At 34.4% G+C, this 57,671-nt stretch carries 38 protein-coding genes, 1 rRNA gene and 1 CRISPR repeat array; of the genes, 16 read left to right on the top strand and 23 right to left on the bottom strand.

Annotated elements, in window-relative coordinates:
- Positions 1-448: 448 nt before the first annotated feature.
- Together DIT68_RS14475 and DIT68_RS14465 are read right to left on the bottom strand one after the other, a co-directional pair.
- A complete protein-coding gene (locus tag DIT68_RS14475; protein ID WP_109360537.1) occupies positions 449-1,798 on the bottom strand; it encodes a hypothetical protein in 1,350 nt (449 codons plus the stop codon).
- 987 nt (positions 1,799-2,785) lie between these two features.
- Positions 2,786-3,853 carry a branched-chain amino acid aminotransferase gene (locus DIT68_RS14465; RefSeq protein ID WP_109360535.1) on the bottom strand — a complete coding sequence of 356 codons (1,068 nt, stop codon included), beginning with the start codon at positions 3,851-3,853 and terminating at the stop codon, positions 2,786-2,788.
- 107 nt (positions 3,854-3,960) lie between these two features.
- Here DIT68_RS14465 and DIT68_RS14460 point away from each other — a divergent pair, with 107 nt between their 5' ends.
- A complete protein-coding gene (locus DIT68_RS14460; protein WP_109360534.1) occupies positions 3,961-5,850 on the top strand; it encodes a RecQ family ATP-dependent DNA helicase in 1,890 nt (629 codons plus the stop codon).
- A 126-nt stretch (positions 5,851-5,976) separates the two neighbouring features.
- On the opposite strand, the gene DIT68_RS14455 is transcribed toward DIT68_RS14460, so the two are convergent.
- From DIT68_RS14455 to surE, 4 genes are all read right to left on the bottom strand, one after another.
- Positions 5,977-7,125 (bottom strand): SpoIID/LytB domain-containing protein, encoded by a 1,149-nt coding sequence (locus DIT68_RS14455; protein ID WP_158276201.1) that lies wholly within the window; start codon positions 7,123-7,125, stop codon positions 5,977-5,979.
- Between the two features lie 153 nt (positions 7,126-7,278).
- A complete protein-coding gene (gene lpxB / locus DIT68_RS14450; protein ID WP_255411178.1) occupies positions 7,279-8,403 on the bottom strand; it encodes a lipid-A-disaccharide synthase in 1,125 nt (374 codons plus the stop codon).
- Entirely contained in the window at positions 8,400-8,714 is a 315-nt protein-coding gene (locus tag DIT68_RS14445; protein WP_109360531.1) for a hypothetical protein, read from the bottom strand. Before DIT68_RS14445 ends, lpxB begins: the two co-directional genes overlap by 4 nt.
- Positions 8,715-8,751: 37 nt before the next feature.
- On the bottom strand, positions 8,752-9,522 hold the full coding sequence (gene surE, locus DIT68_RS14440) for a 5'/3'-nucleotidase SurE (protein WP_109360530.1): 771 nt from the start codon (positions 9,520-9,522) through the stop codon (positions 8,752-8,754).
- 647 nt (positions 9,523-10,169) lie between these two features.
- Between surE and DIT68_RS14435 the strand changes: the two genes are divergently transcribed.
- The 10 genes from DIT68_RS14435 (at position 10,170) to DIT68_RS14380 (ending at position 23,021) form a co-directional block, all read left to right on the top strand.
- Positions 10,170-13,631: a S8 family serine peptidase gene (locus DIT68_RS14435; RefSeq protein WP_109360529.1), complete on the top strand. Its 3,462-nt coding sequence runs from the start codon at positions 10,170-10,172 to the stop codon at positions 13,629-13,631.
- A gap of 5 nt (positions 13,632-13,636) precedes the next feature.
- A complete protein-coding gene (locus tag DIT68_RS14430) occupies positions 13,637-14,674 on the top strand; it encodes a TolB-like translocation protein (RefSeq protein WP_146194239.1) in 1,038 nt (345 codons plus the stop codon).
- Positions 14,675-14,781: 107 nt separating this feature from the next.
- Positions 14,782-15,441: a hypothetical protein gene (locus tag DIT68_RS14425; RefSeq protein ID WP_146194238.1), complete on the top strand. Its 660-nt coding sequence runs from the start codon at positions 14,782-14,784 to the stop codon at positions 15,439-15,441.
- Positions 15,442-15,548: 107 nt separating this feature from the next.
- Positions 15,549-16,379: an abortive infection family protein gene (locus DIT68_RS14420; RefSeq protein ID WP_109360526.1), complete on the top strand. Its 831-nt coding sequence runs from the start codon at positions 15,549-15,551 to the stop codon at positions 16,377-16,379.
- Positions 16,363-17,097: a hypothetical protein gene (locus DIT68_RS14415; RefSeq protein WP_109360525.1), complete on the top strand. Its 735-nt coding sequence runs from the start codon at positions 16,363-16,365 to the stop codon at positions 17,095-17,097. Before DIT68_RS14420 ends, DIT68_RS14415 begins: the two co-directional genes overlap by 17 nt.
- Positions 17,098-17,261: 164 nt before the next feature.
- Complete coding sequence (locus DIT68_RS14410; protein WP_109360524.1) at positions 17,262-18,338, top strand: ligand-binding sensor domain-containing protein; 1,077 nt, start codon at positions 17,262-17,264, stop codon at positions 18,336-18,338.
- 722 nt (positions 18,339-19,060) lie between these two features.
- On the top strand, positions 19,061-20,947 hold the full coding sequence (htpG, locus tag DIT68_RS14395) for a molecular chaperone HtpG (RefSeq protein ID WP_109360521.1): 1,887 nt from the start codon (positions 19,061-19,063) through the stop codon (positions 20,945-20,947).
- Between the two features lie 45 nt (positions 20,948-20,992).
- Positions 20,993-21,796 carry a TerB family tellurite resistance protein gene (locus DIT68_RS14390; protein WP_109360520.1) on the top strand — a complete coding sequence of 268 codons (804 nt, stop codon included), beginning with the start codon at positions 20,993-20,995 and terminating at the stop codon, positions 21,794-21,796.
- Positions 21,797-21,993: 197 nt separating this feature from the next.
- Positions 21,994-22,602, top strand: a complete 609-nt coding sequence (locus tag DIT68_RS14385; RefSeq protein ID WP_109360519.1) for a hypothetical protein — start codon at positions 21,994-21,996, stop codon at positions 22,600-22,602.
- The gene (locus DIT68_RS14380) at positions 22,599-23,021 is read left to right on the top strand and encodes a hypothetical protein (RefSeq protein ID WP_109360518.1); all 423 of its coding nucleotides are present in this window, start codon (positions 22,599-22,601) and stop codon (positions 23,019-23,021) included. The genes DIT68_RS14385 and DIT68_RS14380 overlap by 4 nt, the downstream gene beginning before the upstream one ends.
- A gap of 83 nt (positions 23,022-23,104) precedes the next feature.
- Here DIT68_RS14380 and bshC read toward each other — a convergent pair whose 3' ends face one another.
- Complete coding sequence (gene bshC / locus DIT68_RS14375) at positions 23,105-24,691, bottom strand: bacillithiol biosynthesis cysteine-adding enzyme BshC (RefSeq protein ID WP_109360517.1); 1,587 nt, start codon at positions 24,689-24,691, stop codon at positions 23,105-23,107.
- Between the two features lie 443 nt (positions 24,692-25,134).
- Between bshC and DIT68_RS14370 the strand changes: the two genes are divergently transcribed.
- Positions 25,135-25,569 (top strand): peptidylprolyl isomerase, encoded by a 435-nt coding sequence (locus DIT68_RS14370; RefSeq protein ID WP_109360516.1) that lies wholly within the window; start codon positions 25,135-25,137, stop codon positions 25,567-25,569.
- A gap of 639 nt (positions 25,570-26,208) precedes the next feature.
- On the opposite strand, the gene DIT68_RS14365 is transcribed toward DIT68_RS14370, so the two are convergent.
- From DIT68_RS14365 to DIT68_RS14320, 10 genes are all read right to left on the bottom strand, one after another.
- Positions 26,209-27,144 (bottom strand): 1-aminocyclopropane-1-carboxylate deaminase/D-cysteine desulfhydrase, encoded by a 936-nt coding sequence (locus DIT68_RS14365; RefSeq protein ID WP_158276200.1) that lies wholly within the window; start codon positions 27,142-27,144, stop codon positions 26,209-26,211.
- Between the two features lie 11 nt (positions 27,145-27,155).
- The gene (locus tag DIT68_RS14360; protein ID WP_109360514.1) at positions 27,156-28,598 is read right to left on the bottom strand and encodes an FKBP-type peptidyl-prolyl cis-trans isomerase; all 1,443 of its coding nucleotides are present in this window, start codon (positions 28,596-28,598) and stop codon (positions 27,156-27,158) included.
- An 82-nt stretch (positions 28,599-28,680) separates the two neighbouring features.
- A complete protein-coding gene (gene ftsY / locus DIT68_RS14355; RefSeq protein ID WP_109360513.1) occupies positions 28,681-29,637 on the bottom strand; it encodes a signal recognition particle-docking protein FtsY in 957 nt (318 codons plus the stop codon).
- 79 nt (positions 29,638-29,716) lie between these two features.
- On the bottom strand, positions 29,717-29,872 hold the full coding sequence (locus DIT68_RS14350) for a DUF4295 domain-containing protein (protein ID WP_109360512.1): 156 nt from the start codon (positions 29,870-29,872) through the stop codon (positions 29,717-29,719).
- 7 nt (positions 29,873-29,879) lie between these two features.
- The gene (gene rpmG / locus DIT68_RS14345) at positions 29,880-30,062 is read right to left on the bottom strand and encodes a 50S ribosomal protein L33 (RefSeq protein ID WP_107039912.1); all 183 of its coding nucleotides are present in this window, start codon (positions 30,060-30,062) and stop codon (positions 29,880-29,882) included.
- Positions 30,063-30,101: 39 nt separating this feature from the next.
- Positions 30,102-30,338: a 50S ribosomal protein L28 gene (gene rpmB, locus DIT68_RS14340; RefSeq protein ID WP_109360511.1), complete on the bottom strand. Its 237-nt coding sequence runs from the start codon at positions 30,336-30,338 to the stop codon at positions 30,102-30,104.
- Between the two features lie 313 nt (positions 30,339-30,651).
- Positions 30,652-31,323, bottom strand: coding sequence for a hypothetical protein (locus DIT68_RS14335; RefSeq protein WP_146194237.1), 672 nt, complete (start codon positions 31,321-31,323; stop codon positions 30,652-30,654).
- 37 nt (positions 31,324-31,360) lie between these two features.
- Positions 31,361-32,137: a toxin-antitoxin system YwqK family antitoxin gene (locus DIT68_RS14330; RefSeq protein ID WP_109360509.1), complete on the bottom strand. Its 777-nt coding sequence runs from the start codon at positions 32,135-32,137 to the stop codon at positions 31,361-31,363.
- Positions 32,121-32,663, bottom strand: coding sequence for a D-glycero-alpha-D-manno-heptose-1,7-bisphosphate 7-phosphatase (locus tag DIT68_RS14325; RefSeq protein WP_109360508.1), 543 nt, complete (start codon positions 32,661-32,663; stop codon positions 32,121-32,123). Before DIT68_RS14325 ends, DIT68_RS14330 begins: the two co-directional genes overlap by 17 nt.
- Positions 32,664-33,611, bottom strand: coding sequence for a glycosyltransferase family 2 protein (locus DIT68_RS14320; protein ID WP_109360554.1), 948 nt, complete (start codon positions 33,609-33,611; stop codon positions 32,664-32,666).
- An 896-nt stretch (positions 33,612-34,507) separates the two neighbouring features.
- Between DIT68_RS14320 and DIT68_RS14315 the strand changes: the two genes are divergently transcribed.
- From DIT68_RS14315 to cas9, 4 genes are all read left to right on the top strand, one after another.
- Complete coding sequence (locus DIT68_RS14315; RefSeq protein WP_109360507.1) at positions 34,508-37,963, top strand: S8 family serine peptidase; 3,456 nt, start codon at positions 34,508-34,510, stop codon at positions 37,961-37,963.
- Positions 37,964-38,532: 569 nt separating this feature from the next.
- Positions 38,533-39,402 (top strand): succinate--CoA ligase subunit alpha, encoded by an 870-nt coding sequence (gene sucD / locus DIT68_RS14310; protein ID WP_109360506.1) that lies wholly within the window; start codon positions 38,533-38,535, stop codon positions 39,400-39,402.
- A gap of 607 nt (positions 39,403-40,009) precedes the next feature.
- Positions 40,010-40,714 carry an SDR family oxidoreductase gene (locus tag DIT68_RS14305; RefSeq protein WP_109360505.1) on the top strand — a complete coding sequence of 235 codons (705 nt, stop codon included), beginning with the start codon at positions 40,010-40,012 and terminating at the stop codon, positions 40,712-40,714.
- Positions 40,715-41,152: 438 nt separating this feature from the next.
- Positions 41,153-46,495: a type II CRISPR RNA-guided endonuclease Cas9 gene (gene cas9, locus DIT68_RS14295; protein WP_109360503.1), complete on the top strand. Its 5,343-nt coding sequence runs from the start codon at positions 41,153-41,155 to the stop codon at positions 46,493-46,495.
- Here the strand turns inward: cas9 and cas2 are convergent, their stop codons facing one another.
- The 6 genes from cas2 to rrf form a co-directional block, all read right to left on the bottom strand.
- Positions 46,496-46,846 carry a CRISPR-associated endonuclease Cas2 gene (gene cas2 / locus DIT68_RS14290; protein ID WP_109360502.1) on the bottom strand — a complete coding sequence of 117 codons (351 nt, stop codon included), beginning with the start codon at positions 46,844-46,846 and terminating at the stop codon, positions 46,496-46,498.
- Positions 46,843-47,733, bottom strand: a complete 891-nt coding sequence (cas1, locus tag DIT68_RS14285) for a type II CRISPR-associated endonuclease Cas1 (RefSeq protein ID WP_109360501.1) — start codon at positions 47,731-47,733, stop codon at positions 46,843-46,845. The genes cas2 and cas1 overlap by 4 nt, the downstream gene beginning before the upstream one ends.
- Positions 47,734-47,936: 203 nt before the next feature.
- A CRISPR array of direct repeats spans positions 47,937-50,984; the repeat unit is 47 nt; unit sequence ACTGTGAATCATCACATAAAAGTATCAATTTGAATTCAATTCACAAC.
- 136 nt (positions 50,985-51,120) lie between these two features.
- Positions 51,121-55,611 (bottom strand): T9SS type A sorting domain-containing protein, encoded by a 4,491-nt coding sequence (locus DIT68_RS14280; protein WP_109360500.1) that lies wholly within the window; start codon positions 55,609-55,611, stop codon positions 51,121-51,123.
- 78 nt (positions 55,612-55,689) lie between these two features.
- Positions 55,690-56,112, bottom strand: a complete 423-nt coding sequence (locus tag DIT68_RS14275; protein WP_109360499.1) for a hypothetical protein — start codon at positions 56,110-56,112, stop codon at positions 55,690-55,692.
- Between the two features lie 78 nt (positions 56,113-56,190).
- A complete protein-coding gene (locus DIT68_RS14270) occupies positions 56,191-57,075 on the bottom strand; it encodes an EamA family transporter (protein WP_233244206.1) in 885 nt (294 codons plus the stop codon).
- A gap of 487 nt (positions 57,076-57,562) precedes the next feature.
- Positions 57,563-57,671 (bottom strand): 5S ribosomal RNA (gene rrf / locus DIT68_RS14265); the annotation flags it as partial.

Here is a 57,671-nt window from a genome sequence, read left to right as displayed (position 1 = left end):
AGTAAATACATCTAATCAATGATGTGATTAAGCGGTGAACCGACAAGATCCTTCGCAAATTTCTATTTTCAACAAATTGAAAAAGAAATTTTCTTCAGGATGACATTAGGCTAGAGGCATATTTCAAAGGAGAGAGAAAACCGTTTTCTATTGTAATTTATTGAACTGCTGGTAAAGTTCCCGACAAGCATTTAATTTTATTTATTTTTTAATAGGGTTCAATGAAAAAGTCAGGCTTGCATTAGCTACAACTTGACAAAACGAAACCGTATAGGCATACTGTGAATTGAAGATAAGGAAGTAGATGATGTATGGCAGACTAACAAAATATAACCCCGAAATTTTAAATATAAACGCAAGGGAAATCGGCTATTTACTTAGAAAATCGTGTATCTCATCACTTTAAAAAAGCCTTTACTACATTGATTATAAAGGTCTTTTGTGTTTTTCAGTGAACCCTAAATATCAATGGAGAGCTCTCTTTATAAAGGTATTTCTTCTGCAAACTTTCAAAGGGACGATAAATGTAGTAAAGCTCATCATTGTACACTTGAACATTTTCTACATAGCGATAGAATAAGGTGGCTTTTTTCATCCTTTCCCCTGTATTCAGGTCTATTTTATAAACATCAGTGTAACCAGCGTTATCGTACATTGTGTAAATATTTTTAGTCACCGGATCTTGAATTAATCTTCTCTCCCACCCTGTTTTTCTTGAATATTTATGAAAGCGGATAGATGAACTGTCCAATTTTTCTCCAGTATTGGCATTGTATTTATACAAATAATCTTTGTAAAAATCGAAAATCAACACCTCATCTCCCACCAAGAAAAATTCGCTGTAGGGTGCTTCATAATAAATTGAATTAGTGAAAACATTTGCGCCCACCCAAACTTCGCGGTCAATACCCGTTTCCGCTTCCATGTCCCAAGCCCAAAGTTTGGTTCTTACATCTGCCCATTTATACTCTGCACGGTAAAGTTCCATCATTTCTACATCCTCGATGTGGTGCACTACAGAATGGCTAGTATCATTCATGCTCACCTTGAAGAAATCAAATGCAGGATAATGCGATTTATGTGTCGTAAAGAAAAGCTGTTTATTTTGCAAAGTGTCAAGGATTGGTTTAACATAATTGTCCAACTGTGCCCGTGGCACTTTCACTAATGTCAGAAACTCATCATTTTTCAGTTGAAAGTCATTGTATTCACAACGCAAATAAATTCTATTCCTATAATCCGTATCTAATCTGATTGCCTTTTCCGGCACAATTCTTCTCGCTACAATGCTGTCATTCTCAAACCAAATCAATTCGCTTCCTGCATTCAACCTTTTGGGATAGACCAACAAAACCTTGGTTGTTTCATTTACGACTACAAAGTCACTAACACTTATAATTTCCGAAGAAAAACTAATTTCAGGCTTATAAATAGCAGAAATACTCGTTTCACCTGATATTTGTCCGTCATAGCGAAATACCAATTCAATTAAAATAACCCTTCCTTTTTGAATGCTTCTTTGAAATCTACTTAAATCTACAAGCGTATCAATAGGATAGTAAGAAACTTTGTGCGCTTTGATTTTTACTTTTTGATTGGTTGGAAAATCTGTTACAATGGGCTCGAAATTATTTAGATTTTGTGCTCCTAGTAATTTATTAGTCGATGAATAGATTTTTACTTCAACGGAATCTACCATGGCGTCAGTCATCGCATCCACGAAAGTAAATTGCAGTTTTAACTCTTGACCAAACGATCCAAAAGCCCATAAAATGAAAATGTAAGTTAGCGTTCTCATAGTCCTTTAATGTTGAGATGCAATGTCGTTCAAAATTCCATAATAAAGGTAAATAAAGTTGAGGATTTGCAAGTGTTATTTTTTTGGGAAGAGCAGCTCAACTTGAAAGCTTTTGCATCTAAAACAAACTCGTTCCAGCGATCAATGCACTCCAAACTCCCAAAATCCCCAAGCCAAAACTCAATCCAAGTCCCAAAATTAAGAATCCAAAGCTCCAACTCCTAAAACTCAAGTATATCCTTACGCTAAAGGTTTTTAACCGTTAATAACGCTTATAGGACTCCAACAATCAAGATTTCCCGAGTTTCAACATAAGAATCCAAAGCTCCAATTCCTCAAACGCAAGTATACCCCTACGCTAAAGGTTTTTAACCGTTAATAACGCCTGTAAGACTCCAACAATCATGATTTTTAAAATTCTAACATGAGAATCCAAAGCTCCAATTCCTCAAACGCAAGTATATCCTTACGCTAAAGGTTTTTAACCGTTAATAACGCCTATAAGACTCCAACAATCAAGATTTTTAAAATTCTAACGTGAGAATCCAAAGCTCCAATTCCTCAAACGCAAGTATATCCCTACGATAAAGGTTTTTAACCGTTAATAACGCTTATAAGACTCCAACAATCAAGATTCCCCGAACTTCAACTTAAGAATCCAAAGCTCCAATTCCTCAAACTCAAGCACATCCTTACGCTAAAGGTTTTTAACCGTTAATAACGCTTATAGAACACCAAGAGTTATCAAAAATATCGCATTTATTAAATGAAATAATAAATCCAGACTGATTAGCACTTCAATTCAATAAATGTATTTCTTCTTTAAGCTTGTTTTATATATGCGTAAGTAGAGTCAAATGAAATTCTATGAACAAATTAAACAGCAAAGATTCATTAGATTTTCTTGGTGTATCGACTTAACTAGATCAAAAAGAAAAAACGACCCAATTTCTTGAGTCGTTTCTTTTATCTTATAGTAATTTTAGATTACACTTTATGTACCCAACCAAATCGATCTTCGATTTTTCCGTATTTGATACTGTCTAATTCCTCCACAACCTTTTTAGAGAATGTACGCTTTTCCTCTCCTGGCAAGTCATACTTTTTCCCTCTGAACCCTATCATTTTAACAGGTGCGATTGTTGCTGCAGTTCCAGCACCAAAGGCTTCAGTAAGCGTTCCGTTCTCAATAGATTCAATAATTTCTTTTACAGTAATTTTACGCTCTTCAACTGGCATACCCCAATCTTGCGCAACTTCAATTACACTTCTCTTAGTAATCCCTGCTAAAATCGTATCAGACTCTGCTGGTGTAACTAATTTTCCGTCAATAACGAAAAGAATGTTCATTGTTCCTGCTTCTTCAACATACTCGTGATTTTGGGCATCCGTCCAAATCAATTGGTGATAACCTTCATCTTGAGCCAATTTCGCTGGATACAAAGAAGCTGCATAATTTCCTGCTGCTTTTGCTGCACCTACTCCACCTGCTGCTGCACGTGTAAAATCTTCTTCAATTTTTAAATTAATCGCTTCGGTGTAATAAGAACCAACTGGACAAGTAAAAATCATGAAACGGTAAGTCTCTGAAGGCTTAATCCCAGTGTAACCATCCGTTGCAAACATAAACGGACGAATATACATTGAATTTGTAATTTTCTTTGGTACCCATTCATCATCAAATTTCAACAATTCATCTAAGCAGTACAAGAAAAGGTCTTCAGAAATATCTGGCATACACATGCGGTGTGCCGATTTTCTAAAACGTTGTGCATTTTTTTCTGGTCTAAAAGTCACAGGGTCACCATCTACTGTTCTGTAGGCTTTCATCCCTTCAAAAATTGATTGACCGTAGTGAATGGCAGATGTAGCAGGGTGTAAAGCCATATCTTCAAAAGGGATAATTTCAGGTTCCCCCCATTTACCGTCTTTATAATCCATTACCAACATGTGGTCCGAAAAAACTCTTCCGAATGGTATGTTATCCCAATCTACTTCGTTTATTTTACTGTTCTTAGTACGTGTAGTTTTAATTGTATATTTTGATGTTTCCATATTATTTTTGATATGTTGCGAATATACTGTTTTTTCAATAGACATACTAACTGCTTTTCAATTTTGGTGTAATTTTAACTACATTTGTCCATTAAACAATCAAGGCAGTGACAGCAGTCGAAATATTAAAGAAATATTGGGGGTTTGATGGCTTTAGAAAGCAGCAAGAAGACATTGTTCAAAGCGCTATAAACGGTCATGACACCTTTGCTTTACTTCCCACGGGTGGTGGAAAATCAATTTGCTTTCAAGTGCCAGGAATAGCTAGAGAAGGCATTTGTTTAGTTGTTTCTCCACTTATTGCTTTGATGCAGGATCAGGTGAAAAACCTAAAATCCCGTGGCCTAAAAGCTGCTGCTATTACTTCTGGAATGTCGAGAAGAGAAATCGATATTATTTTAGATAATGCAAAATTTGGCGGACTGGATTTTCTCTATGTTTCTCCCGAAAGATTGAAAACTGATATTTTTATTGCTCGCTTTAAGCAAATGAAAGTATCCCTTATCGCCATTGACGAAGCACACTGTATTTCTCAATGGGGACATGATTTTAGACCTCCGTATTTGGAGATTTATAAATTGCGAGAAATCCATAGCGATGTTCCAATTATTGCCGTGACTGCAACAGCCACAGATGAAGTTAGAACGGATATTATCCAACAACTTCAAATGCGAAATCCCAACTATTTTGAGGGGGATTTTGCAAGAGATAATATTTCCTATGAAGTGTATGCAGTCGAAAATAAAAGAAACGCCATTCTTAAAGCTTGTAAGCGTTTTATAGGTTCAACAGGAATTGTCTATTGCCAAACTCGTCGTGAAACCAAAGATATCGCTAGACTCTTAATTTCTCACGGATTTTCCGCGGGAGTTTATCATGGTGGAATGGCAGGTGAAGAGCGAAATAAAAAATTGGATGCGTGGTTAAATGACGAAATAAGAATTGTTGTGGCTACAAATGCCTTCGGAATGGGGATCGATAAGCCCGATGTACGTTTTGTTTTACATTATGAAATTCCGAATAATTTGGAAGCCTACTTCCAAGAGGCAGGACGCTCTGGAAGAGATGGTAAAGCATCCAGAAACATGGCTTTTTATTCTCAGGTAGATTTAGTGAGAATGCGCCAAAGAATTGAACAACAATTTCCTCCTATAGACTTTATTAAAACAGTATACCGAGCATTGTGCAATCATTTCGGAATTGCAATTGGTTCTGGAGCCAATGAAAGCTACAATTTAGCAATCAAGGATTTAGTAAAAAAATATGACTTTGAACCGCTACCCACCTACAACGCGCTAAAAATATTGGAGTTAAACGGTTCCATTCTATTTAACGAAGCTGTTTTTCATCCAACTAAACTCAAATTTATTGTCAGCAATAAAACTTTATACAACTTTCAACTGAAAAATGATGATTACGATCCCTTGATTTCATTTTTATCTCGAAGTCATCCCGGAATATTTGAAAATTACTACGAAGTCAACGAGAATAGGGTTGCTCAAAAATTAAAGAAATCTAAAGCGGTAATTCACAAACAGCTTCAATACATAGAAAAACAAGGATTAGCAGATATTTCTTGGCAATCCGAGCTTCCCCAAGTGACCTTGCTGCACGAACGTTTACCCGACGATTATATGCAAATTGACAAAAAAGTGTATCAGACCCGAAAAGAGGTGGCACACAAAAAGTTGGCAAGCATGCTGAATTTTGTACAAAAACCGATTTGTCGTTCCATTCTGCTTTTAGAATATTTCGGACAAAAAGGAAAAGCCTGTGGGAAATGCGATGTTTGTTTGGCAGAAGAAAAATCGAATTATAGCGCAGAAGAACTTCAACAAATTATTATTGGACTTCTCGAAGAAAAAGAAATGTCATTAGAAGATTTATTACACGAAATCAAAGGCGTTGAAAAACATAGTTTTGTAGGAGTTTTAAACTGGATGACTGATGTGGAACTGGTGGATTACAAAGATGGAATTTTTTCTATTATTCACTAAAACCAATATTCAAACGCTTCTTTAACACTGAACTTCTTCCATATTTCAAGGGATGAGCAGGTGCGCTAAGTTCCAGAAACATAGTCCACAAAAACCAGTTACAGCGCTTCAAAACAATAACTCCCATCAAAAATCGCCCACTTTATAAGGTCCTTGATTAAAAAATAATTTTTCAAAATAATGCCTAAACTCAATTCCTTCAAAATAGAATGATAAAATCTGTTGATAATTTAAGCCCTTATTGGCCATTCCCATCGCCCCTTCTTGGCACAAACCAACACCATGACCAAAGCCTTTTCCTTTCAAAAGTACATCCTGTCCATCTGGAGTACAAGAAAAGTAAGTGGATCGCAATTTAAAGTGATAACGTAAATCGCGTAAAGGGATGCCCAAATGCGGACTAATATAAAACGCTTTTCTATCTTCCTGTTCAAAAGTGTACATAATTGAACGGTATAAACTGTCTTCAATTGGATAGAAATAATTGTTGACCAAAAATTTTCTCCATTCAATTTTAGGAATTCGCTTTTCCCAAGTGGCCTGACGCGTATAAATGCAAAAAGTATCCTTGAAAGGTTGCAGATAAGGAATATCTTCCTTCCAAACATAGTCTGAGCTACTTGATTGTCCTCCACAATTGGCGTGAAAAAAACCTTCTATCAAAGTATTTGAAACGGTATCCATAATATAAACCCCATCCACCGCATTAACCGCTTTTCGAATGTCATCCGTATAAATTAATTTACTGTGATAAGCTTGACAATGCACTTGGTCGCACAAATTAAAACCTTCTTTTTGATGTCTTTTGAGGTATTTCATCGCATAAGTTCGAGAAATTACCGCTTGAGCTTTATAATATTCAACATGCTTTCCTCCTCCTCCTTCAGATTCTACCACGCCGCCCAAATAATGCTTATAAGAGACATCATTCACGATGGTCAAGCTTTTCGTTCCCGAAAAAACAATAAATCCGTCGTTGTATTTTCTCTCCTTCAAAACTGGAGATCTCGGACGTAAACGCAAAACATTTTCTGTTCCTGTAGGTTTCAAAGTCACTTTTTTGAAAGTCCCAATCGTCCTTACGCCTTTTTTCAATTCAACGCTATTTCCTACTCTCTTGATAGACACAAACTCATTGGGCAAAAGCGCTCCAAAAGCAGTGGTATCGCCAAAAATTAAATAGCTCCCTTCATTGTATGAAAAGTCAATGCGATGAATGTTGTACCCCCGATATACGCCAATTTGAATATCATTTCCAAATGTTGAAAATGACATAAAAATTAGAAAAAATAGGAGAACAATTGGCCTCATGCGGCTAAATTAATTCATAATTAATAATGGATAATTAATAATTGAAAAAACAATGAACAATTAACAATGGAAAAGAGATGTTTTATGCAAGCTAGTCGCGATACATTCAGTAAATTGTTAATTCTCAATTACCTTCAGCACCTCCTGCGCAGCAATTACACTAGCTCCACCCTCACCGAGAATTTTCAGCAATTCTGCATAATCTTTCTTCATTTCGTCATGCTTCTCTGCTCCTGGTAAAATCAACTTTAACTCCTGCTCTATATTCTTTGCATTGCACTCATGTTGAATTAATTCTTTAACGGCTTCTTTTTGAAGAATTAAATTGACTAAACTAATGTAATCAACTTTAATTAAGCGTTTTGCAATGTGATAAGAAATCGAAGAACCTTTGTAGCAAACCACTTCAGGAACCTCAAACAAAGCTGTTTCTAAAGTGGCCGTTCCAGAAGTTACCAAAGCCGCAGTTGCAATTGACAATAAATCGTAGGTTTCTCCGTGAATTAAATGCACATTTTTTGAGTGTTTCAAAAACGGCTCATAAAACGAAGCGGGCAATGCTGGAGCGCCTGCAATGACAAACTGATAATCTTCAAAAGCCGACAAGCTGTTCAACATTATTGGCAATTTCGTATTAATTTCTTGCTTTCTACTTCCAGGTAAAAGCGCTATTACAGGTCGTTTATCTAGTTGGTGTTTCGCATATAAATCTACCTTATCCGTTTTAGCACGGAACTGCTCCACTGCATCCAGCAAAGGATGTCCAACGAAAGTAACCTCCATCCCAAATTTGCCATAAAACTCTTTTTCAAAAGGAAGAATAACCAACATTTTATCCACCACCTTCTTAATTGTGTGTACACGGTTCTGTTTCCAAGCCCAAATTTGCGGAGAGATGTAATAAATAACGGGAATGCCTTGCGCCTTCGCCCATTTTGCAATTCTTAAATTGAATCCTGGATAATCCACCAAAACCAAAGCATCAGGCTTATATTTTAGAATATCTTTCTTACAAAATTTGATATTCGTTAAGATGGTTCTTAGGTTCGCAACCACTTCTATGAAGCCCATAAAAGCCAATTCCGAAATGTGCTTTACGGGCTCGCCAACAACAGCCGACATATTGTCTCCACCCCAATAACGAAAATCAACTTTTTCGTCTTGTTGAAGAATAGCTTTCATCAAATTCGCAGCATGCAAATCACCCGAAGCCTCACCTGTTATGATATATAGTTTTTTCACAGTAAAATTAATGCGGCAACAACAACCGTTAGAATAATCGTTACACCAACCAATCCAGTTGTAAAACGATCCCAGCGCCATTGAAAATTGGTAAAATAAAATAACAACAAGTTCGGTATTAGTGAAAAAACAAGAAGGTCATTTCTATGATTTTCACTCGCAGAAATTAAGGTGTAAAGCTGACTAAAAGAGCGGTCACTGTATTTCCATTGCCAAAAAACAACAAAACCAATAATCGTTAAAGCAATGCCAAAAACAACACCCATTAAACGACTGTCTAACTTTTTTCCTAATTTATCCATTGCTCCCATGATCCCCGAATATGATTATTGTATGCTTGGTTTAAAACTAAAATTCCCATTCCGCGATTTCGCTAATCGTATGATAAGCCGTCATATCAAATTGCGTTGGAACCACACTTACGTATCCATTATCCAAAGCCCAAATATCGGTATCTTCTCTCCAATCGTCACGATTAAATTCACCTTTTAGCCAGAAATAAGGCTTTCCAAATTGGTCATAACGCTTATCAAAACTATCTTTCCAGTAAGCCTTTGCTTGTCTACAAACTCTAATTCCTTTAATTTCTTCCGTTTTCAACTGTGGAATATTCACATTCAAACAAATACTTTTTGGGAAATCACCATTTAAAGCACGTTTAACCACTTCTTTAACCGCCCATTGAGAAGCCGAAAAATCTGCATCTGCATCAAAATCTAAAAGTGAAAATCCAATAGAAGGAATATCTTCCATGGCACCCTCCACCGCTGCCGACATCGTTCCAGAATACAATACATTCGAAGCACTATTCTCTCCATGATTAATTCCTGAAACCAACAAGTCTGGCTTTCCTTTAATTACCTCAGCGATAGCCAACTTTACACAATCCACAGGTGTTCCAGTACAAGTATAGGCGTCATATTGCTCATACAAGGGCGACGGATCCAATCTCAAAACATCGTTTACCGTTATGGCATGCCCCATTCCCGATTGCGGTTTATCTGGTGCAACAATCACGATATCTCCAAAAGGCTCAACCGCTTCAATCAAGCTTCGAATTCCTTTGGCCTGAATTCCATCATCATTTGTTATTAAAATTAACGGACGCTTTTTCGACATTTTTCTTCAATTTCAATTGAATGCGAAAATAATCATATCTTTTGTGAATAGAAGATTTGGAGAAAGGAAATTGGGAATTTGTTTGGAATGGGATGCCAGCTATTTAGTTTTCTTTTTTGGCCACCTTTTCAGCCTGCGACCTATAGTTTATTTGTACTTTTTGGCAAACAATACTATTTGCAGGAGCTTCACAAGGTCGCTCTACAAATTAGCTTGTTTACAACAAAAATCACTGCATAAAGCTACCGGTCTTCGTCGGGGTGGAAAGATTGGGCTCCGGATCTAAGCTTTAAGGGTATAATTAAACGTATATTATCCGCATAATTATACCACTATAAAGTTGATTAAATATTTGTATTCTTTCTGTAATCAATTGAAAATGCTTGTTGTAATTGGGGCTTGTGTTGAGATCAATGTTATATTTGGAATAAAATATACAATTGGAATATGCGCAATTGCGTATAGCCACCTGTTGTGTGCAATACACTACATGCCACTATTATGAACGGTTTAAACAAAATATTAATAACCTTTAAATTCTTTTTAACCAATAGAATAAAGATACCGCCATGACTGGTTTTTGAAAAGAAACAACCTATTTTAGTCTAAAATCACTAAATAATTTTATAAATTTAAAAAATACAATTATGAAAAACTTAAATAAAATATTGATTTTGAGTGTAATTACAATGCTTGTTAATTTCACGGCATTTGCTCAAAACAATCAAACAATGCTTTCCGAATACTGGAGTGGGCCAGGTGGGAAAATTCAAACGCCAATATTTTCTACTTTAGTTACTAAGACAGACAATTTACGTAATGTTTATGTAGCTGGCGCTTCACTGAACCCTAATACCAACAAATTAGACATGATGATTCAAAAGTTTAATTTTGCTGGTCATCTCTTGTGGCAAACCACTTATAGCGGTGCATTAAATCAAGACGACATGGCTGCTGATCTATTCGTTGATGATAATTACAACGTTTATGTAACAGGAGCTGTAGCTGAAAATGCACAAAATCATTATGATTTAGCTGTTGTGAAGTTTAACAGTAATGGTGTTAAACAATGGGACTATTTTTATAACTATGGTGGCGCTCCATTGCCTTATGATGCGGGAACTGCAATCACAGGAAATGATGATTTTTTATTCGTTACAGGAAGTAGTGCTGGTAATAACACTAATTCTGATTATGTTGTAATTAAATTAGAAGCTGGTAATGGTAATGAGGTTTGGGCACAACGCTACGATTATGATGGATTCGATGATGTTCCTGCTAAAATAAAAGTTTCAAATACTCAGGAAATAATCGTCTCTGGGGGAAGCCAAATATCTGAAAATCCAGCTGTCTGGGAGATGGCGACCATTCAACTTGAACCGAATGGTCAATTTATAAACGATTTTAGAACTGGTCAAAGTGTAACAGGTGGAGTTAGCGAAGTTTACGACATGACTGTTGACGCTAATGGCAACTATTATATTGCTGGAACGAAGAAAAACACTTCAACTGATTATGATATAACTGTTTATAAATTAGATGATAATCTCAATCTAATCTGGGAAAAAACCTATGATGGTGATGGAGACGAAGACATAGGTAAAGGAATAAAAGTAGACAATCAAGGTAACGTTTATGTATCTGGATTTGTTACTACCCAAAATGAAGGGAAAAATTACTCCTTATTAAAATTTGATTCCTACGGAACTTTAGATTGGTCTAGAGAATACAATGGAAAGAATAATGAAGATGATGAAGCTGTTAATCTTGTTATTAAAGATAACAATAAGGTTTTCGTTACTGGTAGCTCCATAGAAGCTGGTAATTCTAATTTTGTGACACTAGGTTACGATGAAAATGGTGAGTTATTTAATGAAATCATATTTGATGGGGATTCGGGTTTAAATGATACACCGACAAATATCGGAATTGATTTAGATGGTAATATTATAGTAGCTGGTCAATCACAAATAAATGGAAATGAGTTTGAGAATATTACTGTAAAATATACCGTACATGAAAAATCAATAGACTTGTCGAACGGAATCAATAATGCAAATGAACTAATTGTTCGCTTTGACACCTCAGCAATTAAATATTCTTCAATTGATAGAAAAAGTTTTGTTGCAGGGATGCTGCAAGATTTCGTAAAAAAAGATGTTTTAAATAAACTTAATGAAAAAACAGGATTTGATTGGAGTAGACTAGATACTTACAAGATTTTCCGTGGGATGACCACAGCAGATAGTATTTCTGTTACCAGATTGGGTGAAACACATAGAATAGACGATTTTTGGGCTACCTTGTCTGTATTCATACCTAAAAACGAGAATGAAACGGTGGTTATTGATAGTTTAAGTACTATTTACCCTATTGTGCATTTTGCTGAATTAAATTATGTTGGTGAATTATTCAATCAACCAAATGATAATTTATACCTCTCCGAACAAACAGGACTTTATAATTCTAACCATGGTATTGAGGTTGAAGCTGCTTGGGATAAACAAGTCGGACAACAATCAATTAAGGTAGGAGTTTTTGATTCAGGTATCAATTGGCGACATGAAGATTTTGGGGACGGAACTTGGACTGGTACAAAAATAGTTGGTGGATGGGACTACTTCAATAATACAAGTCCTCAAAACCAACCAACACCTGATTCAGATGGTCACGGAACAGCTGTTGCTGGAATCATTGGAGCTTTGAGGAATAATAACATCGGTATTGCAGGCATAGCTGGAGGTGATGTTCAGAATAGTAATACAGGAGTACAACTATTTTCACAAAAAATAAATAATGGAGGTACATCTTTCATAACAATGAGTAATATATCATCAGCAATTATTGAAGGAGCCATGCACAACCCGAATTCGAATTATGGTTATGGATTAGATATCCAAAATCATAGTTGGGGAACTACTCAGAACTCAAACATATTAAAAAATGCAATAGAGGCGGCTTATGAAGAAAGCTGTGTTATTGTCGTTGCAAGCGGTAATGATTACGACCAAACCGTTAATTATCCAGCCACATTTAATGATACATGGGTATTAAAAGTAGGAGCAAATGAGGGGCTTACAGGTGGTAGAGCCGATTTCTCTACTTTTGGAAATAGTTTGGATGTTATCGCACCAGGAACCAATGACATATATGCGACATTAGACCATAATAATAACTCAGGTTATGCATATAATGGAGATGGTACTTCTTTTGCTGCCCCACATGTTGCTGGTGTAACAGCTCTGTTTCAAAGCGAACACAGCAGTAATAATGGCTATCCAAATGGTCTTGCTCCTGAAGATGTAGAGTACTTTTTAGAAAACTTCGCTACAACACCATATTCAGGTTATAATCAGGAAGTAGGCTATGGACGTGTTAACGCTGATTTATCTCTCAAGAAACTTGCATTTCCAGATTATTATGTGTTTCACGGAGGAGGTCAGTCTTCACCACTTCAGACTACTGCAGCAGGTTTAAATGTGATTGTATCAAATAATACAAATGGTGTAGCCGCAGGTTATTATACTGCTGATAGATATCAAGTAACATATAGTTTTATTGACATTTTGCCTGTAGGCCAAACAGCAATTGATACTTGGAAAAGGTATAGTTCAAGTATAGGGGTTTCTGCAGCAAATCCAATTACAGGTGACAAATACTTTAATCATTCACCAACAATAAATCAAAATGTAGTTTCGGTTTCAACAACAACTTTTTGCTGGCATATATTACACAACAGTATAGGACAATCAATTAATAAATGGATTCCAGCACCTCCGAGCCAGTTGAAAACAAGTTATTCATTGTATGTTAAAGATCCAAACTCAACAGCGAACGTAGATGAGGAAAACTTGGAAAGTGGAGTCAATATTTATCCAAATCCAAGTGATGACCAAATCACAATTGATTATAACTTATCAGAAAATACAGATGTTCGCCTAGAGATTTTAGATGCAACTGGTAGACAAATTGCTACACACGTAATGGAAAACCAATCCAATGGAAAACAGTCCTTGACTGTAAGTGTATCGCATTTATCTAAAGGAATATATATCTGTAACCTAAACATTGGAAAAGAGATAATATCCAAAAAAATCATTAAAAAATAATCAATATGAATATTAAAGTAATTATATATATTCTTATTGCATTAGGAACTATGGCTTGTCGAAAAGACAAGCCTGTTCCTCCTGTTTTAGAATCTTCAGATTGCAAGCCTTTTGCTAAAAATTTACCCTTTCAAACTTACTTTACAATAGATAGACCTCAATTTAAAGCACCACATTTTAATCCCAATAACAGTAATGAGTTTATTTATCATTTTAGGGATTATGAGCAAAACCTATTTCAATTAATAAAATATAACATTCAAACACAACAAAAGACGTTGATTACAGAGAGTGGGAAGATTGGTGGTCAGCCAAAATGGGGAAGTAGTGGTTGGATTGCTTATACGCATACTCCTGCATATTCTGAACATATCTTTATTGTAAAAGACAATGGAGATAGTTTAACTCAGTTTACTGATAATGTCCATAACCTTTATCCCGTTTGGAATGAGACAGGTGATGAATTATATTGGGCATATTCACCTAACCTTGGAATTCCATATTATTTTTTATCTCAAAATTTAAATACACTTATCCCTGACACACTTTCAGAGTCTGGTGATGTATATAATGGATATCTCAGATACAATGCAATTTCTTTTAATAATAAATTATTGTCATTGGTTCATATTAACAATAGTAATAGTCCATATTTAGCAACCGCATCGCTTGACGAGGAGTCACTCTCCTTTACAAGTATTGTTAACATGAACCAAGCATTTGATTATCCTAGCGTATCAGGTCTTTGCTGGTCGAATAACGAAGAATATGTGTATGTTTCTATTGGGTATCCGGATGGAGGGTTGTATAAAATAGGAGTAAACAACTCAAATGTTGAGCTACTCATACCTTTTTGCGATACCAAAAGGTATGAGTCTATTTCGGCATCACCAGATGGGAAATATTTAATCGGTGAACGAGTAGATAGTCATCTTGAATTAGATAACGATTCAAACCCAACAGGAGCAATAATCGAAAACTCATCAATATATCTTATTGACTTGAATACATTAGAGGAAACCAAAATAAACTTAGAACCATGAAGCTAAAAATTTTAATAATCTGTATTTTAATATCTCCAGCATTATTCTCGCAATTTGAGACAGAAAAATTATCTTTTGAATTTGGATATGGATTAAACAAATATTCAATGGAAAATTTAAATCGGTTTTTTATTGATTCGGTTACTTCGCAATCCAACCCAAAAATACTTGATAAGAAATTAGAAAAAGGTCAGAAGTTTGATTTATCAATAAATTATAGACCTTCCAAATATTTTAATGTCGGTTTGTTTTCTTCCTACCAATATGGAAGTCAAAGTTCAACCCCGAAATTCATAGAAACAGATGATTTTGGTAACGTTATTGCCCAACACGAAAGGAATTATGAATTAAAAACACAAGCTATTTCTTTTGGAATAAACTCCACACTTTTCTTAAATACTTTATTAAAGTTAGATCAAAAAAATAGTAAGTTTCTACAAAACTTAAAATTAGGTGTTGGTTTAAATGGTGGTGTTGCTTACTCAAAGGTCATTTCTGATATGAGGTCTAAATCATTCCCTTTAGCGTCTTATTATGAGTTTTTTGAAAGTATGGACTTTCAAGGGCAAGCTTTTATTGACATAGGTTATTATTTTTCAAAAAGCAGCCTGTTCTCTTCAATTGGCATCAAATTAGGCTATCAATATTTTGTAACAAAAACGGTTCGAGATAGATTAGATAATGAGTGGGTTATTTTTAACGAATACCCGATAAACTTAGACTTCTCAGGGCTATTCATCGGAACATACATAATGATTGGGAAATAGTACTGCACACAACAGCAAATAAGCCCAAGCGGCAAACGTTCACACGTACTAGCCGCCTGTGCCTATTTGCGATCCGTTGTGGTGCATTAAAAAAGACACGAACATAAATGAAAGTATCTGAACGAACTATTAAATTTTTAGGAAAGACTTTATGTGGGGATAATAAAATCCTTCCATATAAAACAGGTCCTCAATTGGTTGATTTTTTTGTTGAGTTCGGAGCAGATGATAGATATGAAGAAGGTTTTCCAAGTAGATGGAAATACACGGAAGAAAAAGTCAGACAATTCAACGGAACACAAGGATTAAAACTAATAATTGAAAATTCAGTTGACCCAAGAGATTTAATCGAAGCGGGAGCAGATCCCGAAGAACTTGACGCAATTATTAAACCCATTAATGACTATCTGCGCTATGAAGGTTTTGAGCTTAAAAAAGTTGGAGAATTTTATAAAGTACATGATTCAAAAGGAATAGTCGTTGAGCCTGAGACTGTAAAAGGTCTTAATCATGAGTTTATTCAAGAGCAAATAACGAAGTGTCATACAAAAATTGATCAAGGCGATTTTAATGGTGCGATAACTAATGCACGGAGTTTAGCAGAAGCTGTCATGATAGAAATAATTGAACAGCATGAAGGGAAAGAAATTAAAAATGACGGAAAGCTTGACAACTTATATAAGCAAGTTAAGAAGATTTTGAACCTTACTATTGACCCTCATGTATTGCCGCCTACAGTAATTCAAATTCTATCAGGATTAGATTCAATCACAAGTGGATTATCAGGACTTAGTAATAATTCAGGGGACAGACATGCTAATAAGTTTAAAACATTAAAACACCATGCTAGATTAGCAGTAAATGCGACAATGACATTTGTTGACTTCCTGTTAGATAGCAAAGAATATCAAAACATAAAAAATGGAAACAACAATTGAGATAATCATTGAAATAATTTTATTTCTAATAGTTTCATATTTTATTTTCTATAAATCCTTAATGAAGGAACTAGGGAAACAAAATGCTAAAATTATTACAGCTGAAGAGCTCACTAGAACACAAGAAAGTGTAAAGCAAGAATTTAGAACCCTAATCGCGGATTATAAATCAAAAATTTCAGAACAATTGACTGTCAAGGTTGAAAACCTAAAAGCTGAATTAGCTAAAAATAACATCTCGTATCAAATCAGCCTAGCTGAACTAACTAAGATGAGATTTCAGAAAATTGAAGAGTTAGTGCTCGACCTTATTAAACTACAAGACTTTATTAGAGAAAATATGTTTTGGGCAGAGAATGAAGAAGATTTTAGAAAGAACAAAAGCAGTTTTAATGAGCTTTATAAAAAAGCTGATATTAGCAGGAAGCTATGCACTTTATACTTACCAGATGAACTCATTCAAAAAATCATTGATGTATTAAACAACTCGCATAGTGCATATATGTCTTTTGTCAAAATGTATCATACAAATCCAAAACAATTGGGTGAAGTGTCACTTTGGGATTTAAACGCTCATAAAATTCAACAAGACCTGACTAATGAAAATTTCAAAGCTTATCAAAAACTAGATAGTGAAATTGATAAATTTCCTTCAATTCTAAAAGATTTATCCAGTGAATTTAAAAAACAGGTTATTCTAAAAAATATCGATGAATAAAGTAAACGCACCACAACAGCACCTAAGAAAACATGGGGCGGACAGTGGTTTCCGCGAGTTTCGTTCTTCGTGGCTACTTTTGTCACGGGCGGACAGGAAATCGCCTCGAAAAGCCCCACGTCTCTTAGCTGCGACACGTTGTGCGTCATATAGTAAAATCCAAAATGAGCAAAAAAAAAGAATTGATTTACCTAATACTCATATTGACTATAAACTTTTCTTGTGTAGATAACAAGCCAACGGAAAAGGAAGTAATTAAGCCAGAATTGGCAAACACCTCACAAACCGACACCTTAAAATTTACTTCGGGAATACGTGCAATCTTCCAAGACAGTAAGGGTAACTATTGGCTTGGAAGTCATAATGAAGGAGTATGTAATTATGATGGAAAAATATTTAAATACTTTACAACTAATAACGGTTTACAAGACAATCAAATCCGTTCAATTCAAGAAGATAAAACCGGAATAATTTGGATTGTAACGGCAAAAGGTGTGAGTAGCTATAACGAAGGTAAATTCACAAGTTATTCGACTGAGTTTAATGCTCCAAAGTCAGACTGGAATACTACTACTGGGAACTTATGGTTTTATGCGGGAGAAGAAGATGGAATAAACCGTTTTGATGGGATGAATATGAACTATCTAATTTTTCCAAAACCTAAAAATGATAATCCGAATAAATCTTATGGGGTTACAGGTATCTCAAAAGATAGAGACGGTAAAGTTTGGATTGCAACTTATTCAGCATTGTTCAATTACAATGGCAAAATGATAAATCTTTATGACCATAAAAATCTAAAACTTAAAGACAATGAAGTTTTACATATCAGAAGTGTCTTGGCAGATTCAAAAGGTCGAATTTGGATTGGGAATAATGGAATTGGTGTAATACTTAAAGAAGAAGATAACATAACCCATTTCTCAAAAGAACAAGGAAAACTAATTCCATTGAATCAATTTGAAGCGAACATTAAATCACAACAATTAGATAAAAATACAGGATTACAATCCGTTTTTGCCATTGAAGAAGATTCAGAAGGCAACATTTGGTTTGGAGATAGGGATTCAGGCGCTTGGAAATATGACGGTAATACTTTGACAAACTATACCATTGACAGCGAATTATCTAAATCAATGATTTGGACTATCTATAAAGACAATAGTAATAATTTACTTTTTGGAATGGCAAATGGAGGAGTTTACAGGTTTAACGGTAAATCATTTGATAAACTGTTCTAAATAATAAAATACGAACGCACAATAACTAAGTATTCGGCGTGCCGATAGGCCAACGCTGAACTACGAAGTACTCATGAATACAAATAAAAAAAAACAGACAAGAATGAATAATACCATGTTGACGGATCCGGATTTCCTTAGCCCTACTGAGCTTGCCGAACGTATGGGGAAAACGTTTTAATACATTATTTTTGAAAGATTATTTTGGTGTGTTACGCTTTGATTATGAGCGTGCATTTCGAATTTAATTTGGTTGATTACTATTCAGTGTCACAAAAACCACGCATTTATCAGGACTTTCCCAAAGCTACCGCGAGATTTAGCGCAGCTTCTCGTGGTAGCTTGGTTTCCAAACAAAAAACTCCTTTCATAATCATAAGTCCAAACATCTTCGAGAGTAAATAATTTTCACTAAATCAACTGGTGTTAATCCAACTGTAAATCCAGCATTAGTTTTTCGGTCAAAAGATTACCCGCAAAACAGCCCTATTGATTATAGCGGTGGAACAGGAATTCAAAGGAATTAGTGGAAGAAACTATTTGAACTTATTTTTAGTTTTTAGGTTGGTTATCGAAAGGATTCAGACTACCACAAGAATAATCTCGCCGTCGCTGGGAGAATTATGCTTCGAAAACAAAACCATTGCGCGACATTTTGACAGTCCTACTCCACTGGCACAAAGATTGACTATTCACATTCGTCAACAAAAAATTAAAATAAAATGAAAAAAGGTCATATTAATGTAGAGACGGAAAATATATTTCCGATTATCAAGAAGTTTTTGTACTCAGATCACGAGATATTTTTACGTGAGTTGGTTTCGAATGCTGTAGATGCATCTCAGAAACTAAAAGTTTTATCCAAAAATGGAGAATATGATAAAGAAGTTGGTGAATTAAAAGTTGAAGTAATTTTAGATAAAGCGGCTAAAACTTTAACCATTAGAGATAATGGTATTGGAATGACAGCCGATGAAATTGATAAATACATCAACCAAATCGCGTTCTCTGGAGCGGAAGAATTCGTTCAGAAATATAAAGAATCTGATAACAAAGAGTCTATTATTGGACACTTTGGTTTAGGTTTTTACTCTGCTTTCATGGTAGCAGAAAAAGTAGAAATCCTTACATTGGGAAGATATGAAGACGCTACCGCAGTAAGATGGGAAAGTAATGGAACAACAGAATACACGATTCAAGATGCTGAAAAAGCAACACGAGGAACAGATATCATATTACACATCAATGAAGAATCTGCAGAGTTTTTAGAAGAAGCTAGAATTGGCGGAATCTTGAACAAATATTGTAAATTCTTACCTGTTCCAGTTATTTTTGGAACGCGTACAGAGCAAATTGATGATCCTAAGGGAGAAAAAGATGAAGAAGGAAACATTAAGAAAATTTCTAATGAAGTTCCAGATCAAATCAACAATCCTTCTCCAGCATGGACAAAAATGCCAGCTGAATTAGAGAAAGAAGATTATGCTCAATTTTACAGAGAGTTGTACCCTTCTACAATTGAAGATCCATTATTCCACATTCACTTAAATGTAGATTATCCATTTAACCTTACTGGGATTTTATATTTCCCTAAGATTAAGGAAAACGTTGAAGTTCAAAAGAATAAAATTCAATTATACTCTAACCAAGTATTTATTACAGATAGCGTTGAGGAAATTGTACCTGAGTTTTTAACACTTTTACATGGTGTAATTGATTCACCAGACATTCCCCTAAACGTTTCGCGTTCATATTTACAAAGTGATAGCAACGTTAAGAAAATTAGTGCTCACATTTCGAAAAAAGTTTCTGATAAACTGAAAGAAATGTTCAAGAAAGACCGTAAAGATTTCGAGGAAAAATGGGGAGATTTGCGCATATTCTCTGAATACGGAATGTTGTCTGATGATAAATTCGCAGATAGAGCAAAAGCCTTCCACTTGATGGAGAGCACAGATGGAAAATTCTATACTCCTGAAGAATTCAAGGAAGAAGTTAAAGCAACACAAACGGATAAAGACGGTAAAACTGTTTTCCTTTACACCAACGATAAAGAGGAGCAATACAGTTTTGTAAAAGCTGCAAACGACAGAGGCTACAAGGTAATTGAATTACAAGGACCTCTTGCAGCACACTGGGTTCAAAAAATGGAATCCTCTTTAGAGAATGTTACTTTCGCCAGAGTAGATGCGGATACCTTGGACAAATTAATTCAGAAAGACGAAAATATTCCTTCTAAATTAAGTGAAGATGAGCAAAAAGAATTACAACCTGTATTTGAAGCAACAGTAAACAAAGACAAGTTCAAGGTTCAATTTGAAAGTATGTCGGAAAGTGAAGCTCCAATTGTTGTGACTCAACCAGAATTCATTAGAAGAATGAAAGAGCAACAAGCAATGGGAGGCGCAGGATTTTTTGGAGCTTTCCCAGAAACTTACAATATGATTGTAAATAGCAATCATCCAAAAATTTCAAGTATTTTAGCAGCCAAAGGTGAGGAACAAGCTCAAAAAGCAAAACAACTTACCGATTTAGCAATGCTTGCACAAGGCATGTTGAAAGGTGAAGATTTAACAAACTTCGTGAATAGAAGTATAGAATTAGTATAAATTTCAGAGGAGCGGGCATAATTTCCCGCTCCTTTTTTTAGTGTTATGACAGGATATTTTAAGTGGATTGGAGCAGGATTAGGGTTTTACCTTACCGGATTTCGTTTGTATGGAGCCTTTCTAGGGTTTATTTTTGGAACATTTATCGATAATTTTGCTCGTGCAGCCAGTTTTCTTAATGAAAGTCAGCAGGGTGGACAGGGAAGACAACAAAACTTCCGTTCATCTCAAGACATTTTTGATTTCTACCAACGTCAAACACAACGCTACGATTTCCCAACCATGTTATTGGCGCTATCTGCAGCAGTAATGAAAGCGGATGATAGAGTCATGAAATCTGAGTTAGAATACGTAAAAGCATTTTTACAACAGCAATTTGGAAATCAATTTACCACCTCACATTTACAAACCCTCAAAACTTTTTTAGATCAACCTCAAGCTTTACCAATTCAAGAAATTTGCAATGATGTACGCACAAGAACCCAACCAGAAGTGCGTGTCCAATTGCTGCATTATTTATTCGGAATAGCAAAAGCAGATGGCACAGTTTCCGCCGCTGAAATGCAAGTCTTACAACGTATTGCCTCAATGATGGGAATTCCAAACATGGACTTTACCAGCGTTCAAAACATGTTCCAACGGGATACAGAAAGCGATTACAAAGTTTTAGGAACAACGAAAGATGCAGAAGACGCTGAAATCAAAAAAGCATACCGAAAAATGGCCATTCGCTATCACCCAGATAAAGTAGCCACCATGGGAGAGGAATATCAAAAAGGAGCCAAGGAAAAGTTCCAAAGAATAAACGAAGCCTATGAAAACATCAAGAAGGAAAGAGGAATGGTTTAATCCGATCAGATGGAAAGTGAACTTCAATTCTGAACCTTCCTTATTTAAAATTCCAATAAATAACATTTCTAGTTTTTAAACTTACCTAGTACTCAGTAAAACATAGTCTACTAGGAAATGGAATGCTATTTGTAAATCACCAATAAAATTCTTTTTTCTATTTTTGTAAAAGAAACCATAATACAAACACTATTGATATGATTCCACCCCATTACCGCAAAGCACTTTTGACTCTCTTGACCCTATGTTTTTTATTGGTCAATTCATTTAAATCTACTGGTCAACCCATTTTAACAAACCCTTTAGCCGGTAGTTATTTCCAACCCAATTTTGGAATTAATTTAGGAACATTTTTTAATCATGAAGATTTTCTATTTGATTTTGGTTTAGGCTTAGAGGAGTTAGGATACGATTTTAGTGCAACTTTCAATGGTAGTTTTAGGCCTTACTACAAAAAAGTGGTCTTTGAGGAGGATGAAAATTTATTTTACCAAGTACAAGAAAAAGTACTACAGTTTTCTATCGACCTAGAAAAGCGATTTTACTTTATTCACTTTATGAATTCCAGTAAAATTGGGCTTTACGCCATGATGAAATTTGGATATTTCTATGGTACCTACAAGGGACTAAAAGAAAACCGAAATAAAACCTTATCACTTACACCTGGAGCCGGATTGTCCTGGCAGTTTTCAAAAATTAGTCGTTTGAATTTAGGTTATTTATATTTTAACCAAAATCCATACGCTGATCCGCATACAATTAATCTAAAACTCAGTATGTTCATCAATAAAGATCAAACACCATGAAAAGGCAACTCAAACATTCTTTAATACTCTTGTTTTTCATAACGCTAAATACATCATGCGGAAAAAGCAATAACGATATTTGCGATCCTGACCAGATCTGTTACACGCAAAAGCCTGACGAACTATACATAAAGGTCGAGTTATCGAATAACCCCAACTCTGAAGCCATCGAAGTCAAATTGTATAAAGGTTATATTGATGATGGTGAATTGTATGACACGTTTTTCACTACAGAAAATACAGTTTACTATTTAATGCCAGAAGGCGAAAGATATTCTGTAACCGCAAAATATAAAGATGGCAATGATTACATTCTGGTCGTTGATAGTGAAAAATTAAGAAGTGAATCTTATGAAAACTGTGAAGAAACTTGCTACGATTGGGACGAGGAAATTGTCTTAGATTTGAAATTGAAATAGTACTTTCAGCTTTAAGACGTGAAAAAAACTTGGAGTTACGGTTGAATTGATCTCCGTCAATTCAACCGTTCACTTAAATTCTTTTATTCTTCAATGACTAAAATCAGATCATTTTCTTCCGAATCAATCAAATCATAAACCATCCCAACAAACTCCTTTGGTCCATATTTACCCAAGTAAGGAATCATATTTTCAGACCTTTCTTGTAAACCATTATAAGGAAACAAACGTTTATAAATACCATCGATTTGCTTCATTGCATCCTCGTTTTTCTTCTTCGAATGGCGAATCAATTTTTGCTTCACCCCATCCACCTGCTTTTGAACTTTCGTGGATTCACTTTTTCCGTAGGCCGCCAACCCTTTATCAAGTGAGGAAATTAAAAGCTGTAATTCCTCCATTAACGCTGCTGACTTTTCTTCCAAGGCGGAAAAATCTAACTCCACCTCCGCATGGTCCAAAACATATTGCTTTTTTACCTCATGAATAGATTCAAAAACATCCTTGTAGTCAAGATTTAGCTTTTCAATCTTTTTATTGGTCGATTTGTCAAACCATTGAACAGAATTTCGCACTTTTATTATAGGAAACGGAACATCAGTCTGATCAAACATTCCTTTAAACTGAAGCCAATACGCCATTTCTCCTCCTCCACCTAAATAACAAAGGTTGGGCAAAATAAATTCCTGATATAAAGGGCGCAGAACTACATTTGGAGAAAAACGCGCTGGATATGCTTCCAACTCTTTAAGCAAATCTTCTTTTGAAATCGTTTTTTCTCCAATTTCGAAATCACCATTTTCTGTTGGAATAATTCTTTCTCTTAATTGGTCCTTGATGTAGAACAAATTTACCGGACGTGCCATTGCTTGACCATGAAAACCATCCTCTTCCAATTTTTCGGTCGTCTTTAAAACCTCTTTTTCTGAAAAGTTTGACTCCAATTCCTTTTTCATTAAAGGCGAAAATGTTGCTTTTAAATCTGAATTATCGGCATCTAAAACAATTAATCCATATTCACCAAAAAGGCGCATCATCAACTCTGTGGTCGCCTCAGCTAAATTCCCTTTTGTATAAAATTGATCCAAAAACTCAGCAAAATCAGGGTTATTCTCAAACTTTGCTAAGATTTCAGTTTTGACACCATCCATACCTTCCAGTGAAAATCGACCCACAGGACCTTCTTGCTGGCTTTCCCAAGAAATTTTATCATGAAATAATTCCAAGTGGTTGATTTCTGCAAAATCATGATCTTCTGTTGCCAACCAGAACAACGGCACAAAATTTTGATCTGGATATTTCTCTGCTAACTTTTCCGACAAGCGAATAGCGTCCATTATTTTATAAATCACATATAATGGACCGCCAAATAAGTTTAATTGATGACCAGAGGTGATAGTAAATGTGTTTTTGTCTTTAAGCAACTCCAAATTTTGAGCTACTTTGTTGTAGTTCTTGTATGGAGTCATTTGTTGCGTCAAAACAGTATGCAGCAAGGATCGCTGTGCTGTGGAATAACTCGCACTTTTTAAAGCAATTTGCGATTCGAAATTTTCTAAGTTGAAAGGAGCTTGAATGTATTTTGAAATCGCATTTTGATTGTCATTTATTTGATTAGCTAAAGCACTAAAATATGATGTTTCTCTTCGGTTAACTGTAATTCTTTTCATAATAAAACTGTATCGTCTAACTTTATATAGTGACAAAGATATAACGATAATGTTTCGAAATGAATCTATTTCTATGACATTATTGTAATGCCTATTCTAACACTAAAAAAACGTGTAGAAAATTAAAATTCAAAGCATATTAAAAGCATATTATTTGAGCTCGATCTAGAATGCAATGGGTCACCAAATTAAATCTTTTAAAATTAATTGTTCTACTGAGAATTTTACTGTAGCCCACAACACATGTTACATTTTACAGTGTTCACGAGCAATTTCCTTTCATTTTTACAAGTAAATAGGAAGGCTTGTTCATAGAGCAGAAAGTCAGTCCTTGGTATAAAACATACATATATTACAAAAAAGTATAAAGCACTCACAAATGATCTTCAATAATTTAGAATATAGTAGATGATTCCTTATCTTTGCTCAAAAATTTGAAGATTATGAAAGGTATTATAAAGACAAATCGTGGTGAAATGAAAGTTGATTTTTACGACAAAGATGCTCCTAAAACAGTAGAGAATTTCGTGAAATTATCAAAAGAAGGGTTTTATGACGGTTTAACATGGCACAGGGTTCTTCCTGACTTTGTAATTCAAGGAGGATGTCCAAAAGGGACAGGAACAGGCGGACCAGGTTATTCTATCGATTGTGAATTAGATGGAGAAAACCAACACCATGAAAGAGGAGTTTTATCTATGGCTCATGCTGGAAGAAATACTGGTGGTTCACAATTTTTTGTTTGTCACAGTAGAAACAACACAGCGCACTTAGACAGAAACCATACTTGTTTTGGTATCGTTACTGAAGGATTAGATGTTATTGACCAAATTAAGGTTGGTGATAAAATTGAAAAAATCACAATTTTAGAAGACTAGTTAAGTAGTTTTTAATGAATATTGAAAGACCATTTCACTAGAAATGGTCTTTTTTTGCGCTTAACATTTAAGTTTTTATTCATTGGGACTCCCCATTTAATGCTCACTAACAACTTACTGTTTAACCCTATTGTGTAGAACTGGTATGATAGCGGGTAACCCCCTAAAGAATTATATTATAGAGCCAATATTAATCGACTAAACTAAAAAATTGAAAACCTGATTCTGTATTTCCTTTAGCTCCAATTATTTGTCCCCTAAAAGACAGTATTCACCTCGGTAAAACCATATTTTTTAGCTGGAAAAAACAACTTTGCTCCGTTAATTCGCTTAAAACACCACTCACCCCTCTAAAACGTATATTCACCAATCGAAACCAACCACTGGATAACTAACAATCATAAAAGCTTAAAATTCTGCATTTAACAGAATATAATGCACTACATTTGAACTATAATTATGAAACGAAACTCAAAAAAGAAATTATAAGACATGCCTCACCTAAATCAAGCAAAAGTCTATAATGACATGGGGTTCCTACACCTCAAACTATCATAGTTTATAAACGTAGGATAGTTTTTGTAGTATAGTTTAGCAAGATAGAGGTTAGCCAAAAAGCTAGCCTCTTTTCTATTGGTGTCAATCATCTTTTAGATAACCCAGGCTTTCCTTCCAAGACAATGCGCCTTGAAGCCCTCCTGTATGCACGAATAACACTTTTTCATTGGGTTGAATAATTTTATTCCTAAAGTCCTGTTCCATCTGATACATCGCTTTTGCCGTATAAATTGGATCTAACTTTAAACCCGTCGATTCATAAATAGAGTTTATATAAGTTATTAATTCTTGGGGCACCTTCCCATACCCGCCAAAATGGGCGTCATTATGCACGATTAAGCGCTCTTTGTATTCCTCAACCATCTCTTCCTCGTTCAATACCATGTGAAGAAGAGCGTTTATATCATCCTGAATAAAACTTCCTTTTAAAGCAGAAACTACATTAATTCTGGACTTTTGAGTTGCCCCCAAAACCAAACCAGCACCCGTTGTTCCCGTACCACCGGCCAAATAAACATGATCATAATCATTACTGGTTTCTTGCAAAATTTCCTGACATCCAATAACACCGTAATAATTTTTACCACCTTCCGGTACGAAAAAATAATTTGGGTAATCTTCATGTAATTGCTTAAGAAAAGTTGGCTCATCTTTTCTCCGATAATTTGAGCGAGAAACAAATATCAGCTTCATCCCTAAATCAGTGCAAGCCTTTAGTGTTGGATTACTGTATGCATTCAATTCATCACCACGAACAATACCTATCGCGCCTACTCTGAATTGTGAAGCCGCTTTAGCAGTGGCCACCAAATGGTTTGAATAAGGACCACCAAAAGTTAGTATCCCCTTATTCTTTCTATTTGACGCTGTAAGTAAATTGTACTTTAATTTTCTCCATTTATTGCCAGAAACTATAGGGTCTATTAGATCATCTCTCTTTACATCAAAAGAAAAAGGTTCGCCTTTCCCTAATGGAAGACGAACCTTTTCTATTATAGCCTTTGAAGTATTGAACACTTCAGTATATTTTATTGTTGTTGTTGCTGCTGTTGCTGTAATTGCTCTTGAAGTTGTCTCATTTGCTCTTCAGAAAACTGCTGCTGTTGTTGCGGTTGGCGTGATTGAACCAATGTTCCTTCCGCTCCAGACTTAATTACTTCGATTTCAAAAGTCAACGTTTCGTAAGGTTGAATACTTTGATTACCTTGTTCACCATATGCTAGGTAATAAGGTAAAACCAATTTATAACGGCCACCTTCACGCATTTCAGGAATAGCATATTGCCATCCCAATACTACACCGTTGAGAGAAAAAGATGGTGCTGGCTGATTGTTTTGAGACGAAGCCATGTAACTATTCTCAATGACTTCACCTTTGGAATTACTAAGAATGTAATGCGCTTGCACGTCATCACCCTTTTGTACTTTAGGTCCTTTCCCCTCCTCTAGAGTTGTAAGAATATAACCTGAAGTATCAACTTTTGTATTTGGTCGCATTTTGGCTTGCTCAATCACTTTTTGTCCATTCGCTTTCACCTCTCCAAAACGCTCTCCTTGAGATAGTACTTTTGAATAAATAGTGATTGCAGAAAATGGTTGAATCACATAGTTTGGTGAATTTGGAGACCTTAACCCCTCTTCGCCGTATGCCAATTCATGAGAAGTATGGATTGTGTATTCAGCACCTACCTTCATATTTTTCGCGGCTAATTTCCAAGCTTCAGGAAAGACAATATCATCTGCGTTTACTACTTGCGCGTTTTCTTCATCAGATAGTTTTGGATCTTTTAATGTTGAAATAATCGTATCTCCAGCAATATTCGTCATGGTATAAACAATATTATATTCTCCAGACAAATCAATTGGCGTCTCACTCCCCTCTTCATTTTCAATTAAGATATAGCCTTCTTCCTTAACATCGTGTTTATGTTCTTTCGACATTTTAATCATGAACTCCTCACCTGCAAAATTATTAAGGTCATTATTGAAATTCATAATCATTTGCTGACGTTCCTCCACAGGAATTAAAGTATCTGTTTTTGTTAAAGAATTCGCAAAACCGATGCGCGCAATCTCCGGATTAATTTCTCCCATTGCATCTTTAGAGATAAGAGAATTTCTCATCATTTCACCAAAGATAGAACCATAACAATGAGAAATTTCACTCATTTGGTACTTCGATGTATCAATTCCAGAAGGGCTTGATAACGCTGCTTCCAAAATACCAATACAATCAGTTGTTTTTAAATTCTCTTTAGTCAGAAACTCATAGAAGCCATTCTCGAGTTCTTTTTTGTCTAACATATTAAATATTTCCTCAGGCACATTTGTGAAATTGGTCCCCATATCTGCTCCAAGCGCATAGGAAATTCTTTCTTTAAAATCATCTAAATCAATTTCAGATGCATCTTTGGGATCAGAAGTACACGCTACAAAGAGGGTGATTAACGGAATAAAAAACAATTTTTTCATATATAATTTTCTGTTTTATTTTTTGAAATTTAATTTCTGCAAAGTAATAAAGTATAATTGAATATACCCTAGAATTTGTTGGCTATTCTCCAAATAAAGAATCCACAAATGCTTTTTTGTTGAAAGGCTGTAAATCCATCATTTGTTCACCCACTCCAATGTATTTAACTGGAATTTTCATTTGGTCGGAGATACCAATCACAACGCCACCTTTGGCGGTACCATCAAGTTTGGTGATCGCCAATGCGTTGATTTCAGTGGCAAGAGAGAATTGCTTGGCTTGCTCATAAGCATTTTGACCAGTTGAACCATCCAAAACCAATAAAATTTCATGAGGAGCGCCAGGAACAACCTTTTCCATGACACGTTTAATTTTGGTAAGCTCATTCATTAAATTAACCTTATTGTGCAGTCGGCCAGCAGTGTCAATAATAACAACATCCGCTCCTTGCGCTTTCGCAACCTGCAGTGTTTCGAAGGCTACGGAAGCCGGATCTGCCTGCATTCCTTGCTCCACTATCTTTACACCTACGCGTTCAGACCATATAATAAGTTGGTCTACCGCAGCCGCACGGAATGTATCAGCTGCTCCCAGAACAACCTTTTTACCCATATCCTTAAATTGATATGCCAGTTTTCCAATTGTGGTGGTTTTACCCACTCCATTAACACCAACCACCATAATTACATGAGGGTTATTTTCTGGGTGTGTTGGAATTTCATAATCAATATCACTGGTATTATTTTCCTCTAAAAGTGCAGCTATTTCACTTCGAAGAATTCCCTGTAGTTCAGAAGTATTCACATACTTTTCTCTTCCAACTCGCTCTTCAATACGCTCAATAATCTTGATAGTAGTTTTAACGCCTACATCAGAAGTAATTAAAACCTCCTCAAGCTCATCTAAGACTTCATCGTCCACCTTAGATTTACCAACAACAGTTCGCGTGATTTTGGATAAAAAACTTTCTTTGGTTTTTTCTAAACCTTGGTCAAGTTTTTTCTTTTTATCCTTTCCAAACAATCCAAATAATGCCATATTGTATAAAAAAAGAAAAGCTCCCTACCAGAGGCAAGAAGCTAATTATTAATATTTGTTTAAACTACGAAAACTAAGATTATTTGCCTTTTGCGAACCAATCTTTAACCTCCTCGTTTAAAACGATCTGCTCATTGAATGAGTAAGATCCTCTTTCGTTTTTCACCATCTTGATTACTTTCGTGTGGGCTTTACCACCTCCAGTCTGAATAGATGCTACTGATTTCTTTGCCATAACTCAACTATTTAATTTCTTTGTGAATTGTCATCTTCTTAAGAATAGGATTAAATTTCTTTAACTCCAAACGCTCAGGCGTATTCTTTCTATTCTTCGTACTAATATATCTTGAAGTCCCAGGTTTACCTGACTCCTTATGTTCTGTACACTCTAGTATAACTTGAACTCTATTTCCTTTTTTTGCCATCTTATTATTTTTTCCTAGTTAATAACACTCAGTTATTGACTATTTTAAATATCCTTTCGCTCTTGCTTCTTTAACACATGCTGTAATACCATTTTTATTGATAGTACGCAACGCTGACGTTGAAACTCGAAGGGTTATAAACTCTTTCTCTTCAGGAAGAAAAAACTTCTTCTTTACTAAATTAGGGTAAAACTTACGTTTTGTTTTCTGGTTGGAGTGAGAAACATTGTTCCCAACCATTACTCTTTTCCCTGTTAACTGACAAACTCGTGACATATTTAAAATAGTTTATGCTAATTACAAAAGCGGCTGCAAAGAAATATAAATTTTCTTAATTAGCCAAAGTTTAAAAGATTTTATTTCACATTTCTGTTAAAAAATCATTCCCATTTTTTTTTATGGTGTGCAAATATAAGCTAATCAATCAAAATAAGCAAATAATATTTCACAATACAATCACTTTTTATAAAGCGACTCCCTCCATTAATCGATATTCACAGCTATACCAATCGATTTCCACAGAAGAAAAAGTGAAAAACCTAATTATCAATTTCATTTTCAAGCTACCTAGTGCAGAGGAATAAAAAACCTACTCTACCCCGTAATTGATCAATCGATAATGCACTTCTGTACCTTTCCGAATATCAGTAGTGTCAAAATTTTGAATTGTGAAATCTTTAAAACTTCTCTCCACTAAACCCACACCTTTGGCATACACTTCGCGCTTTTTCCGATAGTCAACCAAAGAGAAAAAGTCATCGTAATTGACTATTGCTGTTTCTTCAAATGGAAAACCTTCAATTGACCTACTCTCTCCTACATTTGAGAGAAAAACTTCTTGACTAGGTAGTGAATTAAAGGCATTAACATCCCATTCTTGATCATTTTTAACAGCAAACACCATTTTGATTAATCGCTGATTCTCTTCAACGACCTCTCCTCTACCACCATCTCTAACTAATGTCCAGACACGTTGGTCTAGTAATTCTCCAGTTGAAATATCATATCTGTATTGAAAAAATTTGTTTACAAGCCTTCCTGAATTATCGAGAACCTCTTCTCCTATTTTAGTCTTTAAAATATACCGACTAGAATCGTGCTGGGGACTTACATCTACATCATGAAAAACCTCTAACACTTCATATTCTGAAAAGGCACCTTCTGTAATTGGGAAATATTCAAAACCAAAATCCACGATCTCCGACTCCTTACAAGCGAGCATTGCAAAAAGTATAGCACTCAAGAGAATTGTCTTATTCATTAGATTTTCTTTACAATTACAGCTCTTCTAAATTAAATCATTTATTAGGATTAATCCCTTCTTTCTTTAATTTTTCAAGATATTCTGAAAGCTCGTCCCCTTCTAGCTGTGTTCCATCTTTAAAATAAATACGACCAAGCTCTTTTCCAGACTCATCATAGGTTACCCACCATCCATGCTTCGTTTTGTTTTTCCAGCGTTCTTTGATCATGATTTTTCCATTCGGATGATTCTTTAAAATTACACCGTCTGGTTTTCCATCATAATATTTCCCTTCTGCTTTAACAATTCCATCAGGAAAATATTCGACAAAATCGCCCTGCTGCTTTCCATTGACGTAATTTGACTTTCTCAGTACAAGTTTAACTCTATTGTCCTCAACGGCTTCAGCGCCATAATAAGTAATGCGCTCACCATGGAGCACACCATTTTTATACGTTTCTGTATAACTGTAATGACCTGAAGTTAAAAAATGTGTCCATACACTATCTTTTTCCTTACCGCGATAAATTCCGTGGGCGATTAACTCACTACTTGGATGGTAAAAATAAGCCTCAGATCGATCGCTGTTTTCATCGTGAGTTATGATAGAACGGATTTTGTTATTTGGATAATAATAAATAAACTTTCCAACTGGTTTGTCATTTTTAAACTGACCTTTGTAGCGCAAGCCATCAGAGTCATCGTAAGTTTTTGCCCACTCCCCTTGCTTTCGCCCTTGCGCATCCACTTGGTTAATCTGAGAAAATGAAAAAACGCTCAAACTCAACATGAGTGTCAAACTAATTACCGTTGTTCTAAGATTTAAGTACATCTGCAAATTCTTTTAGATTATTTACTTTAATATCCGGCTTAATATCTACTTTTTCGGCCGAATGAATGAGAACAGTTTTCATAGCTAGATTCATTCCAAATTTCAGATCTGAAGCGGTATCTCCCACCATTACGGACTTCGAAAAATCTATTTCTGGGAACATTTCTTTCGCTTCTAAAGCCATGGCACTATTGGGTTTTCTCCTATCCTTTTGAGCTCCCCTTAAATTGCTAGCAAAAAACACATGATCGATACTTACATTTTCAGACAACAATGAAGAAGTCATATAATGGTGTATTTCCTCCAGCGCAGCTAGCGACATGCTCCCTTTGCCAACCCCTTGTTGATTAGTAACGACAATAATTCTAGAAAATTGTTTAGCTAGTTCTTTCAACCCTTCCTTTGCATAAGGTAAAAAATTGAAATCTTCCACAGAAGTAATGTACCCCTCAAAATTGCGTTCATTAATTACCCCGTCACGATCTAAAAAAAGCGTCCAAGAAGCATCTATTTTAAGTTCACTCATTTATATTTCCGTTTCAATAAGATAAGCATTTCTAGAAGAAGAGTTCCTGCCGATCAGCTCAGCGATAAAACCCGCAAGAAAAAATTGACTACCGATAATCATGGCTGTCAAAGCAATATAAAACTCAGTTCTTTGAGCGATTAAAGGTGAAGGATGATCAGAGAAGAGACTTACTATTTTGTCAATTCCTAAGTATAATGCAAATGCAAATCCTATAACGAAAAGCAAAGTTCCTATTGCTCCAAAAAAGTGCATTGGTTTTTTACCAAACTTTCCTATAAAAACCACAGAAAGCAAATCTAAAGGACCATTCATAAAACGGTTCAATCCAAATTTTGTAGTACCAAATTTACGCGCTTGATGCTGTACTACTTTTTCGCCAATTTTATTAAACCCTGCATATTTGGCCAATGCTGGAATATACCTGTGCATATCTCCATAAATCTCTATACTTTTTACGACTATAGATCGATAGGCTTTTAATCCACAATTGAAGTCATGTAGATAAATCCCAGTTAATTTTCGTGCTGTCCAATTGTATAATTTAGTAGGAATGGTCTTAGATAAAGGGTCAAATCTTTTTTTCTTCCACCCTGAAATCATATCAAAATCTTCCTCCTTTATCATGCGGATCATTTCTGGAATCTCTTCTGGCGAGTCCTGTAAATCCGCATCCATCGTAATCACGAAATCTCCAACCACTGCTTCAAACCCTTTCTGAAGTGCGGCAGATTTACCATAATTTCTTTGAAATTTAATTCCTCTCACACCTGGGTCTTTGAGTTGAAGGTTTTCTACAACCTGCCATGAGCCATCCTTACTTCCATCATCAACAAAGATAATTTCATAAGTAAAGTTGTGTTTTTGCATTACAGATACAATCCATTCATGCAGTTCTGGTAGTGATTCTACTTCGTTATAAAGTGGAACAACAATAGATATTTCGATTTTTTTATCCATGAGTGAACAAATATAAAAATTTCTTCTTCTTCAAAGTAAAATCATTAGATAACTTAAAATAAGATATGGTTATCCTATGCCATAACAATTCTACATAATACAAGTAAGTATATAAAAAATGCCTATCCGATACTTTACCAGTAAATACATCTAATCAATGATGTGATTAAGCGGTGAACCGGCAAGATCCTTCGCAAATTTCTATTTTCAACAAATTGAAAAAGAAATTTTCTTCAGGATGACATTAGGCCAGGGGCATATCTCAAAGTAGAGGAAAAAACAAAAGCGCGAGAGCGCTTTTGTTTTTTCCTCTACTTTGCCCCACCAATCCCCAAAACTGCCATCCTGACCATTGTTGAAAATTATGATTTTCAACAATGGAAGGATCTTGTCAATTTTTAGAGAAAACCGCTTTCTACTGTAATTTATTAAACTGCTGGTAAAGTTCCCGACAAGCGTTATGTAAAAAAACAAGACTTTAAAGTTAAATCAATATTTAACTTTAATCAAAAAGAGATCTCAGAGTCGTTTAACTCCTTCGGATGACAGGTGTTATACATTATTGATTGGGGAAAGTCGCTAAAGCAACTTTCCTCCCCTAACCAACCTATCGATTGTCATCCCTAAAATACCGCGTCTTGAGGAATCTCTTTTGTTGAATGGATCAATTTTCAATAAGTCACATTAAACTAAACTCAAAGTTTTAAATTGGAATTAGTGGTAACCCTAAGTGGAACCAACAAATAAGATGAATGATTTCCATAAAGGTTAAAAAATGACATATTTAAATTTTTCATCAGCACTTTAATACGTAGCAAGAGTAAATTCCAAAAAAACAATATATCTTGCAGCCTATTAAACAATAATTTACAATTGTCACTCTTATGAAAAACTTCATTCTTACCCCCTTATTTACTTGCCTAATCTTCACTACATCAGTTTGGGCACAGTTTGAAAACGCCATCAGCAACCAAGTAATGGTGCGCATGCAAAAAGGACAGAACCCGAAGACCATAATGAACAGCCTACCTGTACATTTTGAATTGACCATTGAAAGCTTACTCTCTCAACATGCTGACATTTGGCTGTTCAATTTCAATGACGAACAAACAAATCTGAGCGAGGTTTTATCATTATTAGAAAGACAGCCACCCATTTTATATGTTCAAGCGAATAGAAAAGTTGAATTAAGAGCTACACCTAACGATCCACTTTTCGGAAATCAATGGCACCATAACAACATCGATTCGCAATTAGCTTGGGACATTACCACAGGTGGAACCACACCCAATGGTAAAGAAATCGTAGTAGCCTTAATAGAAAGTGCAGATTTAATAAACCACAGTGACTTACAAGCCAATCAATGGGTAAATACAGGCGAAATACCAAACAATGGAATTGATGACGATGGAAATGGATATGTAGATGACTACAACGGATGGAATGTTTCGAGTAATGACGATAATATTGGAGCAGGCTCACATGGAACAAGTTGTGCCGGAATGATGGGAGCCAAAGGAAACAACGATCTTGGTGTAACTGGAATAAATTGGGACCTTAAAATCATGGATATCGCTGGATATGCTAACCCTTTTACTGAAGCCAATATTGTCGCATCCTATGACTACGCTCTAAACGCACGTTTACTTTGGAATCAAACCAATGGTGCTCGAGGAGCTTTTGTTGTTGCCACCAGTTCCTCTTGGGGAATTGACGGTGGAAATCCAGCAAATTACCCAATTTGGTGCAGTTTTTATGATGATTTAGGTCAGGCCGGAATTCTCAATGTTGGCGCTACCACAAACCAAAATCAAGATGTAGATACTTTTGGAGATGTGCCAACTACTTGTGCAAGTGATTATATGGTAAGTGTTACCGCAACCAACAGCTCTGATGTTATTGATTTTGCTGGATATGGTGACCAAACAATCGATTTAGCAGCTCCGGGTTCTAACATTTATACTACCGCACAGAACAACTCTTATTCTTCTACATCAGGTACTTCTTTTGCTTGTCCGCTAACCGCAGGATTAATTGGATTAATGTACAGTATACCGTGTTCTAGTCTTGAACAAGCAGCAATGACAAATCCACAAGCCACGACAGACATGGTAAGACAAGCTTTGTTTAACGGCGTTGATCAGACACCACATTTACAATCAAAAACAATTACTGGAGGAAGAATAAATGCTAAAAACTCTATTGATCTTTTAATGACTTCTATATGTAGTTCATGTATGCCTCCAAATATTATTAACACAGAAACAGTATATGATTATAGTGCAGATATTTCTTTCAATGAAACAGATCCACTCAACGATTACAGGGTGAATATTCAAGTGGCTGGTTCAGGAAATTGGTCAAATTACACCATTACAGATACTAGCCATACTTTCACTGGATTAACAAGCTGTACAACTTATGAATACACTGTTTCTTCAATTTGTGATGGTGAAATAAGCAACACTTCAATAATCAATACATTCACAACTTCAGGATGTGGCAGCTGTGTTGATTTACCTTATTGTGCGACAGGAACAAATGCAAATCCAACATCTACATTTACAGTTCATTCTCCTGCATCTATTAGTGGTAGCTACACTTACCAAGCAACGAGTAATTGGGGTGGAAATGTAGAAAATGGTTATGTTTTTGGAGAATTAGTTTTGGTGGACGACGGATCCGCAAATTCTTCAGAAGGCTGTAATCTATTGATCAACAATACCGAAATTAATGGAAATATTGCCGTTGTTCAAAGAGGAAGTTGCAACTTTACTGTTAAAGCAATGAACGCCCAAAATGCAGGTGCTACTGCCCTAATCGTGATCAACAATGTTGCAGGAACGATGGATATGGGGGGAACAAATAACAATGTTACTATTCCCGCAGTAATGATTTCTCAATCGGATGGAAATACTTTATTGGCAAGTATCAATAATGGAGAACAACCACTAGCTTTATTAGGAGTTCAAAATGAATGGATAGAAGAATTTCAAATCGCTGGAAATACATTTACAAGTGGTGATGATGATGGATATGGCTTTAATTCAAATTCATTTGTTTTATCGTCAGGACAAAACTATTCTTTCACATTAACACCTGGATTTGACGGTCAAGCTTTAGATCAATACAGTAGAATTTGGGTAGACTTAGACCAAAACGGTATTTTCAATAGTTCAGAATTACTTTATGACCAAGGAAATGCAAATTCAGGAACTGTAAATGATATAATCTCTATTCCAGCCAATGCATTACTTGGAAAAACAAGAATGAGAGTTCAAATGGCTTATCAAGGTTTTGGTTCTTCAGCATTACCCAATGTCTGTGGTAATTTTACTTCTGGCGAAATTGAAGATTATTGTATAGAAATTAAAACAAATGTTTCTTGTAATTTCACTGTTACGTCCACTTTTAGTAATCCAACATGTAACGAAATTCAAGATGGAGCAATCACACTAAATGTTTCCGGTGGAACTCCAGGATACACCTACACTTGGAATAACGGAATGACGAATGCCAGCATAGCCAATCTCAACACGAATAATTATTCCGTAATCATCGAAGATCTTTCTGGATGCGACACTACTCTGTTCTTCCCATTGGTTTATGACACACAATTATCATTAATCGAAACTATAAATCCGCCGTCATGTCCGGGCAGTCTTGACGGTTCAATTACGGCGATTGCTTCAGGAGGAACCAACTTTAGTTATCAATGGAATAACGGACCAAACTCAAGTACTTGGAACAATGTAGGGGCTGGAAATCATCAAGTAACAGCGACAGATAACAATGGTTGCAAAATCACAAAAGGATATACTATTTTAGATCCTATCGTAGCTGAACCTCTCCCAAATTTCACTACTGACAATTTCTATTTAATGATAGAATTCAATAACAATTCTCAAAATGCAATTTCTTATGAATGGGATTTTGACGATGGAAATACATCTACTGATTTTGAACCAACACACACATATATTAATGAAGGTGTTTACAATGTTTGCCTAACAGCATTTGGAAGTTGTGATACGATTGTTAGCTGTAAATCTATCACTGTAGAGAAAAATGATGTTGGTTTGAATAATGAAATCCTCGAAGCTAAGGTTAATATTTACCCTAATCCAGCTGTTGATCTCGTTACCATAGCAAAAGGTATGAATGATGTTGCAGAGGCGGTGATTTATGCAGCTAGTGGACAAATTATGGGAGAAATTACACTCCTAGATGAATCAACTCAAGTAGCTATTCAAAACTGGAATTCAGGAGTTTACTTTATTCATTTCAAAAATGATAATGGAGAGTTTATATTCTCTAAAAGACTATGTGTGGTGAAGTAAAAGATTTAATTATTAATGTTTAAGGTTTAATGATTGACATGTTTGCGCTGGACGGTTTACGATGGGTTCATATGCGGTACTTGGGATTGGTGGTCGGATTTTGAAATTTCCGAATGCTATCTCGTTTTAATAATGATAATAGACGGTTTACAAACCGTCCCTACATTATATCTTCGATTGGTGGTTATCGTTTGATTTTTTTGAATTCGATTACGCTTGTATGATGATATCGGCTGGTTTAAAAATCGTTCATACCTGTTTACGATTGATGGTTTGCTTTTAATTCTTCCAAAAAGAAAAAGAGGAATAAATGCGTTACATTTATTCCTCTTTTTGCTAAACCATGCTAAAACTATAAAACCAGATTATTTTATTTACACTAAAATAACCTTGTGGCAAATTTAAGGATTTATTTCTCATCTGAAAGTAAAAATAAAAAAATTAACATTTATTTTTAAAGATATTCAGCATTCCTTAAATAGAAAAAACATTTTCTTCTTTTTACTTGTCATTGACTATTGTAAACTCTATTTTTGGCGACATTAACCAAAGTAGAAAATCTCGCGAACATGAGCGTATTAGTAAATAAAGAATCAAAAGTTATAGTCCAAGGTTTCACAGGAAGTGAAGGAACATTCCACGCAGGTCAAATGATTGAATTTGGAACCAACGTTGTAGGAGGTGTTACACCTGGAAAAGGAGGACAAAAGCACTTAGACAAACCAGTTTTTAACACAGTTCAAGAGGCCGTTGACAAGACTGCTGCTGATGTATCTATCATTTTTGTTCCGCCAGCATTTGCTGCCGATGCAATTATGGAAGCTGCTAATGCAGGAATTAAAGTGATTATCTGTATTACTGAAGGTATTCCAGTTAACGACATGATCAAAGCAAAAGAATATATCTCTGCTTTCGATACACGTTTAGTAGGACCTAACTGCCCAGGAGTTATTACTGCGGGAGAAGCAAAAGTGGGTATTATGCCAGGTTTTGTTTTCCAAAAAGGATCTGTAGGTATCGTATCTAAGTCAGGTACTTTAACTTATGAAGCTGCTGATCAAGTAGTGAAAGCAGGATTAGGAATTACAACTGCAATTGGAATTGGTGGTGACCCAATTATTGGAACTACAACCAAAGATGCTGTTGAATTATTAATGAACGATCCTGAAACAAAAGGAATCGTGATGATTGGTGAGATCGGTGGTAACTTGGAAGCAAACGCTGCAAGATGGATCAAAGAAAATGGTACAAAACCAGTAGTTGGATTTATCGCAGGTGAAACTGCGCCAGCGGGTCGTACAATGGGACACGCAGGTGCAATCGTTGGTGGTGACGAAGATACTGCACAAGCTAAAAAAGCAATTATGAAAGAATGTGGAATTCACGTAGTTGACTCTCCAGCAAAAATTGGTGAGAAAATGGCTGAATTGTTGAAATAACATTCCATATATAATATTTAAAAGGGAGTCGAAAGGCTCCTTTTTTTTTGTTTTAGTATTTAATTGGTCAAAGCTGATCAAGAAAATGTTCAATTAGTGAACAAGAATCTCTATCCAATAATTTAAACGTTGTAAATAACACCTCTCCCTTTTGGAGGGAGATACAGAGGGAGGACAATCAATTCAATTAACTCTGAAGAAAATGATTTAAACCTAAGAATTATTGAATACGTTGTTGCTGCTTTCGACAAGAGAAATCACCGTGATCTCAGCATTTATAAATTAACCTTAAAATCTCCGATCACTGAATAAGCCGCATATATATGTGCAAGGACGAATTACAAACCTAACGAAGCCATCTCATAACCAAAGGGAATAATCGTCCCTACCTTGTATCTTCGATTAATGTTTATCCGATTAATGTTTGACCGATTGGTTGAATATTGGAATTTTTAAATCCTTGAATTAATCTTCGAATGTCAATGCATGCGGACGATTTACAAATCGCCCCTACGACATTGTATCTCTGATTATTGTTTATCCAGATATTTAAATTTTTGAATTCTTAAAAATTGTTTATATATTGATATGAATCAAAAAAACATAAATGAATCTAAAAGACAAAATAATTTTAATTACAGGAGGAAATTCTGGGTTAGGCAAGGCAACAGCGCAATTATGCGTTGAAAAAGGTGCAAGCGTCATCATCACAGGAAGAGATCACGAAAAAACGAAATCTGTAGCAAAAGAAATTGGCGCAACTCCTTTTAAATGTGATGTTACGAAAGATGAAGAAATTGATGCTTTATACGCTTTCATAGAGAAAGAATTCAATGGATTAGACGTTTTGGTAAACAATGCCGGAATTGGAATTAAGAAAACCCTCGTTGAATTAACCAGAGAAGAATTAAGACAAGTTTATGAAGTAAATGTTTTTGGAGCAGCAATGGTCGCACAAGGCGCAGCTAAAATTTTCATCAAGCAAAATGAAGGAAATATTGTTAACATCGCCTCCACGGCTTCATTGAAAGGTTATCCGACTGGTTCAATTTATTCTACTTCAAAATTCGCGCTCAGAGGAATGACACAATGTTGGCAAGGAGAATTACGTCAAAACAATATTCGCGTAATTCAAGTTAACCCAAGCGAAGTACCCACAGCATTTGGTGATGAAGAGCACAGAACCGAAAGACCGTTGGAAGATAACAAATTAACTCCCGAAGACATTGCCATTACGATAGTGAACTCTTTAGAAATGGACAAAAGAGCCTACATTCCAGAAGTTACAGTCCACGCTACAAATCCCTTTTAGAATTGAAGAGCATTTCTAAGCAGCTCCTCCCCTATTTTTCACTAATTAAAATTAAAAGTCAGATAATAAAAATTGTCTGGCTTTTGTTTTGGCCACCTTTTCCGCCTCCGCCCTTTAGTTTATTTGCTCTTTTTGCCAGTCAATGTGTTTTGCGTGTGCTTCACAAGGTCGCAAGCGCAAAAAACTTGTCTGAATCAAAAATAGCTGCACAATGCTACGGGACTTTGTCGGGGTGGGGATCGATGGTAAAGTTTAGAGCAAAAAAATGCCCCGAAGAAAGTCGAGGCAGCTTAAATGTTTTCACAACGGAATAATCCTTATTGTGAATTGATTTCAAATTGATGATTCAAATATAACTATATATCCGCGAAATCCAAAATAGTTTGAGAATTTTGGTTAAATTGGTGTTTTCTAATTTAACAAACCAAAATTATCACTATGAAAAGAGTATTAGGATTAGACTTAGGAACCAACAGTATTGGATGGGCTTTGGTTGAAATTGACCATGAAAATGGTACAGTCAAAATAGTTGGTATAGGATCAAGAATAATTCCAATGGATGCCGGAGAAATAAAAGATTTTGAAAGTGGAAGCAAAATAAAAAGCACTGCTGCCCAAAGAACTGAGCAGCGAGGACCTAGAAGACTAAACGAAAGATACTTATTGAGAAGAGATAGGCTACATATAGTTCTTAATTTAATAGACACACTACCTAAACATTACAAGCTTGAAATTGACTTCAAAAGTGATAACGGAAATAAATCTGGGAAATTTCACAAAAACAAAGAGCCGAAATTAGCTTATCTCCCCAAACAAGAAGGTAAAAAAGCATCATTCCTCTTCATGGATTCTTATAAAGAAATGTTAGAAGAAATTAATGACGACGAAGTTGAAAATATAAAAGGGAAACGAATTCCATATGACTGGACATTATACTATCTGAGACAAAAAGCACTCTCTAAAAAAGTTAATTTGGAAGAGCTTTCATGGGTTCTTTTAAGTTATAATCAAAAAAGAGGATATGAAAAAACAGAAGTTGAAGATAAATCAACAAAAGATAACGAAATAATAGAGGAGTTAGATTTAAGTGTAAAAGAAGTTATTCCAAAAACTGATAAAGAAGGTAAAACCTTTTTTGAAGTTCACCTAGAAGGTAATGACAGTTTTATTTACAATGAATTTTCTGATGTTCAAATGACATTTAAAGGTGATTTGAAGGAATTGATAAAAACGTCTAAAGTTAATTCGAAGGGCGTTATAGAGGATAAGAAAACAGAATTTACAATTATTGATATTTACTCTTTACAAATAGAGAATGTTAAGTATGAAAAAGATGATGGGAAGCATAAATACACACTTACCTATCAGAATGGTTGGAAGGAAATAAAACAACCTAAAAACTTTACTTTTAAATATAAAAATGTACTATATAAACCATTTGATTATATCATTGAAACAGTCTATAACAATAAAGGACAAGTTAAACCACAATTAAAAAAAGACAGAAAATTACGAGAACCAGATTTAAGCGACAATTCAAGCGATTGGACTTTACTTAAAAAGAAAACAGAAAAAGAGGCGTTAACATTTAATATAAACCAAGGTTATAAGAAAGAGGATGGCAGTGCAAAGAATTATATTTCCCCGAGTATCTATAACATTTTAAAAAGTGATGCTAGGACAGGTGAAAGAACTAAAATAATTGGAGGAATGTTTCAAGTGGTTGACAGAAACTTTTACCGAGAAGAACTAAAGCAGATTATCACTACGCAAAAACAATTTCATAATAAATTAGAAGACAAAAAAGTTTTTGAACAGTGCGTCAAGACTCTATATCCAAAAAACAAAAATCATCAAAACACTTTACTTAAAAATAAAAATGCCATACAACAGCTATTAGTAGAAGATATTTTGCTATATCAAAGACCTTTAAAAAGCAAAAAATCTGAAATTTCAAACTGCAATTATGAAATACGATACTGGAAAAACGCTGAAGACAAAAAGGGTAATCTAATTGAAGAGGTTGATATTAAAACAGGTGAGATTAAAACTAAAAAAGAACCTATTTACAATAAAGTAGTTTCTGCTACTCATCCCTATTTTCAGGAATTTAGAATATGGGATAAACTCCACAACCTAAAACTTATCCAACTAGAGAAAGAAGTTAATGGAAAAAAATTGACTAATCAGGATATAACCAAAGAATATTTAAAAAGTGAAAAGGAATATCAAATGCTTTTTGATGAATTAAATAATCGAAAATCTTTAAACCAAGATCAGCTACTCTCGTTTTGTAAAAAATCTTTTAATCTCGATTACAAGAAAAAGGATAGTAATTACACATGGAATTTCCCTGAAGACGACGAAATAAAGGGCAACGAAACAAAAGTTAGTTTTGCAACTCGTTTTATAAGATGTGGTTTTAAAGATCATACTGAATTCCTTACTCAGGAGAAAGAAGTTGATTTATGGCATTATTTATATTCAGTGAGCTACAAAGAAAAAACAGCGGACGCAAACAAAAGTGCAAAAACCTTTTTTAATCGATTTTTAGAAAATAGTGATACTACAGACGAAGTTAGAGAGAAAATTATCAGTGATTTTGTAAATTTCCCGAAATTTGCGTCAAAATATTGCTCTTATTCAGAAAAGGCTTTAAAGAAGATATTACCTCTAATCAGATTAGGGAAACAGAACCAAATAGACAAATGGGAAAAGGAACCTTGGTATACGAAATGGAACGAAAAGCTTTATAAAAGAAAAAAGGAGATATTAGAGAAACTTAATATGGTTGATTTCAATGAAGAAAAATCTGACTTTTCTAAAGTAATAAATACAAGTATTGACATACAACAAGGTGAACTCCCTTTTCCAAAAGGACTATTCAATACATTTAAAGATTTTGAACAAATAGAAGACTTTAAAAAACTTAATCTTACGCAAGCTTCATATCTAATTTACGGACGACATTCAGAATTAGCTCAAGCAAAATATTGGTTCTCTCCTGATCAAATTAGAAAAGAGTTACATCAAGAACTAAAACAACACTCTCTAAATAATCCTGTGGCAGAAAAAGTAATATTGGAGATGATGCAAGTTGTCGCAGATATATGGGATTATTATGGAAAAGGAAAGGAAAGCTTTTTCTCAAAAATTCATTTAGAGGTTGGCAGAGAACTGAAAAAATCAATCAAAGAAAAAGAGAGCGATTCTAATCGCATGTCTGATAATCGTAAGCAGAACAAAAGAATTCGTCAAGTTTTAGAAGAGTTTTTAAAGAACAACACATATAATGCGAACCCTAATAATAAAGACCATTTCGAACGATTAAAAATTGTAGAAGAAAGTGCTGAACACACTAAAAACACGAACAAAGATTTCTTTAAAGACAAGTCATATAACAAGAAAGAAATTGAAGATATCCTAAAAAAACAGTATATAAACAAATCAGATTTTGAAAAATATAAACTTTGGATAGAACAAGGGTACCGTTCTCCATATTCGGGACAAATGATAAAAATCACAGAACTATTTGATGGAAACAAATTCAACATCGACCATATATTCCCTCAAGCTTCCATCACAAACAATTCTTTAAGTAATAAGGTTGTAGTAGAAAATAGTTTAAATAATTTAAAAAGTGATAGGACTGGACGAGAATTTATTCAAAATCAAAATGGTCAATCTTATTTAGGCACTCCTGTTTGTTCCGAAGATGAATACTTAAACATCGTAAACACTCAATTCTCTGGAACAAAAAGATATATTCTACTTTCTAAAGAAATTCCAAAAGGCTTTACAAACAGTCAAATGAATAATACTCAACATATATCTCGAAAAGCGATGGAGTTATTAAGTCATATTGTAAGAGAACCGGGGGAAGTTGAGTTCCGTTCTAAGAATTTATTACCTGTTACTGGTAGAGTTACTTCAGAACTTAAGCGAGCTTGGAAACTTAACGAAGTATGGGGAGAACTTGTATCACCACGTTTTATTAGAATGAATGAACTAACAAAATCAAACTTGTTTGGTGAATGGCAAACATCCAAATCAGGACACAGATATTTTGATTGTAATTTAGATGATAGCATTCGTGAAAAAGATGATTCTTATGACATTAAACGGATCGATCATAGACATCATGCGCTAGATGCACTAATTGTCGCCTTATGTACAGAGGACCATGTTAATTATATCAATAACATTAATGCTAAAGCTAAATCGGAAGATTACGGAACTCAAAAGAAAATTGAAAAATACAGACAAACATTAAAACGAAAGATAAAGTTCATAAAAAGAGATGATGCTAAAGATGAAAACAATTGGTATTATATGCTTCCTGGCGAAACTCGTAAATTAGGAGTTGAAAATTCTCGAAGAGATTCAGTCTTAGAGAAAACGTATATATATAAAATGCATGATTCTTTTGATTTTGATTACAAAAAAATGATCCTAACAGCATTACAAGGAACTATTGTGACCTTCAAGCAAAATCTTAGGGTTATTAACAATACCACAAACTGGTATAATAATACATCTAGTAAGAACAAGTTTATAAAACAAAACACTGAAAATGGACAAAAGAAAAATTGGTCCATTCGGAGAAGTTTAGGGAAAGATTCATTTTATGGGAAGAAATTATTAAGTGGAGAAGAAAAAATAGTAATCCGAAAAGATTTGGATATTTCATTTAATAGTGCAAAAATAAGAACTATTACCGATATAGGAATCCAGAAAATATTATTGAATCATTTAAAAGAGTATAATACTGTTGAACTTCAATTTGAAGAAGCAATCAATTACTTTGATTTTCTTTTGAAAAAACAAGAATTTGAAGCTATTGTAAAAGATGAAGAAAATGAGTTTCAATCCACTCAAGATTTTATTGTACATCTAAGAAATAATCAATTTACTTATAAAAAAGTTAAATATGAAATGTTAAATATCTTTATTAATGAATTATCTGAGGACGTATTCAAAAATCGAAATGACAGAAAAATAACGGAGCATCCTGAAATTGCTTTTACAAATGAACTAATCGAAGAAATGAATAAGCCCAGTGAACTTCAAAGGCTAAACAATGGTAAGAGTCATAAACCTATAAAAAAAGTACGAATTTCTAGAGGCTTTGGGAATCAAAGAGCTATAAATGGTGATGATGGAGAATCTGTTAAATCAAAACAGTATGTAGTGAATGACGCAGGCTCTAATCTCTACCTTGGTTTCTATGAAAGAACTTATATAAATCATGAAGGAAATGAAACGACAGAAAGAAAATTTAAAGATATTGGATTGATGGATTTAATCGAATCATTAAAGCAAGATAAAAACAATCGCATTAATCCTTTACCCAATAAAATTTTTGATGACAGACTAAATGAATTTCAGAGAATATTTACACTCTCACCATTAGACTTAGTTTATGTCCCAACAAATAAGGAAATCAATAACTTAAATGAAGTGGATTTTAAAAACCTAACAAAAGAACAAGTAAATAGGATTTATAAATATGTTGATGGTAGTATAAGTATTGCAAACTTCGTTCCCTATGCTATTTCGAAGCCAATTTGGAGGTTTCACGGAAAAAAGAACAAAGAAATATTTAAAGAATTAAATGATAAGAACAAAATAAATATTGCTGAAAAAGAACTGATTCAAAATGAGTTTGGACTTGGAAGTCAACAAAATAAAAACCAAAACATGATAGACGGTGTGACTCAAATAAAAAAGATTTGTTGGAAATTAAAAGTTGATAGACTAGGAAATATTTCTAAAGCTTAATTAAAACAACTCCAATTGTTGATGTGGAGTCTCCTTCTCCACTTCTTTAACGCCATGGAATAATTCCATCATACCAAACTGACGATCGGTGACCTGTAAAATTCCTATTTTCCCTTTTTTGGGAAGTAGGAGTTTTACTCGTTTGGTATGTACATCTGCATTTTCCCTGCTCGCACAAAAACGTAAATAAATGGAAAATTGAAACATTGTAAAACCATCAGTTAATAATGATTTTCGGAACTTACCAGCTGCCTTTCGTTCCAATTTTGTTTCTGTCGGTAAATCAAAAAATACAAGGATCCACATAGTTCTGTATTGATTAAGTCGGGTTAAAAATTGATTTTCACTCATAATGTTGGGTATAAAATTTTTCTAGAAATCCCAGCAAAACACTCATATAAAGAATGTGTTGTTCTGCTCATGGCTACCATTAATGGACTCCTCTTGCCATCAATAGTTACATCTATTGCAGGAATTATCAAAAGCTGCTGTTTAATATGACTTGTGAGTTCTTCAATATCATCATTATCTTGAACTATTGCATAAACCACTTCATCCACAAAAGGTCGATAAGGCTCCATAATATCATCTGCTAAACAATAGGCGTTATACTTATTGGCATGATGTATCCCTAAAGCGGGTAGCATTCCACTTCCAATTAAAGATCTTGCACAAACCGCTCTCAAAATAGCGTAACCATAATTCAATAAATTATTGGGTGCAATTTCCTTCTGACCACGATAAAAACCAGGAATATCAAATATCCGATCCCAATAAAAAGCAGCCGAATGACTTTCTTTATTTGTTGTGTCACCAGATAAAACCTCCTTGGACCATTTTCTCAATTTATCATTTTGCTTACCTAAAAGTCCCAACAAGTTAGCTTGATTTGTAATTTTTGAAACAATGGTTTGCTGCCATAAGTATTTCTTTAAAGGAAGAGTAGCTTCTAATTGAAATCTCAACCGCTCATTATATTCAGAGTGTCCGCTTAATGGAGAAATCAAACTTAAAGGCAAATGTTGCTGATTACAACAAACAATTGCGGCATTTTGATAAGTCAACTTTTCGATTAAACCATTGGTAAATGTGATTTGTTGATTTTCTAGTACCATCATTCCAATATCCTCTATAGGCACAGTTCTGGTTTCATTGCTTTGCGTAAGCTTAACAACGAGTTGGTTATTCTTTGTACTCAAATAAGCAGGATTTTCGAAAAACAAAGTTCTTTTAATCATAAGTCTAAGTATTGATTGACAACCTTTTACTACGTAATAAATTCGATAAGGTTACAATCTTTTAAATTGAGTATGTTAACAAACGATTAAAATAGAAACCAAAAACCGATACTTTTAAAGGAATCTACTAATCAAAAAGAGTAGAAATTTTCATCCTAAAAAGTGGCTAAAACGCAGAAAGACCACCCTTTTCAGAGCGGTCTTCTGTGAATCATCACATAAAAGTATCAATTTGAATTCAATTCACAACACTTATGATGACTTGGTAGCGTTGAAACGTTCTGTGAATCATCACATAAAAGTATCAATTTGAATTCAATTCACAACAGTCTGTTATAAATCGTTTGAACCATTCCATCTGTGAATCATCACATAAAAGTATCAATTTGAATTCAATTCACAACCTTAAGCCGGTGCATTCTACTATTAGGATATCTGTGAATCATCACATAAAAGTATCAATTTGAATTCAATTCACAACCCAAAGAAAGAATTTGCGGAACGCCAAACATCTGTGAATCATCACATAAAAGTATCAATTTGAATTCAATTCACAACAAAAAATGGGAGTGCTGGTATTTTGGTTATCTGTGAATCATCACATAAAAGTATCAATTTGAATTCAATTCACAACCATCATTAAGAATGACCGCTTTATTGTTACTCTGTGAATCATCACATAAAAGTATCAATTTGAATTCAATTCACAACCCACATAGTGGGCAATAAATTATTATAGCTTCTGTGAATCATCACATAAAAGTATCAATTTGAATTCAATTCACAACAAGAGAAGGTAACGAATAACCGTGATAGATTCTGTGAATCATCACATAAAAGTATCAATTTGAATTCAATTCACAACATTAGGTATTTTTATACTCACATTATACCATCTGTGAATCATCACATAAAAGTATCAATTTGAATTCAATTCACAACGCTATAATAGAAGATAAATGCTGAAGGTCGTCTGTGAATCATCACATAAAAGTATCAATTTGAATTCAATTCACAACGATATTTGGTTTGTGAGTTCAACTGGGAATTCTGTGAATCATCACATAAAAGTATCAATTTGAATTCAATTCACAACTTTCGGTATGGTTTTTTGGCGAAAGTCTGATCTGTGAATCATCACATAAAAGTATCAATTTGAATTCAATTCACAACAGGTATCTTCTCACGGAAACTTCTTCTTTTTCTGTGAATCATCACATAAAAGTATCAATTTGAATTCAATTCACAACAATTCCACCAAATCCAATTTTGACAAGCTCTCTGTGAATCATCACATAAAAGTATCAATTTGAATTCAATTCACAACAACTCCAATAGGCAAAATAGAGAAGTCTAATCTGTGAATCATCACATAAAAGTATCAATTTGAATTCAATTCACAACACTTCCAATGAAGGAAAGTATTGTTTTGATTCTGTGAATCATCACATAAAAGTATCAATTTGAATTCAATTCACAACAGGAGTTAAGTCCTTCCGAAAAATTACTATACTGTGAATCATCACATAAAAGTATCAATTTGAATTCAATTCACAACACCAAAGTGAATGAATCCACATCTAACATCACTGTGAATCATCACATAAAAGTATCAATTTGAATTCAATTCACAACTTTTAAAGGATTTAAGAAATAAGATTTATACTGTGAATCATCACATAAAAGTATCAATTTGAATTCAATTCACAACTCATGTTTGGTATATTATTTTGATTCCGTTACTGTGAATCATCACATAAAAGTATCAATTTGAATTCAATTCACAACAAAAAGTGTTTTTGCTAAATTTGTTGTCTTACTGTGAATCATCACATAAAAGTATCAATTTGAATTCAATTCACAACCCAACTAGTGAAGTTGAAAGTTATTGTAGAACTGTGAATCATCACATAAAAGTATCAATTTGAATTCAATTCACAACAAAAACACGGGTCGCACAGGAAAAGCAAAAACTGTGAATCATCACATAAAAGTATCAATTTGAATTCAATTCACAACAGGAACTTGAAGAGGTTTTTGAGAAAGACTACTGTGAATCATCACATAAAAGTATCAATTTGAATTCAATTCACAACGCGAAACATGAGTATTTCCGAATTAGCAGAACTGTGAATCATCACATAAAAGTATCAATTTGAATTCAATTCACAACCCATAGCCTATTCTTATAGATTTAACTTTTACTGTGAATCATCACATAAAAGTATCAATTTGAATTCAATTCACAACTGACGGCTCGCTATACAAGAACCTGATAGGACTGTGAATCATCACATAAAAGTATCAATTTGAATTCAATTCACAACAGGAATTTGAAAGAGACAACACTCGTTTAGACTGTGAATCATCACATAAAAGTATCAATTTGAATTCAATTCACAACTTATAAAAAAGGTTTATTAGTTCCACGTGAACTGTGAATCATCACATAAAAGTATCAATTTGAATTCAATTCACAACTTTGGTAGTGAATAGAAAAAGTCTTTTATCACTGTGAATCATCACATAAAAGTATCAATTTGAATTCAATTCACAACCTGCATATCGTCAACCGTAACCAATTCAACACTGTGAATCATCACATAAAAGTATCAATTTGAATTCAATTCACAACAAGAAAAACAATAATCCCGAAGTCAAATCAACTGTGAATCATCACATAAAAGTATCAATTTGAATTCAATTCACAACATACGATTGTCAGATCGCCTACTCTCGTCCACTGTGAATCATCACATAAAAGTATCAATTTGAATTCAATTCACAACTATTCAGACAGATGTAGGTGTAGATTGTAAACTGTGAATCATCACATAAAAGTATCAATTTGAATTCAATTCACAACGGCAGATACGGCAACAATTACGTTGCCTGAACTGTGAATCATCACATAAAAGTATCAATTTGAATTCAATTCACAACTTAATATCTGCGAACATGTCGGGAGTTCCCACTGTGAATCATCACATAAAAGTATCAATTTGAATTCAATTCACAACTTAGAACTCATTGAGGTTCCTAAATTATTAACTGTGAATCATCACATAAAAGTATCAATTTGAATTCAATTCACAACAGGAGGAAATTGATAAGGAAAGAGATGATTACTGTGAATCATCACATAAAAGTATCAATTTGAATTCAATTCACAACTAGGCGAGGGCGTGATGGTTTACTCAGATGACTGTGAATCATCACATAAAAGTATCAATTTGAATTCAATTCACAACGTACAAGTAGCAGGGCAAGCAAGTAAACCACTGTGAATCGAATCATCACATAAAAGTATCAATTTAAAATATTTTCACAACCTGCTTGGGGAAAATCAATTTCAAATCAATAATTATCATGTATCTACCTCTTCACTCACTTCTTCACAAAGCTCTTAATGACCAATTGATCATTTACCATTAATTCAATTACATAAACACCTTTCGATAAATCGGCAAGTGGAATTGTAGTGTTTAAAATGTCCTTTCTTTCTATAAGCACTCTTCCTGTTGCATCATAAATCGCATAACTGTATTTTGAAAATAAATTATAGATTCTGATTTCAGTAGTTGCAGGGTTAGGTGCTAATGAAATTTCATTGATTTCTAAATCCGTCGAACCTAAAGTGTAGTAGTAATGATCATTTGTTGTAAACGAACAGATTCCGTTGGTTACTTCGAGCGCATATACTCCATTAACAACTGGAGTATAAAATTGACCTATTGCCCCCGGAATTAAAGCTCCGTTTAAATACCATTGAAATGTAGAACCAGACGGGACATTATCACAATAAATGTTTACGCCACTTCTCCAAATATTAGTATATGGTACCTGAACCATAGACACTTGGATGGTATCAAACTGTAAGCATCCGTTCTGATCCTCAGTGGTGAGAATAACTTCGGCATCATCATTCACGGTTATACTCGTTGGGTTTCCACCAGGCCAGTTCCAATTCCATGTATGAATATTACCTGCAATAATAGGATCCGCAGTTAGGGTAACAAAATCATCACTACAAAAAACAGTATCAGAGGCCAAAATTGAAACAGTTGATGGTGTTGGGTATCCAGTAATTACTACTGTATCACTCTCCATACATCCAAACGAATTAATGGTTTCTAACCAGTATGTTCCTCCGGTATTTATAATTATGGAATCATTTATAGCGCCACTTGACCATGCATAGCTATAGGTTGAGTCTGAGAAGGTTGAAGACAACGTTAGCTCATCTCCATCACAAATAAAATTTTGAGCTAAACTAATTTCAGGTTGTACGTAGCCCTTATAAGATATAGCTATGGTGTTATTGACAAAATAAGCATCCTCAATTCCATTGGGCTCAGAAATATTAATAGTAATTAAGTAGTCCGTATTCGGAACAAAATTTCCTAATCCTAGAAAAACAGTATCACTTAGTCCTGGTGCGAGTACATCATTCCAATTATAAATATTTGGAAGCACACCGTTTACACTCCAAGTTATAATGGCACTTGTAACAGTGTCCGTATAATTATTTGAAAAGACAAATAAAATTGAGTCATTATCTGTGCAATTATAATTGCTCGGATTAAGCAAACTGTCTGCGGATAGGTCAAAAATTGTAGACCAATCAGTATCAAATTCATCAGCGCCAATATCAGGATGTGTTATATTTCGTGCTTGTCCATCTATATCTAAATTTACTTCAGGCAGAACCATTCCGTTGCTATCCGCTAAAAAAGAATTGCTATGCAAGTCTGTTGTACTGGTATAAATTGGATTACCATAATAAGAATTCAGATCTTTATTGTGTTGAGATTTCCAACTACTGTAAGTTAGGCTATTACTAAACATGGATGTATCGCCAAAGAACAGGTTATTATCAGAGTCAAATTCTTGAATTCCAATATTAGAAAAATAGAAAAACACACCACTCGAACCAATTTTTTGAAAAATGTTATTCTTAAATTCAACATTCGTATTGTATTCCATTGATATCGAATTTGAATAAATGGAATTGTTATAGATTTTCAAGCCATTACTCGCAGACAATTCAAAAGGAAGGTAAGAAGAGCTAATGAAATTGTTTTTTATTACGTTGTTAACTCCGATATCACAAGCTTTAATTCTGATGGAACGGACATTTCCTGACAGTTTATTGTTACTGATTTCAAAATTTTCACACGATTGCATGTAAATATTTGCATGTATAGAAGGGTTTGAATTGTTTATGTCTAATTCATTTTCACTGATTAGAATGTTTGTAGGATGGGGCGAAGCGGTGTTAAAAGCAGCAAAAGAAATTTTAGATGTTCCACTGAATGAGTTTTTTAAAATCTTTACGTTGTTTACATCACTCCAAAAATCAATTGCCGAGTTATTAAAGCTAGATCCTATGACCGATAAACTATCCACAAAATTAGGATTTATAGAACCATAAATTCCACCTCCATTAAATTCACAGGTATCGACACTCACTAAATTCACAGAATCTAAGTTAATTCGAGTGTTAAACGAAATGTGTCTAAGAGAAAGACTTTCAACATTTCGGAAAGTGATCAAATTACTTGAGCTTGTATGGTTTGCAATTACCAGGCTGGAGTTTAAAGATTCAGATTCGAATGTAATAGAGTTAGTAGGTGAATTTCCCTCAACAGGTCCAATATTTCCCCAATCAGTATGCGTTCCATCCTTCAATTTAAAAGTTACCGGTCCACAAATACCTCTGTTCAAACTAATTAGTGCATCGTTAATGGATACAAAATCAGCAGTCGTATCACCGACCGTGTAAATTCCATCAAGTTTGGTGTGAAAGCGACCACTAAAATTATTATTCATAGGTATTGAATCATAATATCCATTAGGTAAGGCAATTGAAATATTAACATCAGTAATGAGATTAGTAAATGTATAACTTCCTAGGTTGAAAGAAATCGTTTGTTGTGGCGCTATGTTTTGATAAACAATAATTGTATCCAAAGCCTGATTCTCAATGTCAACATAAACTGTAAAACTATCTATTTGCTCGCTCCCATTATTGAATGCATCGAAAATTAAATTCACACTTCCTCCAGCGCAAATTGCGGTGTCTATCCATGAAGGATTTTCTAATGCAATATCATGTTGTAATTGAAAGAATTCATAGGCCCCCACGTCTGGTGTATTCAGATCGCGAGAAGAATTAAGGATGTCTGTATCGATATAACTGATAGGTGTTCCCAGATTATCCATACTAAGGGCATTCATGGGATACAAGAAATCTGACGACGCAAAATAAGGTTTAATAAAAGTAGAATTATTATCTATTGAATAGATTAAAGAAAATTCAGCTAAAGTTGCTGTCCATAGGGTTGAACCACCATAGGTTACTGTGGCAAAATTGTGATCATTCCAGTAGTTATTGAAGTCACAATCAAAATGGATATTGTTATTCAATTTATAAATCAATTTTTCACCATCATTAATAAGCATGTTGTTTTTAATAAAAGCACTATCAACTCCAGAAAGAAGCAATAGTGCCTGAGAATTAGGACTATTATTAACAGTTGATAGAAAAACGGTATTATGCATAAATTCCAATTTTTGCAAGTTGCTTATGTCAATAGAACTATTCAAGTAATTAACGTTGTGTACAATTTGATGAATTGAATTATTGAAAATTTTCACCGCAACATCATCATTGACTACTGCAGATTCTATAACCATAGTATGCCCAGCAGTAGACTTCGTAATAATGTTATTGTCAATAGAAAGTGAATCACTTTGATAAAAAACAGAAATAGCAACAGGTGAAAAAGCACTGTGACTTTGCAAACGGTTATGCGAAATTTCTATGTTTTTGTAATTGTTAATTTCTACACTTATACCATAGGAATCATAAAACTCATTTCCTTTAACCATAAAATGATTTGAAACAGCATTCACTCCTTGTAATGAATGCGCTTTTATCGAACCACCATTAAAAATATTATTGCTTATCATGACACTGTCTGAAAAAAGATTATCCGTGGCATTATAGATGTTTACAAAAGCAGAATCAAATACATTTTGATCGAATATTAAATTCTTGGAACCTTCTGTAAAATCAATGCTGCCATTTTTAAAAGTCAAGTTATTAAATTCCACATTATGTGTGCTACTGCAAACAATATCAACAGAATCTATGGTAACCATTTGAGGATTTTGACTCTCAGATTGAACAGTAACCCTATAATTCATATTACTGGCCAAAATGCTATCGATAGAAATCGTTTCATAATATAGTCCATTGCGGATATTTAGAATGACATCTCCACATACCCCAGAAGTATCAAGTTGATTAAACGCGTCACTTAAAGAATTAAAATTTGGATTTGCACCACCTACTGTATAAGTTCCTTTTAACTTATTTGGAAAAAGATGAACATTTAAACTATCATTTGAAGTATTCATATCTACGGTTCCATTAGGTAGTTCTGACCAAACTGTAATATCAACTGTAGGATAAAAATCATTGAAGGTGGAGATAAACACATTGTTTAATGTTTCACCAGGAATCAAACTTCCTGTCCAATATAAACTCTGAATTAAAACTCCATTCGCTTCAAAATGAATCCAACAACTGGTCAGATTAGTTGTACCATTATTTAAAAGATCAACTGTAATGTCCTCCGAAACCAAGCAAGAATCTAAATTAATAGCCCCTATCGCGGTGATAGCAGCATCATCCGGGAAATTTTGATTTGAGTTTAAAATGTATTCAGAAGAAGCTTTCTCATCTGTCATTTCATTACTTATGTAGCCACCCTCGATGGAAAACAAATCTTCATTTGCGTGAAGGCAAGTATTCGATAGAAATACGACAGTAAATAAGAAAATTTTAAAGGTTATTAAGTTAAGCTTCATTCCAAAGTATCTAATTAATAAGAAGTGTTATCGCTAAATTAAGAAATTAATAGATGCAAGAGAAAAATAAATATGATTTTAACCATAATAATCTCCGCCCACCTGTTCATTTTTAAGTTTAAGAATTTTATCGATAAACTTTTTATTTTGATCTTCGTTAATTTTAAGTTTCAGAAATTCCCCTTGACTATGAATGACTAGAAGATCAGTTTTAAAAATAGAAAGGTAATGGTAAGGAATAACCCAAGTATAATCGCTTAATCGAATATTAAGAACAACGACAATTCCGTTGGGTCGCAAACCAATATTTGCTTGTACAGCTTGTTTGCTTTTATTCATGGCAGAAACAAATAATTTACTGTACTCTATTACCTCCATTCTAGAGGAACCAATGACACCCACTTTTTTAAAGATAATATCTTTAATGTTAAAAGGTTTACCAACAGCTTGATTTATTTCCTTATCGACTTCTTTATCTTTAAATGATGTGAGGTAAAGCATTTGTTCGCGATTTTAATGTTAGCAGTTTAACAATACCAATAGACCTTTTGTTTGGAGAACAACTAAATAATAAGAAATTTAGATCTTCTTAAAATTAATCAAGACCACAGCACAAAGAATAACCACAATACCGAGCCATTGAATAGAAGAAACATCCTCACCCAATATAACAGCTGCACTTAGAACTGAAAATGGTATTTCTATACTTGAAACTATACTCCCTAATCCAGTTCCTATTGCTGGCATTCCCTGTGCGAAAAATATTGGGGGAATCATTGAACCAAAAATAGCTAAGAACAAACCATACTTCAATAAATCGGAAAAATCAAATGATTCAAAAATAGAAATATTCCAAAATATTAATACCACTATAAAACCACCGTAAACAAGATATTTACTTTTAATAATAACATGCGTTTGATGACCGAGGCTGTTTGAAAAGTACATAAATGAAGTAAAACTCAGGGCTGCCAACAAACCAAAAACTAAACCAAGTGGATGAGGAGAAATAGAACTTTCAAAAACATTCGCAGCTAATAGAGTTCCTGTAATTGCAGTTAAGGCTCCTAAAATTTTCAACCTAACATTTGCACCTCGAGTGGAAATAAGATCGACTAAAACACCCATCCAAATAGATTGCATGAGAAGTATAATCCCCACAGAAACCGGAACATATTGTATGGTGAGATAATAAAAGCAACTAGAAAAACCGAGCGTTGTACCAAAAAGCATAATTTTAAGTTTAAGTACTTTCGAAGGCATGCTATACTTAGACAGAACTTTTTCAGATTTACTTATGCGCCAAGCCAGAATCGTTAGAAATACTGTTGCAAAAAGATATTGAGAGAAAGTTAATAAGGCAGTTGAAGCCCCCTCACCATTGGCATACTTAACTACTGTAGCAAGAATTCCATAACTAAGGGAACCAAAACCCACATACAAAAGACCAGTTTTTTTTGTCATATTAATCACATAATTAAGCTAAATAAAGAAGAAACCCAAGGAATTCAGAGGTGCAAAATACTTTAACCACTGACAATTCAACATCAACAATCAAAATTTCTTTGTTTTGTAGAAGTATGACCATCTAACCCTTCATTTACTTCACAACAAGAACCATTAAGACCAAAGAAAAAAACAAGCATCTGCAGCCATCTTACGCTTCAAAACAATACTGAGCATTTCAAGAGGCAACGTGACGATCCATCTCTGCAAAGAGTAGCCTCGTCCATCAATCCACTGAGAAACAATCTCACTACAAATAAAATCTCAATAACAAAAACCTCACACATTGTTGTATGAGATTTTAAAAAATGGCGTCGTCTTACTCTTCCGTCAATAGAAAGTCAACCCTATCCGTCGGCTGACGGACAGTGCCATCAACGTAAATAAACAAACAAATCTCAATAAACGCAAAAAACCTCATACATTTCTGTATGAGGTTTTTAAAAAGTGGCGTCGTCTTACTCTCCCACCCTTAAAAGGGCAGTACCATCAGCGCAAGCAGTCTTAACTTCTCTGTTCGGAATGGTAAGAGGTGGACCCTGCTGCAATAGACA

The organism is Brumimicrobium oceani, assembly GCF_003143775.1.
Taxonomy (GTDB): domain Bacteria; phylum Bacteroidota; class Bacteroidia; order Flavobacteriales_D; family Crocinitomicaceae; genus Brumimicrobium; species Brumimicrobium oceani.
The sequence above is the reverse complement of the archived record's forward strand: the minus strand, read 5'-3'. Positions and strand labels throughout refer to the sequence as shown.

Bases quoted from the DNA above. Each gene is read 5' to 3' on its own strand.
- DIT68_RS14475 (WP_109360537.1), bottom strand. From the start codon at position 1,798: ATGAGAACGCTAACTTACATTTTCATTTTATGGGCTTTTGGATCGTTT.
- DIT68_RS14465 (WP_109360535.1), bottom strand. From the start codon at position 3,853: ATGGAAACATCAAAATATACAATTAAAACTACACGTACTAAGAACAGT.
- DIT68_RS14455 (WP_158276201.1), bottom strand. From the start codon at position 7,125: ATGTCATTTTCAACATTTGGAAATGATATTCAAATTGGCGTATATCGG.
- DIT68_RS14445 (WP_109360531.1), bottom strand. From the start codon at position 8,714: ATGGGAGCAATGGATAAATTAGGAAAAAAGTTAGACAGTCGTTTAATG.
- surE (WP_109360530.1), bottom strand. From the start codon at position 9,522: ATGTCGAAAAAGCGTCCGTTAATTTTAATAACAAATGATGATGGAATT.
- DIT68_RS14435 (WP_109360529.1), top strand. From the start codon at position 10,170: ATGAAAAACTTAAATAAAATATTGATTTTGAGTGTAATTACAATGCTT.
- DIT68_RS14430 (WP_146194239.1), top strand. From the start codon at position 13,637: ATGAATATTAAAGTAATTATATATATTCTTATTGCATTAGGAACTATG.
- DIT68_RS14425 (WP_146194238.1), top strand. From the start codon at position 14,782: ATGGAAAATTTAAATCGGTTTTTTATTGATTCGGTTACTTCGCAATCC.
- DIT68_RS14420 (WP_109360526.1), top strand. From the start codon at position 15,549: ATGAAAGTATCTGAACGAACTATTAAATTTTTAGGAAAGACTTTATGT.
- DIT68_RS14415 (WP_109360525.1), top strand. From the start codon at position 16,363: ATGGAAACAACAATTGAGATAATCATTGAAATAATTTTATTTCTAATA.
- DIT68_RS14410 (WP_109360524.1), top strand. From the start codon at position 17,262: ATGAGCAAAAAAAAAGAATTGATTTACCTAATACTCATATTGACTATA.
- htpG (WP_109360521.1), top strand. From the start codon at position 19,061: ATGAAAAAAGGTCATATTAATGTAGAGACGGAAAATATATTTCCGATT.
- DIT68_RS14390 (WP_109360520.1), top strand. From the start codon at position 20,993: ATGACAGGATATTTTAAGTGGATTGGAGCAGGATTAGGGTTTTACCTT.
- DIT68_RS14385 (WP_109360519.1), top strand. From the start codon at position 21,994: ATGATTCCACCCCATTACCGCAAAGCACTTTTGACTCTCTTGACCCTA.
- DIT68_RS14380 (WP_109360518.1), top strand. From the start codon at position 22,599: ATGAAAAGGCAACTCAAACATTCTTTAATACTCTTGTTTTTCATAACG.
- bshC (WP_109360517.1), bottom strand. From the start codon at position 24,691: ATGAAAAGAATTACAGTTAACCGAAGAGAAACATCATATTTTAGTGCT.
- DIT68_RS14370 (WP_109360516.1), top strand. From the start codon at position 25,135: ATGAAAGGTATTATAAAGACAAATCGTGGTGAAATGAAAGTTGATTTT.
- DIT68_RS14360 (WP_109360514.1), bottom strand. From the start codon at position 28,598: ATGAAAAAATTGTTTTTTATTCCGTTAATCACCCTCTTTGTAGCGTGT.
- ftsY (WP_109360513.1), bottom strand. From the start codon at position 29,637: ATGGCATTATTTGGATTGTTTGGAAAGGATAAAAAGAAAAAACTTGAC.
- DIT68_RS14350 (WP_109360512.1), bottom strand. From the start codon at position 29,872: ATGGCAAAGAAATCAGTAGCATCTATTCAGACTGGAGGTGGTAAAGCC.
- rpmG (WP_107039912.1), bottom strand. From the start codon at position 30,062: ATGGCAAAAAAAGGAAATAGAGTTCAAGTTATACTAGAGTGTACAGAA.
- rpmB (WP_109360511.1), bottom strand. From the start codon at position 30,338: ATGTCACGAGTTTGTCAGTTAACAGGGAAAAGAGTAATGGTTGGGAAC.
- DIT68_RS14335 (WP_146194237.1), bottom strand. From the start codon at position 31,323: ATGAATAAGACAATTCTCTTGAGTGCTATACTTTTTGCAATGCTCGCT.
- DIT68_RS14330 (WP_109360509.1), bottom strand. From the start codon at position 32,137: ATGTACTTAAATCTTAGAACAACGGTAATTAGTTTGACACTCATGTTG.
- DIT68_RS14325 (WP_109360508.1), bottom strand. From the start codon at position 32,663: ATGAGTGAACTTAAAATAGATGCTTCTTGGACGCTTTTTTTAGATCGT.
- DIT68_RS14315 (WP_109360507.1), top strand. From the start codon at position 34,508: ATGAAAAACTTCATTCTTACCCCCTTATTTACTTGCCTAATCTTCACT.
- sucD (WP_109360506.1), top strand. From the start codon at position 38,533: ATGAGCGTATTAGTAAATAAAGAATCAAAAGTTATAGTCCAAGGTTTC.
- DIT68_RS14305 (WP_109360505.1), top strand. From the start codon at position 40,010: ATGAATCTAAAAGACAAAATAATTTTAATTACAGGAGGAAATTCTGGG.
- cas9 (WP_109360503.1), top strand. From the start codon at position 41,153: ATGAAAAGAGTATTAGGATTAGACTTAGGAACCAACAGTATTGGATGG.
- cas2 (WP_109360502.1), bottom strand. From the start codon at position 46,846: ATGAGTGAAAATCAATTTTTAACCCGACTTAATCAATACAGAACTATG.
- cas1 (WP_109360501.1), bottom strand. From the start codon at position 47,733: ATGATTAAAAGAACTTTGTTTTTCGAAAATCCTGCTTATTTGAGTACA.
- DIT68_RS14280 (WP_109360500.1), bottom strand. From the start codon at position 55,611: ATGAAGCTTAACTTAATAACCTTTAAAATTTTCTTATTTACTGTCGTA.
- DIT68_RS14275 (WP_109360499.1), bottom strand. From the start codon at position 56,112: ATGCTTTACCTCACATCATTTAAAGATAAAGAAGTCGATAAGGAAATA.
- DIT68_RS14270 (WP_233244206.1), bottom strand. From the start codon at position 57,075: ATGACAAAAAAAACTGGTCTTTTGTATGTGGGTTTTGGTTCCCTTAGT.